Raw genomic sequence first — 57,671 nt, forward strand, 5'->3', positions numbered from 1 at the left:
ACCCTTGCTATTTTACTATTTTATTTGTATTATTGAGAGGCTAATGTTTTTATAGTCTAGTCAAGCACAAATATTGAACTTACTGAAAATCAACTAATTTTATTTGCAAGTGATGGTGATTATTTGAACAAACTAGCCTGATTGGAGATCAAGAAGTGACTATACCAAAAAAAATCTGGTTTTTATGGTATCAAGGGTTTTCACAAGCACCATTGGTTGTGAGAAAGTGCTATGAATCTTGGAAAGAGTATAACCCTGACTGGGAGGTTATTTTTTTAGATGAAAACAATATCAAAGACTATATAACTCTTTCTTTACCGGAAGAAAAATTATGCCAACTTCCTAAAACTAAACAATCTAACTTAGTCAGACTTGAATTACTCTCAAAATATGGAGGGGTTTGGGCTGACGCAACTAGCCTCTGCAGAGTCCCGCTAGACAAATGGTTAGGAGACTATACTCAAGCTGGCTTTTTGGCCTTTGTTTACAAAACAAGAGGATACGGATGGATTTTTAATTGGTTTTTAGCTGCAGAAAAGTCTAATCCTATCATTGTAAAAATTAATCAAAAGTTAACTTCTTTTTATAGTGATAATGAGTTTTACCATAGTGGTACAACAATATCGAAAAAAAGACTTAAGTTTTTGCAGTTGTTTTTTAATAGGAAATATAAAACAACTAGATTTTGGTCTTCATGGATTGTCAGGAAAATTTTTAAAGTTTATCCCTATTTTATTTTTCACTTCATATTTGCTAATTTAATAAATTCAGATCGAGAACTTTTGGAACTATATAAAAAAATGAAGCCATATTACAATACTGGAGATGATCTAGGTAAATATGGGTTGCTTCGTCCTTTAACAGCAGAAATTAAAGAGCGAATTGATAGCAGAGTTGATCCAGTGCACAAGTTAAGTTGGAAATACAAAGAAGAGAATTATACTTCTTCATCCATTTTACATTATTTATTAGAAGAAACAAACTAAACAAAAACGGAGTGCGACTCGTTCCTACTAGTAATCTTTAGAGACTTAGGTATTTTTTACCCTGGTTTTAACAATGTTACTTGTCTTGAGGCGTTAGCGGAGCTTTGCGTCAGCAATCGCTCTATTGAGCATACACTATATATAGTGTCTTTATATAGTGTCTTTGCGTAAGTCCTGAGTGATATTAAATCTGCTCGGGTTCGGTAAAAAAAAATGTTCCATCTGAACGTCATTACCAAATCTTTATCAATTTCCTTCCTGGCCTTCTAACTCCTGAGTTATCACTCTTGTAGTTGCATTTCAACACCATTGTAGCATCGACCTTTACATCTAAACTTGTTATTGTACAAAAATGATCACGATAGACCCTTGCTATTTTACTATTTTATTTGTATTATTGAGAGGCTAATGTTTTTATAGTCTAGTCAAGCACAAATATTGAACTTACTGAAAATCAACTAATTTTATTTGCAAGTGATGGTGATTATTTGAACAAACTAGCCTGATTGGAGATCAAGAAGTGACTATACCAAAAAAAATCTGGTTTTTATGGTATCAAGGGTTTTCACAAGCACCATTGGTTGTGAGAAAGTGCTATGAATCTTGGAAAGAGTATAACCCTGACTGGGAGGTTATTTTTTTAGATGAAAACAATATCAAAGACTATATAACTCTTTCTTTACCGGAAGAAAAATTATGCCAACTTCCTAAAACTAAACAATCTAACTTAGTCAGACTTGAATTACTCTCAAAATATGGAGGGGTTTGGGCTGACGCAACTAGCCTCTGCAGAGTCCCGCTAGACAAATGGTTAGGAGACTATACTCAAGCTGGCTTTTTGGCCTTTGTTTACAAAACAAGAGGATACGGATGGATTTTTAATTGGTTTTTAGCTGCAGAAAAGTCTAATCCTATCATTGTAAAAATTAATCAAAAGTTAACTTCTTTTTATAGTGATAATGAGTTTTACCATAGTGGTACAACAATATCGAAAAAAAGACTTAAGTTTTTGCAGTTGTTTTTTAATAGGAAATATAAAACAACTAGATTTTGGTCTTCATGGATTGTCAGGAAAATTTTTAAAGTTTATCCCTATTTTATTTTTCACTTCATATTTGCTAATTTAATAAATTCAGATCGAGAACTTTTGGAACTATATAAAAAAATGAAGCCATATTACAATACTGGAGATGATCTAGGTAAATATGGGTTGCTTCGTCCTTTAACAGCAGAAATTAAAGAGCGAATTGATAGCAGAGTTGATCCAGTGCACAAGTTAAGTTGGAAATACAAAGAAGAGAATTATACTTCTTCATCCATTTTACATTATTTATTAGAAGAAACAAACTAAACAAAAACGCTTGCTATTTAGAGGATATGTATGTATTACCTATTAAACTTTGCGACCTTAGGCACAAATAAAAATAGGTAGTAATAAAGTTTACTTGGGTAAAAACTATTTAAATGCGAGCTAACGATGAATATCAAAGATTTCAAGTCTGTTTTAATTGTTTCTGTAGCAATAGTATTAGGAGTTTTTGTTGCTCCTACAAAAGCTGCAAATATTTCTAGAGTAGTTAACTTTGAGGATTTGACCCTTGGACCTGAAGAATTTTACAATGGTTCTGATGGCGCTGGAGGATTTACGAGTCAGGATGCTTTTTTTTACAATAGCTTTAATTCCACCTTTGGAAGTTGGTCAGGATGGTCGTATTCAAATACCTCTTTTAGCTAATCCTCCTATATAAGTTAAATTTCTTTTTTCTAGTTGATTCAAGAATGATGTATTGTTACCATATCCCCCATCAATTAACACAATTTCAGGCCGATGTCCTCGCTTACAAACATTGATCTACTAGAGACATTGCTAAGTCCGGTTTCTTGACAAATTCTGGGTCTTTTTTTCCTCAAGGTAAAGAATCTGCTTTTTGATATCAAGCTATATCTAAAGGTAGACTTTTTACTCCATCATCAAGATGAGTAGTAACCACAACTACACCATTATCTGTTTTTCCTATTTCTCCTATATATTGGCGCCCTACTCCTGCAGTTAAATTACCACTTCTTGCTCCGTCTTTACGCCCTCGGAAACCTCAGCGCAGGCGGTGCGCTTTTTCTGTGGCCTGAATCGTCTATAATTAAAGCAAATGAACCAGAAGGTTTTGTTTGACGACATTCCCACATCACTTGAAGACGACGCTCCCATACCAGCATCTACGGACCAATTTGCTCTAACTAAAAAATGCCGTAATTTTTGGTACCTGTGACCTACGGTGTTATTCGACATTTGAGACAAGTTTTTTCTTTGACTTTCTCCTAATCATCCTCCTATATAGTCTCTAAACCCAGTTTTTTGAGATGAGTGTCTTTAATACATCGTTAAAGCGATTTGCGTAACGCAACGCTACCGCGAACGCACCATCGATGGAAACAAGAGGGCATGGCCACTGAAGTTATTTCTTTGATCAAACTTACCCACGGCCAGTAATTAACGTAAAATACATATCAGGTATACATTATACCCTTTTTTTTACTGTTTTTTCACTAAAGTCCCGTTATTCATTACTAATTGCTGATAGCTGACTGCTAATAGCTGACAATCTTTCCGACTACCTCCTCTATAATTCCCATTTCTCCTGAATTCTGAATTCTGAATTCTGGCTCCTACCCTTACCAAAAGACTTTCTCAGCAAACCCTAATTAATAATTAACAATTACCTCTCCTTGAAAAGAAGAAGATTGACGCGGAGCGTGAAAATTTTTTATTTTTTCTCTTTTAAAGGAGAGGTTTTAAACCTTAATTATTCGGTAAATGTAATAGTAAGGTGCGTTTTGCTGACGCAAAGCTCCGCTAACGCTGTGCGACATGAAACGTACCCTACAACTTTCCCACTCCCCCACCACCAGGAGTTTCAATCACAAATACATCACCCACATTCATCTCCACAGTGGCGGTACTCCCCAATTCTTCAATTTTCCCATCACTGCGTTCTACATAATTTCTTCCTACTAAACCATTACCCCCACCATTCAAACCAGGGGGAGAAACAACCCGATGACCTGATAATATCCCGGCGGTCATCTGCTCCAAGAAACGTATCTTCCTAATTACTCCATTGCCACCTTTATATAAACCTTCCCCTCCACTCCCGGAACGAATGGCAAAATTTTCTAACAATACTGGAAACCGCCATTCCAAAACTTCGGGGTCGGTTAACCGGGAGTTGGTCATGTGAGTATGTACTGCGTCGGTGCCATGAAAGTTAATACCTGCACCGGAGCCTCCACAAATAGTTTCATAATATTGATATTTACTATTGCCAAAGGTGAAATTATTCATGGTTCCTTGAGAGGATGCCATTATTCCTAGAGCATTGTATAAAGTATCGGCGATAGTTTGAGAAGTTTCGACATTTCCCGCAACAATAGCTGCTGGATATTTGGGGTCTAACATACTACCTTCGGGGATAATAATTTCTAATGGTTTGAGACAACCTGCATTGAGGGGAATATCATCATCAACTAGGGTACGAAAGACATATAATACTGCTGCTTTACATACTGCGGTTGGTGCATTGAAGTTTGTGGGAAGTTGGGGAGATGTTCCTGTAAAGTCTATTTTGGCACTGAGATTTTTTTGGTCGAGACTGACAGAAATTTGAATTTTATTGCCGTCATCGAAGGTAGATGTGGAATTTTGTTTGTTGAGTGATGAAGAGAGTTTTTTGATTGTTTGCCGTACTGATGTTTCGGCGTTATTTTGGACAAATTTCATGTAGGTTTGTACGGTTTCTAAGCCATACTTTTCTGTCATTTTTTGAAGTTCTTGTGTACCTTTTTCATTTGCTGCTATTTGTGCTTGGAGGTCGGCGATATTTTGACTGGTATTTCTGGCAGGATATTTGCCGGAGGTGAGAATGTTTAATATTTCTGTTTCTTGGAATTTTCCGTTTTTGACGAGTTGGAAGTTATCTATTAATATTCCTTCTTCTTCTACTGTTTTACTATGGGGTGGCATGGAACCGGGGGTAATTCCTCCAATATCTGCATGATGACCGCGGGAGGCTACATAAAAGATGGGAGTTTCTCTTTTTTCTGTCTTTTCAGGGGAAGTTAGGGAAGTAGTTGTTTGATTTTTAGAGATAATGTTTTCATTGCCAGAAAGCTGTACAGACTTCAAATTTTGAGTGATAGATTTATGGTCTAAAGTAATTTTTGTATTGGATAAAGTTTCTTCAGTGGAATTAGTTTTAGGAAAAGTATTTATCTGATTTTCCCACATTAATTTTTCATTGCCAGAAAGCTGTACAGACTTCAACTTTTGAGTGATAGATTTATCGCCTAAACCAATATTTGTATTGGATAAAGTTTCTTCCGTTGAATTAGTTTCCGGAAAAATATTTGTCTGATTCTCCCAAATTAATTTTTCATTGCCAGGAAATTGTACAGACTTCAACTTTTGAGTAATAGATTTATTCTCTTCCTGTTTTGCAATGACAGGAGAATATTTTATCTGGGAAAGTGAAGTATCTTTGGTTTTTTGGGGAGGCGGAAATACGGGGGTAATAACTGTTATGTCTGGTAAATGAGTACCGCCGTTATAGGGATTATTTAAAACATAAACGTCTCCTGGTTTGAGGATATCTTTTTTGTCAGAAATTACGGCATTAACACTTTCACTCATGGAGCCTAAATGTATAGGAATGTGAGGTGCATTGGCAACTAATTGACCGTCTTTGTCGAAGATAGCGCAGGAAAAGTCTAGTCTTTCTTTGATGTTTACTGAGGAGCCAGTTTTTTGTAATGTAATTCCCATTTGTTCGGCGATCGCTCGAAATAGGTTATTAAATATTTCTAGCATTACTGGGTCTGCTGATGTTGGAATTTTTGTTTGAGATTTTGTGGTTTGTTCTAGAGATTTTTCTGTGGTTTTGCTCTTGGTTAATACGAGATGATTTTTGAGGGTTAATTCTGCTTGCCATCCTGGTTCAATAATATTTGTTCCGGTTTTTTCTATGATTAAAGCGGGACTATTAATTTTTGTTCCTGGTTGTAAGTTTTCTCGTAGATAAATAGGTGTATTTTGCCATTTTCCGGCGGTGTAGATTTTTGTTGTTGTAATTGGAGTTATGGCAGTTTTTTGAGTGGGAGATTTTTCTATTTCTTCTGGGGTTTCCATTTGTTGAATAAGTTCTAGGGAAACTGCTTCAATTATTAGGGATTTTTCTGCCATGATAAATCCATATCTTTGTTGATGAGCTGTTTCAAATTCGGATTTCATTATGGAGATATTTTCGGCAAAGTCTACGATTAATGTTGAGTCGCTGCCTTGATATTTGATGTGAATTTTCGATAAGGATATTTGATTTTGATTGGAGTTTATTTCTTGTTTAGCTTCAGTTTCTAGTGTGGCTAAAACTTGTTTGATTTCTGGCAATAATTCTGGAGTTAGTATTTTTTCAACTGCCTTTTCTTTCATAACTCGAATATCTGCTAATCCCATGCCATAAGCTGATAAAACTCCGGCATAAGGATGAATAAATATTTGTTTCATCCCCAAAGCATCAGCAATTAAACAAGCGTGTTGCCCCCCAGCTCCGCCAAAACAACAAAGAGTATATTCTGAAACATCGTAACCTTTTTCCAAAGAGATTTTTTTAATCGCATTTGCCATTTTTTCCACGGCTATAGCTAAATATCCACTAGCTACTTCTTCTGGTTTTTTACTATTACCTATTTCTGCTGCTAACTGAGTAAACTTTTCTCGCACAATTTCCAAATTTAAAGGTAAATTTCCATCTTTCCCAAAGACTTTCGGAAAAAATTCCGGCTGTATTTTTCCGACCATGACATTACAATCTGTGACTGTTAAAGGTCCGCCTTTTCCATAAGCAGCAGGTCCGGGATTTGCTCCAGCAGATTCAGGTCCGACACGATAACGAGAACCATCAAAAAATAAAATTGAACCTCCACCAGCAGCCACAGTATGTATTGACATCATCGGAGTTTGTAGCCTTACCCCTGCAATTTCTGTTTCAAATTCTCGTTCGTATTCTATTGTTTTATTTTCTGCTCCAGCGTAATGAGCAACATCAGTAGAAGTACCGCCCATATCGAAACTAATTATCTGATGAAAACCAGCCATTTTACTTGTTTGAACTGCTCCAACAATTCCACCAGCAGGTCCAGATAAAATACTATCTTTACCTTGAAATTTTTGAGCATCTGTTAAACCGCCATTTGACTGCATAAACATTAATTTAACTGACTGTCTTTCTGAAATATTGCTGAAAATATTTTGGGCAAAATTCTTTTCCTTTTCTGCTTCCTGTTCTCCGTTCCCTGTTCCCTCTTCCCTATTCCCTATTCCCTTTTTTTCTAATAAAGAATTACTAACTTGATTGACATATCTTAGTAAAATTGGTGATAAATAAGCATCAACTACAGTAGTATCTCCCCGACTAACTAATTTCATTAAAGGGCTAACTTCGTGAGATACAGATATTTGAGTAAATCCTATTTCTTGAGCAATTTCTTTAATTTTTTGCTCGTGCTTCGGGTAGCGATAACCGTGCATTAATACAATGGCACAACTTCTAATTCCTGCCGCATAAACTTCTTGAAGTTGAATAGTTAACTCTGTTGTTTGAAGTGGAATAATTTCTTCACCTTTAGCTGTATAACGTCCCTCAACTTCAATAACTTTCTCATACAACATTTCCGGCAAAATAATTTCTCTAGCAAAAATATTTGGTCGATTTTGATAACCAACTCTTAGAGCATCTTTAAAACCCTTCGTAATAACTAAAACTGTACGATCACCCTTCCTTTCTAATAAAGCATTTGTAGCCACAGTAGTACCCATTTTAATCACTTCTATTTCTTCAGAAGGAATTGGTTTATGTTGAGGAATTCCTAATATTTCACGAATTCCTTGTACTGGAGCATCTTGGTAAAGATCAGGATTTTCTGATAATAGTTTATGAATAATAATTTGACCGTCCGGAGCTTTAGCAACTATGTCAGTAAATGTACCTCCACGGTCTATCCAAAATTGCCAAGACTTGTTAGTAATAGATGTGTTAGTCATATCAATTTATAATTTAATAAATTTGAGTAGTTTATAACAGGATATTTAGAGTTATACCTATACTTATATAGGTGAGGTAGACTTGATTTTCTTTTCTGTTCGTTAAAACTGCAAATCTTATATCTCATTCAAGATATCAAAGCTATAATTGCAAAATTTTAACAGTTTGATCGTGTTTTCCACTCACCAAAAATAATTTGTCTGAGCTAAACATATTAAGGAGGCAGTCTACATTTTCTGATAGTAGTTCATAAATCATAATTTTACAACTGATAACTGAAATGACCATCCGTAGCTTTAGCAACTAGATTGGTAAATATTCTTGTTAAGTTTATTCAAAATTTCCAAGAGTTATTAGTAATCGATGTATTAGAAAATAATATGTTTATAGATTTTTGACTATCAATTGAATTTGACTTAAAAATTAGTAGTCAATTTTAGAGATAATATCATGTCCGGTAGCATCAGTCTTGTATAACAAAGGTAAAGAAGAAGGAAGAGGGAAGAAGGAAGAGGGAAGAGGGAGGAAGGCTACCCTCGCAAGAAAAAAACCATTATTTCCTGTAGATATTCACCCTTGGGTTTACACTAACGATATAAACGGACATGATATAACTTATATCTCTAATCAAATCTATATGATGCAAAAAACAAAACTTCTTTTTGATTATTTCATATTCTTAAAAACATCAAGAAAATGTAGTTGCTTTGACTTTACTATTACATCACCAGGTTGAATATTTTTTGCTTTAGTATTTTTTTTATTTCTGAAAACTTCTAAGTCTAAGTCACTTCTCCCTTGGTGTATAGAATTAACATAATAATCCCAAGTAGCAGAGTTTTTCTAAATAGTTTGATTATGTAATCTTTCCAAAGTTAAACCATCTGGAAATTCACAAATTTTTGACATTAATTGTTGATGTAAATTTTCTATTCCTTTTTCTCTGAATAATCGTAAGCATTTCCTGCGGAATGCTGCGCAAACAGCCGTCAGCTATCAGCTATCAGAAGAGTGCTTTTAGTTAGTGATAAAAGCTTTCTTAATTGAGAAACGAAAAATCTTACTACAAAAGTCAGTTCCAAAGTCTATATTCATGTAAACCCCTTTCTTCAGCACAGGATCTTATTGCTGATAGCTGATGGCTAATAGCTGAATGCTTACGAATAATCTGTAAATTTCATCTCTAGTTCCAAATTCATTTCTAAGTTGCATAGAATAATATTTTCATCAAAGTTGCCTGTAGATTTAAAGACAGACAAGTTAATAAATTTCATAATTATCAAACAGGATTGGGTTGCACAACCCCACCTTTTAAGGCGAAATATTTTTGGAGCGAAGCTCAAATCCATGTTACAAAAATTACTTCTGACTTATGACTTTTTAATTAGGGCTTGCTGATTAAATATCAAAGTATTGACTGATATTGGTTTCAGCCTTTTTTTGCCTTTAAAAAGTGCAAGCTTTTCGGTCGCTCAAGCTCAGAAAGCTAGTATTTTGGGGCGATTATGGCAGAACAATCTTGGGACAATTTTTCCGACTACCTCCTCTACAATTCCCATTTCTCCTGTCTCCTGTCTCCTGTCTCCTGTCTCCTACCCCTACTAAAAGACTTTTTCAGCAAACCCTAATTATGAATTCTGACTTCGTTAAGTGCCACCTAATACCCAATACCTACAACCTAAAACCTAGTAGTCAATAGTAGTAATAGTGATAATTTTACTGATGATCATAAATAATTTAACTCAATTTTTTATACTTACCAATTCATACCAAATCTGCTTCATAAAAGATATCTATAATTTTTCCCTATTCGGTCATAAATACAGTTTTGTCAAACTTTTCTATCCCATTGCCATAACATTAATTCTATAAATTTATCTTTTCTTTTGCGGGTTTAATACCCCACTGTCTAAACGGTGCAAACGGCATAGCTACCTTCTTCAATATCATTCGTCTTCATGTACCTTCCCTTCAGAAATTGCCGTTGTTTCTATCTCCATTTTCAAATTTCTATGATTACCTATTTCTCGTATCCACCTCAAAAGCGTATTTGCTAACCTCGCCGCTACTACAGTTCCTTCAAAATTAAAATCAGGATTTTGTAAACCCTTTCCCAACATTTCCTTACCTATATCTGTAATAAAAACTAATACTGCTCTATTTTTTACCTCAATTCTAATTGCTCCTGATTTTTCTAACTCCTCATATACTCCTTGATATTTACCTATTTTTTTACCGTATTTTTTCCTTTTAACTCTAGTAGTTAATTCACTTTTTTTTACTCCTATTGCTGTTTCTCCTTCTCCCCCTAAATCCCATAAAGTAAGTAGCAAACGAGTTTTATTTACATCCTCAACACTTTCTTCTCCAAAACTTTCTTGAGCGGACTCTAAATTAATCTTTTTTTCTGCTTCTAAATTCTGATTTTCTGTTGACATCTCCAGATTCCCTTATTTTTATGAAACCATCAATAAACGCCATTAGGTAGACTCCTATTCTAGTTTCTTAAACCCACCCACGACCAATTAAATGATTGAGCAATTTTAAGTTAATATTGAGCTATCAGAAAATACTCTAATAGCTTATTTTTTATGAACAATCAGAAATGCTTTTAGACAAAAAAAGCTAAATATTGAGCATTTTTTTGTCATCTCTATACTTTGACACATTTTCTGTTCACAATTAATCAATGCAGAATGTTCTGCATTTGTCAAGTTTACCTCTAATACTTTTCTGACTACCTTACTTCCTAACAAACAAGGAACTTATAAAAAAATATTTTCTAAACTATATTGCTCTTGAAGATAGACACTACAAGGTAAAAGTTGATTTTGATTTTAACAATATTTTGGTCAGGGTACTGCCTCACTTTCCTGCTAAAATAACTACAACACTTTTCATTTAAGTAGACTATAAAATTCTTTTGGGTTGGGAGTAGGGAGTAGGATAATGCTTTAGCTACTGTAGTCTATCTATGTGAAAACCGCTATTGAACATAGCAAATACCAATAACAGAAGCATAATTTATAGAGTTCTTTGCTTAATTTGGTGCGTTATAATTTTGGCAAAATAATCAGCAGAGGTCTCCTATTCAAATTTTTAGAAGACCTCTGTCTTTTATGTATTTAAAGCTTCTAGGAAATTTTACTCAAAAAAACTGGGCAGAAGGAAAGACCAAAATTGGTAATTCCCATTTTCTACAATAGAGTCTATATGCTGGTGGAAAAAGTATAGGTATTCAAATTCCACTCAAATTAAAGACCATCAAAACCTTTTTACTAATAGACTTGTTGGAATTATTTCTACTTGAATTCTTCTAACTGATCTAGTCGTAACCAGATATTCGGAGTTGGTACTTTGCCGAATTTGACAAAAGCGTAATCTCCTTTTGTATCAACAACTTCTCCCTTACTATCAAATATATAGGGAGGAAACCTTGTGTCACTAGCTTTGGCCTCTAAGCTATTTTCAAGTTTTTCTCGCACAACACGAACTACACTACCTTTTTTAATGTTTGCCATATATGATTTCTATCCCTTGTATTTTCTGTTGAAATTCTAATACGGAATGGGAGTGAATAACCCGACGTTGAACCTAACAGTTACCGAAAAATATTGATAGGTGGTTGCCAAAATCTGGTCTTATAGCAGGGAGATTAAATAGGAGCAGACAACTCTGAACTTCTACTGCCCTTGGTGAAGTTCTCTCCTGTTAAATCGACCGATTATAACGGGAGCTTCTCAAACAAAGAAGTTTCTTGTTTCCCAGGCTGACTAATGCCTAAGCCTCCACAAGCACACAAGATTATACCCACCTCGTTTAATGCTTTATTTAATATGTTAATTGCTGCATTTTCATCTCTATCTAAAACTGTTTTACATTTAGGACAAGAGTGAGTTCTAACTGATAAAGTTTTAGATACTTTTTGACCACAATTACTACAATTTTGTGATGTATTGTGAGGATGTAGGGGCGAATGGCCATTCGCCCCTACTTACATGAACACCGCTACCAGATTGATCGGGTATTAGCCAACGTTTCCAAGCTTTATCTAGTCTTTGTAAGTTAATTTGTTGAACCTCTGAATATATTTCTTTGTAGTCAGGAAACAACTGTTTTGTCTGTTTAAGTGCTGATTGTTGAAAATAATAATCTGGTCTACTAGAAATTTCACCAATAGGACATGAAATTAATGAACAACGGTCAACTTGACATCTAGTTCTATTTAACCAATCTAGTCTTTGGCCTAGAGCATAATTGTAATGCCTTCGTAACAGTTCTAGCCAATAATCAATTTTGACTGACTGTTCAGGAGTGGGCTTAATTTTGTAGCAATGAGTAATTATCATAATTTTTCTACTACTCTTTAAGCGCTAGATTTGAACAGCAATGGACACCTGTTTAATTTTCTCTCGGCAATTCCCCTCCCGTTAAATGGCTCGATTATAACGGGAGGGGAATTGCCGAATCAAGTTGGCATTGAGGACAAAAATGAGTAGACCGACCCGCTAGTTTAATTTTCTCTAAAGAAGTATCACAAATTCTACATGGTTGACCAGCACGATTATAAACCCAAGCCACACCACCATAATTGCCATTAACTCCCTTAACATTTAGGAAGTTGCTGAATGTTGTACCACCTGCATCTATAGAGTTTTGTAATACTTTGAGTATAGCTAGATGCAGTTGCTCTATTTGGGTTTCCGTCAAATCTTTGCACAGAGTTGTTGGTCTAATACCACTGAGAAATAGTGCTTCATCAGCATAAATATTACCCAACCCAGCAATTGTTGTCTGGTCTAAAAGGGCTGTTTTAATTGGTCTGTGTCTTTTGTCAAGTTTCTTGGTAAGATATTCTGGGGAAAATTCAGGAGAAAATGGTTCAGGACCCAATTTTTTCAGACCAGTAATAATGTGAGATATTTCTGTTGCGGGTGGTACTCTCCACATCTGGCCAAAAGTGCGTTGGTCTACAAATCTTAATTCATCAGTAGGATGACCTTCATTTCCTGAAGAGCGATCGCCGAAAAATATTCTCACTCGCGTGTGTTTATGTAGACTTTCTTCTGGTTTTACCCATAATAGTTGGCCTGTCATTCGTAAATGTACTCCTAACCAACCATCTTGGTTTTCTTTGAGCTGCGTAAGTTTGAGAATTTTTGTGTCCCACTTGTAGAGTTGGGCAAGTAAATATTTACCTCGTCTATGCCACCCTGCGATCGCTTTTCCCTGCAAATCGCCCAAAAAATCACCTACAGAAATTGGGTGGGCAACTGTGCGTTCTAACAACACTTCCCCACCCACTATTTTTTTATTGAGAGTCAGTTGATTGAGACCTCGTTTTACTATTTCTACTTCTGGCAGTTCTGGCACAGTGCTAATTATTTCTCACAGTATTAATTATTATAGATACTGTAGAAATTTTTTCTAGTTCAGCATCGATCTGAGACAGTTTTGGCCTGTTTTTGTTGATTTAACTAGAATTGCTCAACTGAGGTTTTGCATAGCTCTGGGTTCAAAGAATAGTTTGAGGCTAATTCTTTTTACCTTTAGGAGCTTCTACCTCTACTACTTCTGAGGTACCAAAGTTATTAGTGTTAACGCCAGCAGCACTACCACTAAAACCTGCATAATTTACTTTGTCAAAGCGAACAATAACAGGGTACTTAATGCCACTTTTGTCAACGGAAGCAACTGTACCAATTTCGTTATACCAGTAGGATTCTTTGCGTAAAATCCGAACTTTAGAACCACGTTGAACCATGAATTTTTTTTCCCTTAAAATTTAAGAATGGTAAAATCGTCCTCTCATACTATATCTTTTAAGTCTGAGATTTTTTTAAGTTTTGTTGCAATTAATTGAGCCAGGATACTTGAACAAAATGAGCTGGACGACCCCATAAATCTTGAGTTACAGAAATATTTACCACTCTTAAATTGAAAGGAATAGCAGTTGTTAAATATTTTTGGGCTAAATTGCCTAGCTCTGGTGCTACTTGGAACGCTGCTGTAGCTGCAATGCCAAAACCTAAGAGTTGCTCAATTGGTTTTCTAGGCATAAGTGCATTTATACCTAAAGCTAATCCTACAGTGAGAGTCATTGCCACTGATAAATTTGTGCCACATCTAGGATGTACTGCCAAGTTCCATTCTCCAGAAGTAATTCGCTGTAATGCTACTTCTACTGCTTCTTCTAATTGAGATTGAGTTATTGAACCATAAAGGTAAAACCCTTGTGGTGTAGACATTCCTCCAATTGATTCGTCAAAGGATGTTGAATTTCCTGAGTTTATTAATTCACTGAGTACCCAAACTGTAGCGTGTTCTAGAGCATGAACTTGTCTAATTGTCAATATTTCTTTTAACCCAGGAATAAATTCTAGTTGTTGGAGAAAATCACTATCTTGTGTAGGGTGGGGGGCAAAATTAAAGGGAAACTGTTGGTTTCTAAAGGAATTAGAGGTGGTTGCTTTCATGTTTTTTTAAATTGTTTGCTCTTAGCAATTAAATATTTCTAGATTTTATACCTATACTCTTTTCTTCTTTTTAAGATGTATATACCAATCTTAATTTAAGCTGTGAGTTCTTGTAGATATTGAGAAAATAGGAAATAGTTAAATTATTCAGAAAAATTTAGTGAATTATTTGAATGTATAAAATTATTTTCTCATTCAACTTATAATCATTTTATCTTCTCTAATTCATAGTGCTAAATAAATCTTGCAAATTCAAGTTTTGTGCTTTCTAAATAGGGCTTGCTAATTAAATATAAAAGCATTTAGAGGTAAAGGTTTTAGCTTTTTTACAGCGGAAAGAAGTACAACTTTTTAAGCTTGAGCGACCAAAAATTTAGAATAAAAGGCAGAATAATTGCAGAAAAATCAAGGGATAAAATATCCGACTACCTCCTCTAAATCTCCCATTCCTCCTGACTCTGTCTTCCTGACTCCTGACTCCTACCTCATACAAAAAGACTTCCATAAGCAAACCCTAAATATCAATAAAAGGTTTGATTTTGGCTCAATTTTTGACGCACAGGAGAGCTTTAACTATATCATCTGTTCTATCTACTTGTTAGTTATATAATTTCCGTTTGAATATTTAGGGCTTGCTGATTAAATATAAAAGCATTGACAGGTAAAAGTTTTAGCTTTTTTACAGCGGAAAAAAGTGCAACTTTTTAGGGTGCATCTCAATGCAAGAATAAAGCCAAAAATTTATCGCTTTTAGGCAACAGGCAACAGCTCATCTGGCAACAGGCAAAAGGGAATAGTGGGACTTACACAAAATAGAAGTAGAAAATAGGCTCAAATATAGATAGGAAAAGGCTTTGATGTCAAAAATGCATAAATCCTTAATGACTAAGGGTTCTAGGCATTTTTAGGGCATTGACGTAATTTCCTGATCTAGACCGACACGAGCGCCATTTTTCGACCTAAAAATGGGGGTTGCACATTATGGAATGATATTACCAAAAATTAGTTTAGACTTTAACTAAAAAAACTATTAATTAGTCATTCTAGCAATTATCAAATCCAAAATCCTGTTCATCAAAAATATAAAATCATTCGTCACTGTGCAACGCCTAAAAATGTTTAAGTCCCAATAGGGAATATATAGGAAAAAAGTATTTTTGCAAATGTGAGATGCACCCACTTTTTAAGCTTGAGCGACCAAAAAGTTAGGATAAAAGGCAGAATAATTGCAGAAAAATCAAGGGATAAAATATTCGACTACCTCCTCTAAATTCCCCATTCCTCCTGACTCCTGAGGAAGTCCTCCTGACTCCTACCTCATACCAAAAGACTTCCATAAGCAAACCCTATTTATAAATATAGCAGTCGAAACAAAGGGCGCGGACATTTACAGCATATTTCTGGCAAATGAGGTACAGAGTAAATGATGAAAATATTGTAGTGCGGGCATCTTGCCCGCGATGGATGTACCTCATAACAACGGGAAGCGCTGTATAAAGGCTCAAATGAGCGTCAGGGATTACTTTTAACTTCTGACTGTCAGATGTGCGTCTTACATTCTGAGGAAACCTTGCCAATTAGCACTTGATGCATGACTTTTGCCTAGCGCGGAGCGCTATAAGTCCGCAAAAAGTAGGGATAATAAAGATATTTTGTGTCGAAGCGAAAGTAGATATTTTTTCATCATAAAAAATCGGTAAGTGGGAAACCAGCCTGTTTTAACGGCTGGATGGAAACGATGCGACGGGTTTTAACCCGTAGTCCAAATTCGTGTTATCATTAACTCCAAAGACACTCAGACCTCTGAAATCTAGGTGAAAGCCCGATATCTAGTGGACGCTTCAGTTAAAGGATAGCTAGCCGAAAAGGTGGCTCGGTGCTTGCCAGCACTCTGTTTCCAGCCGTTAGACAGCAGGTTGTAACGAGCGAGCGAGTGAATCAACCAACAACTTAAAAAGTAGCCTCAATGGTCTTTGACCGGAGAGAGTAGTGGCAATTGGCACCGCCTTGTGAGCTGCTGCTGGATTCGTACTACGGTACGGTGCTTGCAATGTGGCCGTTTCGATCAATGTGGAAATCGTGGTTTTAACCCGATAGAAAGCTCCTAGTCACGTGGATTCGTGACTTTAGTCCGTGGAGTGTCAAAACACTATGAAACAGCTCTGATATTACATAGTTCTGGCGTTGCTGAAGCACGTGTATGATATGAATTCTAATTACTTAAGAGTCAGTCCTCAGGAGTCAGTCCTCAGGAGTCAGGAGGGAAGAAAGAAGAAGAAACAGGAGTAGAAGGAGGAGGTTTTTTGCTCGCCCTCTTATCCGGACAAGATATCATACCTCAAATCAGCAACGCCATAGTTCTTAGAAGAACTTAGCCTTTTCGGCTATAGTTAACTGAACACCAAAAAGGCTTTGTTATTTCTTCATCTCCGTCCTATTGTGAAATGATGAATTTTTCATTCACATATATAATAGTAGTATTTACTACTGCTTCATAAAACTGATACAAAGCGTCACATAACGTAACAAATTGATGTTTACTTCCTGCTTCTACTGAGGCCGTCGGCGGTTACTCATCCACAGGCATTAATGGTCAAGCCAACCGCATCTCTACACTCTATACTTACATTTAAGTCTTTGTCAATTAACATAACTAAAAAAGTCCTCAAACCCTTACTACGCCGTTCCTAGTAGGGAGCGGGATTTCAGGATAGGTCTACGTCTATATAGATAGATAGACTGCCAGAAATGCGAATAGCAGGGATTAGTGCAGAAGATACAAATTTCACCCTCGTTACTACTTGCCTGTGAGAACTAGCGTATTATGTCAATAAATTGCGCAAATTGTTAACTAAGTCGAAACTCTATTTATTCTTGTCTTTGACCATTACGGAATACTCCTGGAAATCTTTTTCCTTCAGCATCTATAATAATCCCTACACCATGAGGTATTCCTCCTCTTAATTCTCCTTGATAACGAATTCCATTAGGATATGTACAACTTCCTCTGCCATCTAGTTCTGAATTATAAAAATCTCCTTGACATCGTATGCCATCAGCACGAGTAAACACTCCTGGACCAAAAGGAGAACCTGCAAAGAAATCTCCCTCATAGCGATCGCCATTAGCATAAATAAATTGACCTTGACCAGTAGGCTGACTACTAATCACATTACTAGAGAGATTCTCCACTAAGTTAAATTCTCCGACAAAGCGATCTTGATTGGCAAAAGTAATTGTACCCGACCTAATTTGTCCATTTTGGAATACTCCTGTAACTCTGGAATCATCAGAGAATATAAAAGTACCCTGTCCATTAGGCAGACCATTCCGAAACTGTCCTTCGTAGCGATTACGATTAGCATAGACATATACACCACTTCCTTCTGGTCTTCCATTGACAAAATCTCCAGCATAATTATCTCCATTGGGATAATTGCATTTAACTCTGCCAGTAGGAGGGTTTCCTTCACAAAAAGGTGCTTCTGTTTGTTCTTGTGCCATTAAGGACTGAGGATGCCACATCAAAATTGTGTATCCCAGGCAAGAACCTGTTAATATCGCTATTTTTAGTTGTTTTATTGATAGCAGCATGGCCTATACTAAGCCTATTTATTAATTTAAAGAGTTTCTATTATTTCTTGATTCCATTATATCCATTATATACAGTTGCACAGAACTGTGGAAATTGATTCTAATTTTACTCCAGAATTTCTCAAGATACTTGATACTTCTTGCAAAAATATTTTATGCTATAATTTACAGATATTTTTTGTCTGAATTGACTTGATAAGACAGGCAGAATTCCTCATTTTTTCTGAATAATTGATATTAAGCGATCGCTCTCTAGCCAAATCATTAAAAATAGGCATACTAAAAAAGTTCACCTAATGATTAAAAGCTCAACCAACTAGAAATTTAATAGATTTTTTTTTCAACTTAATTAGACAAATCCTAATTATAAATACCAGCTATTAAGTTGGATATTAACCTGAATCTCTTACCCCGATTTCGTTCAGGATTAGAATATGTTCTACTTTAATTCGTCCTGTTTTTGTCTTTTTTTAGGTCTTTCAATTTGACTTTCCATGAAATCCATTACTACCAGTTCTTCTTCAGCATAAATTTGACATAATTCTGTTTTTCCAGGCAGTCAAAATTAACGAAATTTAATTAGAATAATTTATTTTTTTACTCCTCAGTTGTTGGCTGACTTCCTACCTCTTTTTGAATTTCCACACCACTTTGCTCAAACACGACAACGGGGTCAGCTCCTGTCTTAAAGTCCACTCGCTTTACCAATACCTTACCATTAGCTAGTCGTTGTCCAATTTTTACATATCTACTTGTAGGCTCTGTAGGAACCTTAACAATAATCTGCTTTTGATGTCCCACTTGCACAACTCCACTAACTTCTATACCTTTGGCAATAGTTGTATCTGGTGGCGGTGGTGGAGGAGGAGGAGGAGGTGGTGGTGGTGGTGGTGGTGGTGGAAAGCCTGGCCCTCGCCACTGAGGAGGAGGAGTTGACCCTATTGGTAGTTCTGGTAAACCTGGTACTTGTTGAGTAGATGAACTGGGCAACTCTGGGGGTTTTGGTGGAGATGGTGGCTCTTGAGATTGTGATTGTTGTGTAGTACCTGGAGGATGAGCTGCAACTTTTGTATTATTATTTTTTCCTGACTGAGTATTGTTTTGTGATGCTGCTTGTTTGTTTGTATTTTGCGGTAGCTTACTGTTGGGCGTTTGCCTTGATGGAGGGGATGATTGAGCTGAACTTGAATTTTGTCTGTTTGTGGCAGATGGCTGTTGTGAATTTTGTTGTTGAGGAACTTGGTTTGAGTCTGTCCCTTGGTTTGTTCTGGTTGCAGTTGACTCTGGTTCCCTCCAAGAGGAAGGGGATTTAGTTTCTGGTAGAGTTGGAATATTTGGTACTTGCTGACTATCTAATTCAGGAAGTTGGGTAGATACAGAATCTTCTGTTTGATTCGATCTCCGACTTGGTACTGGAATAGTTGGTAAATTTGAGAAGGGGTCTCTGGTCTCTGGAATGCTTGAAATAGAAGTAGGTGTTTGAGTTTGAACTTCTTGTTGGAGGGATTTTGTTCTTTCATTCGGGTCTGTAGACCTAATTAAATCTTTTGCCGTCTCTGACTTTTGGGGAATATCTGGAGATGGGAAAGGTTCGTCAACAGCAAGAATTGGAGAAGGAGATTCAGGAGGGTATATGGGAGTAGGAGAAGATTCTGGAGTATTGGCAGTAGAAGTATTTCCTCTGTTAAAAAATGGTAGAGATTCACATCCACTTATCCAAACTGATAGTAACCCCGCTCCTAATATTAGTAGAAATTTACGCATTGCTAGTTCCGAAAAGCCTAATATTGTCAAGGGTAGCAAAAATTTAGCAAAATCATACTACCTTTGCGATAAAGTTAACAACCATGCTCTACAAATGAGTTTTCAAATGGTGAAGTATTAGGTAATGGTCTTCTTCGTCTTTGTTGAGCAACAATTGGACTATCATCGCTAGGTACTATCCTTCTCACATTTTGTTGCCAAGTAGTGGGTGCTGTAGTTTCAGGAAGGGTAGGTAGACCAGGTAGTTGTTGGCCTTGTATTTCTGGCAATTGGGCTACGGAAGATTCTTCTGGTGCTAATTCTGGTACTGGTATTTCAGGAACAACAGAAAATGGGTCTCTACCTGTGGGAACAGATATTGTTTGAGAAGGTTGAATTGTAGTATCATCTACCTCATTTCCTAAGTTTTGCTGTAAAACTTTTTCTCTTTCCTCTGGGTCGGTAGATTGGATCAAGTTAGCAACTGTATTGGACTTTTCTGGAACTTCTGCTGATGGAATAGTCGATTGTGATTGTGAATCAGAAGATGGAGAATCTGGAACTTGAGCTAGGATTTGGTTAGAAAAACTGGCAGAATCTGATAATGCCATTAATTGCATATCTTCATCATTAAGTGCTACAGATTCACCTCTAAGTATCCAGAAAGCTAATATTCCTATGCTGACGAAATACAATACTTTGTTCATTTGAGATTTTGTTTATGTTGATAAATTTTACAATAGTTTAAGATCAAAAATACCATCGTTGCTACTCTAAGTATCACATTTTTAAGTTTTTTTGATCGACTTTTAATAACTATAGCGTCAAGCCAATCTTAATTGTGAACTAGTTATACCAAAATTCAATGCTTAAAAAAAAATCAGGATATTTGTTTCTACTACTTTATTTTGTTTAAAAATTTGTTTTTTGACAATAAATTTATTAAAAAAAAATTAAATTATCCATCATTAATTGGTTTATAGTGAGTTATATTTTTTTCTAGTTGCCTTCTCAAGGTATTCCCTTTTACCTCCCTTTATCATCAAATTTATGTAAATCTAATATTAAATTAGATATTAATAAAATTCATCTAAAGTAAAATCAAGAAATAATTGGAATGATATAGTAACTTCAGCTAAACTTTTCAACAAGACTGGTCTACTTAATTAGTAGACATTAATAGAGATTAGATAAAAATATACTCAATTGTAGTATGTTGAATTTAGTCATTATAGAACCGAGATTAGGTATCAAAGGTAAAAAATCATGGGAACAGTTTCTATATCTCCGGTTGTACTAATTATTCTAGATGGTTGGGGTTATCGAGAAGAAAAAGAAGGAAATGCGATTGCTGTTGGTGAAACACCTATAATTGATAGCCTTTGGCAAGCATATCCTAGAACTTTGATTCAAGCTTCTGGCAAAGCAGTAGGTTTGCCAGAAGGTCAAATGGGTAACTCGGAGGTCGGTCACTTAAATATTGGTGCGGGGAGAATTGTACCCCAGGAGTTGGTAAGAATATCTGATGCCGTAGAAGATGGCTCAATTGGTCAAAATCAAGATCTTGAAAAATGTTGTCAAGATATTAGTGAGCGTAATTCCAAACTACATTTAGTGGGTTTATGTTCCCCAGGAGGAGTTCATTCTCATGTAAACCACTTATTAGGTTTACTGGATATGGCTAAAGCAAAAGGAATTTCTGATGTTTGTATTCATGCTATTACTGATGGACGCGATACAAACCCAAAATCAGGAGTCCAGGTACTCAAACAAATAGAATATCACATTAATCAAAGTGGTGTAGGACGAATTGCAACTATTAGCGGTCGCTACTATGCAATGGACCGGGATAAACGATGGGATAGAATTCAAAAAGCTTATGAAGTGATGACCAAAGACGGTTATGGAGTTGGTTGCTCTGCTTCTGATTTACTACAACAGTCTTATACTGAAGGTATAACAGATGAATTTGTTATCCCAGTTAGAGTATCCCCAGGAGCTATAGAACCTGGAGATGGAGTAATATTCTTTAATTTTCGTCCCGATCGTGCCCGTCAATTGACTCAAGCTTTTGTAGATCCAGATTTTAATGGGTTTGAGCGCCAACAAATTCAACCATTGACATTTTTAACTTTTACTCAATATGACCCTAGTTTATCTGTCTTAGTGGCTTTTAAGCCTCAAAACTTAAATAATATTCTCGGACAAGTAATTTCTCAGCATGGTCTACGCCAACTCCGCACCGCTGAAACTGAAAAATATGCTCATGTAACTTACTTTTTCAATGGAGGTTTAGAACAACCATTTGAGGGAGAAGACCGAGAATTGATTCAAAGTCCAATGGTTGCTCATTATGATGAAGCACCAGAAATGTCAGCGGAAGAAGTAACAGAAGTAGCGATCGCTGCTGTGGAAAAACAAATCTATTCTCTAATTGTGATTAATTATGCTAACCCTGACATGGTAGGTCATACTGGGGTTATGGATGCGGCAGTAAATGCAGTTAAGACAGTTGACCATTGTTTAGGACAACTTTTAGATAGTATTAGTAAAGTAGGTGGCACAGCAATAATTATTGCTGACCATGGTAATGCTGAATATATGTGCGATGAACAAGGAAGTCCTTGGACAGCTCACACTACAAATCCTGTGCCATTTATACTTATAGAAGGAGAGGGACGAAAAATTCCTGGTCATGGCACTGGAGTTCCTTTGCGACAAAATGGCTGTTTAGCAGATGTAGCACCAACTATTTTGGAAATTTTACAGTTGCCCCAGCCTCCTGAGATGACTGGAAGGTCAATAATTGAAAATGCCGGATATGATATTCAACAAAATCGTACTCCTGTGCGAATGGGTTTGTAGTCAGTCAACTAGGAGGCAGAGACTAGAAGACAAATGAAGATTTTTGATATCTTTAGTTATGCTTTGTTTTCTATATAGCAGAAGTAAGAAGTAAGAAGGAAAAATGCCAAATCTGACATTGTCTCAATTTTAAGCTTTTTATCTTTCCTAACCTTTGCTTCAACTGCTGCTATAATTATCTTCTTCTTCAATATCAGTGAGAATTATTGGATTTTTTAACGAATTAAAAATTATGAATGTTGTTCAACTTGCAGAAATTATCTGGATTATATCGGCTATAGGTATTGTTGTATTTGTCTTGTTACACAGTCCCAAAGGTGATGGAATTGGTGGTATTGGTGGACAAGCTCAATTGTTTACTAGCACCAAGAGTGCAGAGATAACTTTGAATAGGATTACTTGGACTTTTTCTGTGCTTTTTATGGGTTTAACCATACTTCTTAGTGCAGGGTGGTTACCACAGTGACACTCCCCGCTAATCGCGAGACGGGGATTCTAGGATCAACGACTCACCATCACCTAGCAGGATTTCTCCAACTAAGCCAGAGGGCGTATCTCCCCAAGCGTAAGTTCCGGTATGCCCTACCGTACTGAGTGCTTTTTGTAGGATGTTTCTTGCGGCATTGACATCTCTATCTGTCTCATACCCACAATGAGGGCAAACATGAGTTCTCACAGATAGAGACTTTTTGACAACTTCTCCACAGTTAGAGCAATTTTGGCTTGTATAGTTAGGTGGTACTGCTACTGTAGCCTTGCCATACTTAAAACCAAAATACTCTAACCAGCCACGGAAAATTGACCAAGCAACATCACTGATTGATTTAGCTAGCTTTCGATTTCTTACCATACCTTTCACATTCAAGTCTGCCTCCGGCACGCCGCTCCGCGTCTACATAGGCTATCAAATCGTTAGATTGAATCACGCAATACGCTACTCTCTTAGCATATTCTTTACGTTGCCTACTTACTCTTAAATGCTTCCGGGCGTATCTATTTCTAGCTTTATGATAGTTGTTTGACTGCGGTTTTTTGCCTTTCTTGTACTTCCTAGATTTTTGTCTGTTAGCTCGGTTTAACTGCTTTTCAGACTTTCTGTAAAACTGAGGGTTTTCTATAGTATTGCCATTACTATCAGCCAAGAAATATTTAATTCCTACATCTAAACCTACTGCTTTTCCTGTTGGTTGAGACTCAATTTTTAAATCTATTTGAATAGCAAATTGAGCATAATAACCATCCGCACGTTTAACTAACCTTACTCGTTTTATTTGGTTTAATTTATAGTGGTTTAAATCGTAAGTACCTTTTAATTTGAAAGTACCTATATCTTTCTTGTCTGAGAAAGTAATTGCTTTTCTATTCTCTGACAGTTTCCATCCAGAAGTCTTATATTCTACAGAGCGACAATGCTTTTTGTCGGGTAAGAAAGGACACGTCACCGCGCCTTTCTCCCCTAAGAACCGGACTTGACAGTTTCCCATCATCCGGCTCAAGCCTCCATGCAACTCAGAAGGTTTTTCCACTGTGAAGGTGTNGTATGGATGATTCAAAGGTAGGGGTCAATGACAGTCCCTAAACTGATGAGAAGTTAAAACAGGTGGATTTATCCCCTGTTTTTACAACCGTCAGAATCCACGCGGATTTATCCCGTGGAGTGTCAAAGAAAATCTCAAACAAATGACTTATCTAGAACAAGTTCTCAAAGAAGTATTGAGATTAATTCCACTTGTGGGGGGTGGGTTCCGACAAGTAATTCAAGACTGTGAATTTGGTGGATATTCCATTCCAAAAGGTTGGTTAATTCAGTATCAAATTGGCAAGACTCAACAAGATGAAACTCTCTACCCAGAACATAAAAATTTTGACCCCGACCGTTTTTCCCCAGAAAATGCTGTAGATAAACAAAAAATATTTGGTTATATTCCCTTTGGTGGTGGGATGCGGGAATGCTTAGGTAAAGAATTTGCTCGCCTAGAAATGAAGATTTTTGCCGCCAAGTTGTTACGGGGTTATGAATGGGAGCTGCTACCAGAACAAGATTTAAGTCTAGTTGCAGTACCAACACCTAATCCCCGTGACGGTTTAAAAATAAAATTATGGCATTTGGATAGAGGAGAATAAAGCACTGAATAGGTATTTACAGCGGTTTTCATTTCGGTAGACCATAGTAGGGGCGTTTAGCGGAGCTTTGCGTTAGCAAATGGCCATTTGCTAACGCCCCTACAAGATTTTTGTTGTGACAATGTGGTTCAGAGGTCGGCAAAAGCATAGATTATTGGCATTGGTGATTTGAGGTATGATATCATGTCCAGATAGGAGCGCGATAGAACTCCGTTCCACGCTCCGCGACTTCTACTCCTGTTTCTTATTCTTTCTTCTCTCCTGACTCCTGACTCCTGACTCCTGACTCCTAAAGAATTAAGATTCATATCATACACAAGCTTCAGCAACGCCAAATTATTTAGCTAAAACATAAGCGATCGCCTCTTCTAAATCTTCTTGAGTTAAACTTGTCAACATAAACACTTCTTGAACTGTCTTTCCTTGTCTAGCAATAAGTTTAAAACCACCTCGAATAGGCACTGAAACTTTTAACTTCATGTGGGGAATATGACTTCTGGATCTGCTGATGACTCCTGGAGTCACAGTTTCAATACCCTGACGTTGAGTTAGTTTCTCTAAAATAGGAATCAACCCTTCAATATGAGTGGAATGATTCCAAACTAGACGACCTTTAGATTTTGATGATTTTTTCATAGGACTTTCTCCATCTGTATATCCTCAGTCTACTGAAAGGGAGAGACTAGAGGCAAAAAAAAAGGCCCGGTCCATCATTTGGTGCTAGTGCATAGTAATGGTAGATAGAGTGTGGAGAGATGGGGAGATAAGGAGATGGGGGGATTGAGAAAGATGCTGAGGATATAGAGGGAAATATTTTTCTCACTGTTGTCTGTTCCTTGACTTATAGATAGTAACAAGACTTACGGACGCATACGAAATTATACACCATTTGTAGGGGTTAACGGCCGTTAACCCCTACTATATTTGGTAGTTAGGTAAGTCCTGAGTAAATTTCACCACAGCTCAGAAGCGATCGCAACTTGACTTGAGCAAAAAGTCAAACTCCCTGTTTACTTTCTTACGAAATGCTAGGCAAACAAGGAAGCATTATATTCGGACAAGTTGTTTACTAGACTTGTCCGAATATAACTTAAAAAATCCCCAAAAACTTTGTTCTGTAAGGATTGTAGCTATTGGCAGCCAAAAAGTCTGGGAATTATTGCTCTGTCTAGGTTGGAACGATTTTTTCCCTCTATTTAGCGACAACTCTACTCTTTATTTATTGTAGCAAAGAACGAGTTGCTTAGGACACAGACTGACGATCAACCTTAGACAGCAAGACAGAGGAATGTTTTTCCCACTTTTGCCTGTTGCCTGTTCCCTGCTATAGACTTGGACCTGGACTGGGACTAATATCATGTCCGGTTGAACAATTATAAATAATTAGGGAGGAGACAGGAGACAGGAGATAGGAGATATCGAAAAAAGTGTTTTCATCACTAATTATCCGGACATGGTATAACTCATATCTACTTGATGTAGTTTTTCTGTGCTATCCCCTAATGTCTTTAGCCTATTTTTTTATTTTGAATAGGTAATGGACACTTTGAATAAGTAAATGAACGGATAGGTGATTTGTTTTCAACCACAACAACGTTTTATCCATGAAGAATTAGGTTGGAATTTACGCATGACTAACCTACAAGCAGCATTAGGTTTGGCGCAATTAGAAAGGTTAGATGAATTTATTCAGCGTAAGCGAAATATGGGTAAACTTTATACTGAACTTTTAGCAGATGTTTATGAATTAGAATTACCTCTGACAAAAACAGAATATGCTGATAATATTTACTGGGTTTATGGGGTTGTACTCAAAGATTCTGTTCCTTTTGATGCTAAAGAAGCAATGAAAAAGTTGCGTGAAAAAAAAATAGGTACTCGTCCTTTTTTCTGGTGTATGCACGAACAACCAGTATTTCAAAAAATGGGATTATTTAAGCAAGAATCTTGCCCTGTATCTGAAAATATAGCAAGACGTGGATTTTATCTTCCTAGATGTTTAGTCGGATTATCAGTTTGGGTTAGATCTGAATTTTTCCCTATGGTTGGTGCTTTGACAATAGTTGTTATTTTACAAGCATTTTCTCAAAATAATTTACTAGCAGCTTTAACAAATTCCAATAATTTCAACTGGCAGGATCTATATCTGAATTTGCAAGTACCAGTTTTCTACTTAATCAGTATGTTTTTGGTCGTCGGTGCTTTTTTAGTAACTAACAAAATAATTTATGGATATTTTTTAGGTCTTCATTCTCTGTTAGTGCTGGAAGAATTTTCCCTATTAAGAAGAATCGAATAATTTAAAATAATTATTCAATTTTTAACTAAGTCTTTAATAGAATATTTTCCTCTAACCATTTTTCCTATCTTTTATATTCTATTATTAGGAACAATATACATAAATAAAAACAGTAAAGATATTGAGCAGAAAATTCAGTTTTTAGCTAAAAATACTGACCCTGTGGTTGCTGTTTCTCATCAACACGCAGCCCAAGCATTAGAGTTTTCTTTGCCGTCAAAAACTTTATTATTTCGTGCTGAAGAAAGCAAAGATTTATTAAATTTAGCTCAAGCATTGTTACAAAAAAGCTTAGATAAATTCACTTACATTTGTTATCCCCATCGTGTCTGTCGTCCATTAACAGAAGCCACTGAAAAACTTCAATTTAGTCAAAATAATCAATTATTTCAGGTGAAGTTAAATAATTTAGGAACCCATGGTAAATATCCTATTTATCAAGGAGAAATTGTTGAAATAAGTTAAGATAGCAATTCTAATATTGGTGAGGTACAAAATTCGTTTGTTTTAGGGAGTAGGGAGTAGTAATTCGATAAACAGGGGATATAAAAAAACAAGGTAGTGGTGCATTGTAATGGTGGTCTATTGTAATTATGTTGGTCAAGGAAACGGTAGTGGGAGCAAGATGCTCCCATGAAGCAGCGCTATTTATCCTCATCTACCATTACTATGCAGGACTACCAAAAAGAAAAACAACTGTATCTCACTAATTTAAGAAACGCTATATACATTATGATTATGGCAGAATAATCTTGGGACGATTCTTGTGACTACTTCTTCTATAATTTCCATTCCTCCTGAATTCTGGATTCTGTTTGCGCAGCATTCCGTAGGAAATTCTGGATCCTGTCCTTACCAAAAAACTTTATTCAGCAAACCCTAAATAACTGATAAAGGGAAATGCTAAAAGCTGATAGCTTAATGCTGACCGCTGAATGCTTAAAAACTAATGTTCCTGCAACCAACTCAACAAATCTTCTAGACTATTTAAGTCTAAAAAATATTCTCCTAAGTTATCTAAATCTTCAACAGATAAATTTTCAATTTGACTACTTATTGCCTCTGGAATTTCTCCAAAACGCTTTTGAAGTAAACGCATTATTAACCGCAATCTCCCTTTTTTTTCCCCTTTTTCCTCCGCATAACTTATCCGTCCTCTTTCATCTTGAAGCATCATTCCTCGGCGGTCTAGCATATCTAATTCTTCTGGTGTCATGTTAATTTTTTCGGCAATATTTAAAGCCTTTTCTATTTCCCAAACTTCTCCTAAATTCTCTGGTATCTCATCTAAACTGCTAGCTTCTTTGAGAAAATAAATCCACTTATCACTCAAGCTTTCTAACTCAGACAAACTTTTCTTAAATTTGGGCAATTCTACAAAAATTAGTCGCAATTCTTTATCCAAACATTCAAAATTTTTCTCCTCTTCTTTAAACACAAACTTATTAATTACCTTCTCACTCTTTTTAAATAACATAAAATCTGTAATTGTGACAGCTATAGCCGGATTTAGTAGAGGATACTTTTCTCCTTTGTCTAACTGATTAGCATAAGCTTTAGCTAAATTGTAAGCTACCCGTTTATTAAAAGCTCCCATCCATGCTACTTGCATTTCAATCATCACCAGAGAACCATCAAATAAAACAGCTTTGACATCCAAATAAGTATCTTTTAATGAGATTACTTTACCAGGATTAAAAGGATTAACAATTGTCAAAGACTGAATCGTTTTTTCACCACCATAAATAATTGCATTCAGAAAGCTAATTAAGATATCTTCACTTTCTTCTGAACCGAATATTTTTTTAAAAGCATAATCAATTTTAGGACTAACAAATTTCATAGTATTTTGTCTCCAAATTAAGGAAGGAGGAAGAAGAAAAGTACATGAGTTTATAGATCGATATTGGTTTGAATTTGATATTTTTATTTATAAGCTGAAAAGGTGCATGATGACGGATTCCTAAATCCCTTTCATCGTTTGAATTTCAGCCGTCTATAGCGCTGTGCGCAGGCAACAGCTCATCTGGCAACAGGCAACAGGGGGAAGAAATTGCCGATAATATAAGACTTTTAGCTATTTTGCCCCTCCTGCAATTTGTAAATATACCAGCGCTCATTGCTATAACGTATCCAATAATTTTTGCTAAAATCCACATTCCGCACTTCAAGAGCGTATTATTAAAAGTAGTATATAAATCCTGGACTTGGTAGGTATTTATACTGTGCAAATCATCTCAATTACTTTTTTCGTCGATCAAATTCCGAGTATAAAATTTAAGCATAAATACTTGCTCTTATGATGACTCAATCACGGCAGCTATGATTTTCTTCTAAAATTCTGTCTCCTGTCTCCTGTCTCCTGACTCCTTCTTCGGTTGCTACATTTTGTGGTGCGGAATGTGGGCTAAAAGCATTGGCAAATAAAGGTTTCAGCCTTGTTCGGTCTAGAAAGCTCAAAAAGTTGGCATTTTGGGCTGACTATGGTCGAAAAATTACCCTAAAACTCTTCCGACTACCTCCTCTATAATTCTTATTTATCCTGACTTCTAAGGTCTAAATTAGTTGGGTTTTTCTCCAACACGAGTCCAAGTAGAATAGGCAAACTGATACGCCTTAATGTTGACAAAACCCGCTGCTTGCAGTAACTTATTGGGGTCAACTTTTAGCCATTGCTCTTTATAGGGTTCAAAAAAGCCTCTGTATGAGTGCAAGTCCCCAGGAAGTGTATCTGTTACCACTAGCAGACCACCTGGAGAGAGAATTCGCCAGCATTCTGCGAGAATGACCTGCTTAACTTCATCAGGACATTCATGGAGAAGATAAGTCATATTGAGAGCATCAACTGAATTATCTGGCAGTTCGGTTTTTTCCACTAAGCCATGTTTCCAATGTAAATTTGGAATATCCTTGTGGTACAGACGACCGACTACAATCATAAATGGAGAAGCATCCCATGCCGTTATTGTAGCAGAAGGAAGATAACGAGCAATAGCTGCTGCATCGTCTCCTATACCTGCTCCCAAGTCTAAAATGTGACGAGCATCTTCGGGAAATAATTGAGCGATTTCGTCTCTGACTCCTAGCGATTTCCGTGGATGGGCATTTTCTAAAATCGCCTCCATTGCTACTCGATTACCAACTGCTGCAGTTTCCGACAAGTATCCTCCCAGAACACTATGAAAAGGCTGAAGATAGTATTGAGGGTATTGAATAGGTTGAAAAGTAGATAATTCTGATTCCCAATCAATCTCGCCTAAATCTGGTGCTTCCTGAAACTGCATCCTTGTCATAACTCTCATCATCCCATCTTTGGGCGCGGAAGAGTATAATTCAGTTTGAATCTGTTTTCTCTGTGTGTCGAAATCTAGAGTTTTCCAAGCAGGGTCAGGTTGTGATGCCAAGTTGCCTAGAATTTGATCGATGGTAGTTGCTGTAATTTCCATAATTTTTTTCTTTGTTAAAAATTTTTGAGCTGAACCTTTCAGGACTTACGCAGGTGAACCCAGAAACCCGGTACGAGCGTAGATGTTTATTGTCAAAAACAATAATGATTTACCGTAGAAACCAGGTTTCTTTGCGTAAGTCCTGCCTTTATTTTTGCAGAAACTTTCTTTGAAAAGCTCCTACAATATCAGGACTTATATCATGTCTGGTAGCATCAGTATTTCATGGAGAAGATGAGGAAGAAGGAAGGAAGAAAAACCTTACATGACGGTAGATATTTCCCCAACTTTTACACAAACGATACCAACGGACATGATATTACGCAAAAGGTGAAACTATACATCATTTGTAGGGGATTAACAGCCTTAACCCCCTACTATAATGGCAGTTATGGGTAAGTCCTGGATATTTTGCTAGTATCAGTCATCAGTTTCCTAGTTTATAGCAAAAGAAAGAAGGAAGAGGGAAAAAGGAAGAAAGAAAAATCTGGCGTTGTCTGAGTTTTCAGCTTTTCGTCTGTCCTAACCTTTGCTTCGACTGCTATAAGCGATCGCCGATAACTCTATTTACCTCTTCACCAACTTCTTACTCACCTTCCGCAACCGAATTGACTCAGGAGTAATTTCCACCAACTCATCTGGTCCGATATATTCCAAAGCTCGCTCCAAACTCATATCCACAGGGGTTTGCAACTGCACCAATTCATCCCCAGTTGCAGAACGATGGTTAGTCAACTGCTTAGTTTTACACACATTCAAATCCAAATCTTGAGGACGGTTATGCTCCCCTACAATCATACCCTTATAAACCTTCGTACCAGGAGTAATAAAAAACACTCCACGGTCTTCAGCATTTTTCAACGCATAAAAAGTTGCCACACCTTCCTCAAATACAATAATCACTCCATTGCGTCGCGCTTCAATTTCACCAATAAACGGACGATAGTCTAAGAAACTGTGGTTCATAATACCTTCCCCACGAGTCAAACGCATAAACTCACCCCGGAAACCAATCAAACCACGAGCAGGAACAGAAAAATCTAACTGAGTACGACCATTTGTACCCACCTGCATATTCTGCATCTCACCTTTGCGCTGACCTATTCTTTCGATGCAACCACCAACAGCATCTTCAGGAACATCCATTACTAAAAGTTCAAATGGTTCGCATGGTTGACCATTGACTTCTCGATAAATCACTTGAGGTTGGGAAACTTGAAACTCATAACCTTCTCGACGCATAGTTTCAATCAAAATACCTAAGTGCAGTTCCCCGCGACCAGAAACAGAAAATTTCTCTGGAGAGTCAGTTTCCTCTACTCGCAATGCAACATTAGTTTCTAACTCTCGCATCAAGCGATCGCGCACTTGTCGAGAAGTTACAAATTTTCCTTCTTTCCCAGCAAATGGAGAGTCATTTACAGAAAAGGTCATTTGGAGAGTAGGTTCATCTACTTTAATTAGAGGTAGTGCTTGAGGTTCGTTAGGACAAGTAATAGTTTCACCAATATTAGCATCACTAAATCCAGCAACTGCCACAAGATTACCAGCAGCAGCTTCTTCAATGTCAATGCGTGCCAGACCTTCAAACCCCATTAGTTTAGAAATTTTTGATTTAACAACAGTCCCATCTTCCTTAACAATTGCAGCTTGTTGCCCAGACCTAATCACACCATTGTGAATGCGACCTACGACTATTCTGCCCAAATATTCTGAATAGTCGAGAGTTGTCACCTGTAACTGTAGAGGTTTTTCAGGGTCTCCCACAGGTGGTGGGACATGATCTAAAATAGCATCGAACAAACATTGCATATCTGTTGACTCTACATCCAGTTCTTTTTTGGCATAACCTGCCAAACCAGAGGCAAACAAATATGGAAAGTCACATTGGTCATCATCCGCTCCCAGTTCTATAAATAGGTCTAGAACTTTATCCACAGCAGCGTGGGGGTCAGCTCGGGGACGGTCAATTTTGTTGACGATAACTATGGGCCGTAATCCTTTTTCCAGAGCTTTTTTGAGGACGAAGCGAGTTTGAGGCATTGGGCCTTCATTAGCATCAACAATGAGCAAACAACCGTCAACCATACCCAGGACTCGTTCTACTTCTCCTCCAAAGTCAGCGTGACCGGGGGTATCAACAATATTAATTAGAGTATCCTTGTATCTTACGGCAGTATTTTTGGAAAGAATTGTAATCCCACGTTCCCTTTCCAAGTCGTTGGAGTCCATTACACAATCAGGAACCTCTTCCCCTTCGCGGAAGATACCGGATTGTTTGAGGAGTGAGTCAACTAGGGTTGTTTTGCCATGGTCAACGTGGGCGATGATGGCTACGTTGCGAATAGGAAGAGACATAAGAAGTTTTGATTACAACTATTAGTGTTAAGTTTATTTAACTATTGTACCTGACAGAAGACAAAGATGGGCTAAGTGTAATCTTCAAATTATTTTCAAGTCTCACTATTACTATTACTATATTGGTAATAATTTCATTAGCATTCATACTTACTTATTTTCATTTATAAGTATTTTCATATTAAGTAGAAACTTTAGTTCACAAATAAAAAGTGATGTAATTTACTTTTGATAGCTTCTTTGAGTTGATAGTTATTTTTATACCTTTTATAGATAAAAATTGGCATCTAATCTAAATAGCAAGTTCATTTATTTATTCATTCCTTAAGCTTGTATTTTTTGCCAAGAAATCTGATATTTAATTAAATATTTATTTAAGATTTTATACAATTTACTTCGCACAAAAAATCTGTTATAATTAACTGACTACACAATTACTTTTATTTGTTTGAGTGCTATCTATGGCTTTACCACCATCATTAGAACGTATTGTTAAAAAATTTCAACGGGCATCTTCTAATAAGTTGCGCTACGAACAACTGCTTTGGTACGCCAAAAAATTACCTGATTTTCCAGAAGCTGAAAAGATACCAGAAAACAAGGTTTATGGTTGCCAATCTCAGGTATATATTACTGCCAATTTAAATGATGGTAAGGTTTGGTATCAAGGCGATTCTGATGCTCAGTTAGTGAAGGGATTAGTGGCTTTATTAATTGAGGGAATTAATGGATTAACTCCTGAAGAAATTGAGCAAATCACTCCTGATTTTATTCAAGAAACAGGTTTAGCAGTAAGTTTGACTCCTTCCCGTGCTAATGGTTTTTATAATATTTTTCAATTGATGAAAAGTAAAGCTAATTTATACTCATCATAGTTGAAAAGATGAAAAAAATTACATTTTAAACACTTATCACCCCATGAGATTATTTAACTTGTTTCATGGATTTTAGCTGAATTAGCATAATAAGGAATGATTGCATGATTTTTCGGAAAGTTTTTATAGATAAAATAAATTACAAAGGGAGCAGATACAGCTATCAGAAAAATTCTTTGGCTTAATAAACTTTGGATATAATTTTGGTAAGTCTCAACAGACATAAAAGTATTTCTTTCTGTTTCTGGTGTGAGGAAAAAATCTATACCATTCAAAATTGCCACCAGAGTGTTATAAAAGAAATGAGAAATAATTGGTGAAATCAAATTGTTATTTTTAAAGTATAAAATTGAGTAAATCAAACCGCTGATAAACAAAGGAATAATATCGTATCTAAAATGATAGAGGGCAAAGAATAAAGATGAGGCTATAATGCCTGTTTTTATCCCCCACTTCACAACCCATTTCTGCAAAACTACTCCACGAAAAAAAAATTCTTCTATTAGAGGAGCAAAAAACATAGCTAAAAAAGACCATAACACCATTTATAAAAGATTCGTATAACGTTTGTCGTTTATTACATATTCTACATATTTTGGAAAGACAAATGATAACTGATATAACATTAAAGAACCTAAACCTGTATTAAAAGCAAAACGCATAATGGTGATCGCTAAAATTGACTTGAAGTTGATAGAGTTATCGAACCCAAAAATTTGATTAATATCAAATCTCAACTCTTTCATTTTTGCCAACAAAGCAATTGCATAAACGATCCATACAATAATACTTATAAAACTTTCTATAAGGATAGATTCTGTTAAATCTTTGTATGAAAAGAAGATTAAAGATATAACAAATATTACTAAAGGAATTCCTATAAATATAGACAACGATATTTCTGGAATATTAACTTCCTCAAAAGAGGCATTTTCTGAGTTGTCAGATTGAACAGAAATTTTGTCTCTCTTAGAAGGAATAAAAAAGAAAATCGGCAAAATTAACAAGCTTAATACTCCTAACCATCCCCACTTAGAAGAATATCCTTTGCTTTCTATATAGAGAAAACATCCTTGGATAAAAATTACGTATCCGACTAAAAATAGAATTAATATTAAAAAACTTAAAGCCAAGACTAAATTCTCATCGTAATTAGAATTTTCAAATAATTCAGGATATAAAAATCCTAAGCTTGCCGGAATAATTATTTTTAAGCTAACTCCTAATAAAATTTTATCTAGGGCTTTTTCTTTCAAGCTTTTCATATTATGAATCTCAAAAATAGAGTTATATTGGTTAGAGAATTATTCGTGTTTATGATACTAATTTGAAATATTAATATTACTTGAACTGATAGCTCAATGCTTAAAACTACAGTAAAATCCGTTAATCGTTAATTAAAGCAGAAAAATATTGACTTTTTTCTATGCTTGTGCTATTTTTTGCGTTCCCGGATTATGGGTTGTTTTTTATGGTCATTAAATGTATAGCACTACGCAAGTAATAGATTAGGATATTTATAAATGCTCAAATTCAGTCAGGGATGACTTCTGCCTCCTGCCTCCTGCCTTCTGCCTTCTGCCTTAATTCAGTCTTTTTTTAAAAAAACCTAGACAATTCTATTTTAACAAGTTTAGAATAAGGTAGTTTAATTAATTCTCTAAATTAGTTTTCAAAAAAACTTATACTGTAGATGATTGCTGGAGGAAACATAAAAGATATGGATATGGAAGCCCTGAGAGAACGTGCGGGGCTTACCCGTGCAGAAGTAGCAGATCGACTAGGAATAAGCGAAACCAGTGTTCGTAACTGGGAAACGGGGCGTACAGAACCAACAATGACTCCCCAAAAGTACCTAGAAATTCTGGATATTTTAAAATGTACTCCAGAAGAATTAGCAGTAGCTAGTGACAAGTCCATTAGTCAACGCCACAAGCGCAAACCAGGTAGACCAAGAAAAATGATCGACAATAATAATGGAGCAAGTGAGGTAAAAAGTGCAGAATCAGCAACTGGCCATTAATGAAATTGGTGATTAAAAAATCAGCAAGTGATCGGCACAAATTTTAATTTTGCCTTGAGTAAAGTATGATTTCAGTGAAAGTGCAGGAGTGAAAATTTTGAATAAGCTCGGTCTATTTAAGAAAAAATCTCCAGATGAACCGAAATTGCCAGTAGATGACATTCCAGAAGCTGTAAGAGATGAATACGAAAGTCCAAAACAGCAACCTATTCAGTCTCAGAAAAAATTGCAGATTTGGAAATTATTAGCTATAGGGGCGATCGCTCTGATAATTAGTATTGGTCTGCACTTCCAACTTCATCAAACTCAAGACAAAGCTTTTGTTAGCCAAATCAAACAAAATTTAGGCATAAAATTAGTTGAACCATCTGCAACTCCTACAGAAGTAGAAGAAACCCCCTCACCATCTCCAACTCCTTCTATCCAGCAGCAAGAAAATATTCTTGGACATTTGCCATATAAAGAGGCAACTTGGCAGGAACTAACACCAGTTTTTGGTAATCAAAATGTCAGACTCCGCTCAAATGCAGCAGAAAGATTTAATGCCATGACAGATGCAGCTTGGGCGACAAATATTAATTTAGTTCCTATTTCCGGGTTTAGAACTTTGGCAGATCAAGAGTATTTGTTTTTTGACCTCAAGGCACAGCGAGGACAGGCAACATATCAACGAGCCGAAGTTAGTGCCCCTCCCGGTTATAGTGAACATCATACAGGTTACGCCATTGATATTGGAGATGCTAGAGTACCAGATAGTTATCTCAAAGTTAGTTTTGAAAATACAAAAGCTTTCCAATGGTTGCAAGAAAATGCAGGTAACTATGGTTTTGAGTTATCGTTTCCGAGAGATAATCCTCAAGGCATTAGTTATGAACCCTGGCATTGGCGCTTTGTAGGTGATAGTCATAGTTCAGAAACTTTTGAACAAGCTAGGTCACTTGAACAAGATCGACAAACTGAGAATCAGGATTTAAGTAATCTTGAGAATTAAGTAATATCAAGACTTCCTGCCTGAAAATTGGTTGAAAAACTTGATCGTCAGACTCAACTTTTGGCCACTTTAAATCATCCTTTGAAATTAATGCATCAAGAAATATTAATTTATTTGAAATTTTTGTTCATAATCAGTTATTAGCAAATAATTTTGAGCTACTATGTTAGTATAGTGACAAGCAACATTATTTAGCGGAAAAAGGGCGTGTATCGCACGGGAACTGGAAGATTAGTCAATGTCGATGTTATATCATGTCCGCTGGGGCGCGTTTGTGTAAAACCAAGGGTGAATATCTACAGAAAATTTAGGTTTTTTCAAGCTTTTAAGCCTTCTTCCCTCTTCCTTACCTTCACTATACAATACCCATGCTACCAGACATGATATTAAGGGTTTTTTGAACATTATTAGAAAAGCAGCTCTCTTTTGCATTTGGCTATCGGATAGAGGAGCCAGTGCTTGGGGATAATAGCCCACACTTGAAGCTTGGCGTAGTATTGCAGTTCATCCAGTTCAGATAATACTGACAAAATAAACAGGACTTACGCAAATTAACCTTGAAAACGCGATATGTAGGGGCGAATGGCATCGCCCTCACTGGATTTAGTGTCCGTGCGTAAGTCCTGATAAAGCTGTGTTTTATTTGACTGTTATATATTAGAGTTGTTGGGAAATAAAAATTTAAAATGCTCAAAAGCTTACTGTATAAGGCTTTCAGAATTTTACAATTGAAAATAGCTATAAACTTTGACTGATAAGGGTTTTAGCCATTTTTTGTGCTTAATTCCCAACAACTCTATTTTTTTATGAACTATTACCGAAAAATTGTGGGTATGCGCCTCCCCTTTTAAGGCAGGACTGTTTCAAAGTCAAATAAATAATCGATTCAGGGAAGTTGGGGACACAAGATCCCGAATTTGGGGAAAAGTTACGAAAAACGGGGGATTTTCAGGGGTGGAGGGTGGGAAAAGTTCCCAAAAAATGTTGGTCTGATCAACGGAATTTCTGAAAAATCCATGGAATCACCAAAATTATAAGTACGATAAATTTGGGGAAAATCTTAGGGTAAAGGGTGGAAAATTCCCCCTGCTCCCTACTCCCCTGCTCCCCTTCTACCTTAACCAAGAATGAACAGCCCTGCCCTTTTAAGGGGATAAAAAGCGGTCGAGAGATGGCTCCGAAACCTGCGCCATATCTAATCGACCAAGAGAAAGAGAATATTTCAGATTTCAAGCCTCCTTATTGCAGAGGTACTGATAACTGATAACTGATGACTGATAACTGAAATGACCAGTCATATATTATTTGATTTAGCAAGGAGTAAATCATGCTGAGTAACTTGCAAAAAAGAACAGCCCAAGCTATCATCAATATCTTTGAAACTAGCAGGGTTGTGGGAGATTATTCTTTAGTTGTTTGTGCTCCAGGAGACCCTGGTGGATTAACCTATGGAAAATCCCAGACCACGATCAATAGTGGTAATCTCTACTTGTTAATCAAAGCTTATACAGAAGCAGATGGAGCAAAGTTTGCTGATGAATTGTCTCCCTATCTAAAAAGTTTAAAACAACAGGATAGAACTCTCTGTGACGATAGAAATTTACATAGAATTTTACGTCAAGCAGGTAAACAAGACGATGTAATGATAGACACACAAGATGCTTTCTTTGATCGGGTTTATTGGACTTCTGCGATTAACCGAGCGACTTCACTTGGTATTGAAACTGCTTTAGGGACTGCAGTTGTTTATGAAAGTACAATTCATGGTTCCTGGGGACGAATGCGCGATCGCACAATTGAAAGGTATGGTCGTCCTTCTGAGATTGGAGAGTACCCTTGGATTTCTAACTACATCAATGTTCGACGAGAATGGTTAGCTAATCATTCCATCAGAATTCTAAATAGAACCGTTTATCGAATGGATGCTTTCCGGAAAATAATTGACATAGGAAACTGGAGCTTAAACTTACCTTTGAATGTGAGGAGTTTAATAATCAGTGAAGAAACATTAATTCCAGATATTATTGTTGCTCCTGTAGTAAGTAGACCTCTGTTATTTTTAACAGAACCTTATATGAGAGGAGGAGATGTTAGAGAAGTACAACAGGCATTAGTTGATCGCGGTTTCTATCTAGAAGATGGAATTGATAGCGTTTTCGGTCCTCAAACAGATGCAGCCATTAAAAAGTTTCAACAACAAAATGGGTTGGTAGTTGATGGAATTGTTGGTTCAGCAACCCGTTCAGCACTAGGTATAGATAATGATTAAACTTGGATTAAGTAAGGAGAAAAACTAATGGGAATTTTATCAATGGGTTCATCAGGTGAAGGTGTAAAACGTCTTCAAGAAAGACTCAAAGAATTTTCTTTCTATCAAGGAGAAATTACTGGTAATTTTGATGCAGCAACAGAAGGAGCTGTTAAATCTTTTCAAGATGCTGATGGGTTAGCGGCTGATGGAAGTGTTGGTTTAATGACCTTGCAAGCATTAGGTTTATTACAGTTAAAAACAATTGAATAAAGCACAATATTAGGAGGATTAGGAGGAGTACAAAATGCCAATACTAAAAAACGTTACGCCTTGTCTATCAACAAAAATTGCTTATTAGTTATCCCGTCAAATTCTGGCTGAAGTGAATAACGTTGTCCCAGGAACTCTCGTAGATTTTTCAGACCTTAATATTTCCATTAATTCAAGGCAATTTCCTTTACTACAGCCAGCTGCTAAAAATGCACTAAGAAGAGCAATCCAAAACCGAGGCACCACAATGGGGATTAACTCAGGCTATCGCACTTGTGCTCAACAATATCTATTGCGTCGCTGGTTTGAATATGGAAATCCCTGCGGTTTTCAAGCTGTTGCACAACCAGGAAGTAGTAGTCATGAAAGTGGTTTAGCTTTAGATCTTGCTGACTGGGGTGGTTGGAGACCTTATTTAGAAACTCAAGGCTGGGTCTGGTATGGTTGGGGCGATGTAGTTCATTTTAGTTTTCCTGGAATTCCCATCGGGAATATAGAAATTAAAGCCTTTCAAACTCTTTGGAACAGGAACCATCTCAACGATCAAATTGATGCTGATGGCTTATATGGACTGGAAACGGCAAGTAAACTCAGTATTTCTCCCTCAGAAGGTTTTGGAGGAGACCCAGGACTGCGAATTCTGCGATTAGCTAGTCCTTTTATGAGGGGTGGAGACGTTCGTCGAGTTCAGAAGAAATTGAAAGAAGGTGGTTATCTTAATAATGATAGTGACGTTGAGGGTATCTATGGACCAATAACAGAAGCTGCTGTCAGGAAATTTCAAACCAATGAAGGAATTACAGTTGATGGGGTTGTTGGTCCTGACACTTATAGAAAATTAGGGATTTAGTAGTTTGAATTGAACATTGAGGTAGAGGGCAAACCTTGGTTCGTTGTCATTAAAAATTTCCTCTGAAAACCTAATTCTTGTTGATTTTATAGTATTTAAAAAATATAGAATATAACTTAAATGTTGTTTTATAATAATGAGAAATAACTACTATAAATTCAATATATGAGACAAACTTCCCTGAATATTATTGCGATTAGTATTTTTATAATGACAATGTCTGCTTTACTAGGACCAATTTTTAATATATCCCCAGTAATACCAGCGATCGCTACTTTTTCTGTGATGGTACTAGCTGCTATAGATACATTAGGATGGCAAGGTCAGGCAAGTATGATTATTGTAGACTTAGTGGAAGGTACATCCTCAGAAAGACGCGACCGGATTATTAGTCACGAAGCTGGACATTTTTTGGTAGCTTATTTGTTAGATATCCCTGTTAGTGGGTATGCTCTCAGTGCATGGGAGGCATTTCGGCAAGGTCAGTCTGCTCAGGGTGGGGTTAGGTTTAATGACGAAAAGTTGGCTGCCCAGTTACAGAGGGGTATGGTTTCTGAACAAGCTATAGACCAATATTTTACGGTCTGGATGGCGGGTATTGCCGCAGAAGATTTCGTTTATGGTAACGCTGAGGGTGGAGCAGAAGACCGGGCAAAAATTACAGTAATCTTGACACAATTAAAGCGCTCTACAGAATCTAAACTCAAACAAAGTTGGGCATCCTTGCAAGCACGAAGTTTAATCGAAAATCATCAATCTGCTTATCAAGCATTAGTGACTGCGATGACACAAAAAGCTTCTGTATCTGAATGTTATCAAGCAATTGAGGAACATATTTCTGGCGATCGGACATGAGACTTATAGCCTTTTTATCTGGGATATGGAAACCAAGTACTATTAAATAGGGAATAGTAAAGGTGGGAAAACATCAGGATATAGGGTACTGGAACAGTGCGCTTTTTTGATCAGAAAAACCTCAATCTAGATTTACATCTCAAATAAAAACACTATCAGGAGTTATGCATGAGGTACGAAAAACTATGATTTGAAATTGCTGCCCTGTAGGTTGCTTAAGACAAAAATACGCTGCAGGTCTGTAAGTCCTGACTATATTATATTATGTCCGCTTAATAGCGCGATTAAAAACTTTCTTCTTCTGTTCCTTGTTTTTTCCTCCTGACTCCTGACTCCCCCTCCTGGGAGGGGTTAGGGGTGGGTTGACTCCTGACTCCTTAGTTAGTACCTAGGAAAAATCAAATCTACATCTATTAAGTTTCCACCATAAATTCTTCTGGATCAACCCCCCAGTTTACCCAAGCAATAGCCTCCCTCGCTTTACTAATATCTGGAGGCACTCTTGTGGCATGAATATAATTTGTACTAGGGCAAATCATTTTTAATAGATAAATTGGTTCAACATCAATATAATTATCTATTCTCAACAGAGTATACTCTCGCCAACTATCTAATTCTACTGCTTGCAATTCCTGACAAATTCTACTGTAACCTATTCCCTGAATTAATACTCGTCGTAGTTCGGCATTTTCTTCTTCCAGTAACCACCGTACTTGCCATCGTTCGGGATATAATAATCCATATTTTTCTGGCAGTTTTACCCCATGATAAGCATAGATCCGATAACCATCAATAAATCTAATTGCCGATCCCCCTTCAGCATGAAAACGGTTTTGTTCGTCCAGAGATAGCTTGATTGGGCGGTCACATACCAAACAGATATTCTCTAATTGTAACACAAACCCACATTCTTTGACCAACCCTTGAAGTGCCTGCCATTTTTTTTGGTTGCAACTACACTCAAGTACAGAGATACAGAAATCGATCATTTCAATGGAACTTGCCATCAAATTTTGGCTAATATTTGAGACTAACCCGATTGCATCGCCTATTTGTTGCAGGGGTTGCTTAATCTGTGCCTCCCACTCTCGTATCACGGGTTGACTAGACAGATGCTGCCATATATTCACTTCTATATGTTGTGATAGGGGTTGTCCAACTTGTTGCCAAATTAAATCTCCGAATCGAATTAAAGGATTTCCTCCAGGAAACTCTATTAGTTGTTGTCGCAACTGTTTTTGCTGCTGTTCCCAGATTTGCCTAATAATGCCACCTTGCCATTGTACCCACAGCTCCTCTAATAATTCTGCGTGTTCAGCTAAGGTATCTTGCCAGATAAACATTAGCTGTAGTAATTCTTCATTGGGCAAATCATTTTCCAGTTTCAGCCAGAGTTGTTCATCAATTTGGCTTTCTATTTCTTCTGAGAGTTGAACTTGTAAGGAAGTTAGTAAGGGAGTGCCCAACATTTGCACTAAACGTTGGGGCGAACGCGATCCTACTATCTCTTTCATCGCATCTGGACTACTGATAAATAGAATCTCTGGCTCTCGTTTTCCCATAGCAGAATAAGCTGCTTTCACTGCATTTGTTGCCCTTTGCCTATCTATCGGGTCAGTTGACACCATGTTCTTGTGCCACTTTTCCCGATACATTGGTATTAATGTTTTTTGTTCTGCTGTGAGGTTTTCAATTTTAGTCTGCCACATAGCGCCACCCAAGAGGTTCATATTCTCGCTGAATGCGTACCATCCAATTTCCTTGAGGAATCTCGATGGCTTTATGTTCTTCGTGGGTTAAAGTTACTTTTTCTGACAAAACTTTCAGGTACAGAGTGCCATCTTTTTCGCGTAGCTCTGCATCTCCACGAGTAATCCTATGAGAGTGTCCAGTGACCTCTCCTTCTGCTAAAGTCAGGTGAGATAGTTTTTTACCTAAAGCTAGCTTAACTGATTGTAATATTACATCACCTTGTCGAATTGGCTGCATCCTTATTTTTCCTTAGCCCTAATACTAACTGCACAACAAATATTTATGCCACCCTGTAATTTACATGATACATCATGGCACATTTGTCAATCAACTTTAATATAAGTAGGTAAACGTTAAAATTTTTCGTTAGAGAAAGGCAGTAGGCAGAGAGCAGAAAGTCGAAGGAAAGAGGCTTCTGAGCTACTTTGATTTTTGTTACATACTTTGTTTTTTTTCGTGTTTACCTACTTAATCTATTAATTTCTATATATATTTTTGTAAAAATTATGATATACATTTATCTAGTCATTTTTATATGTAATTATGGATTCCCGTGATTTTATTTGTCGCTTTACTAAAGTAAAATTTTGATAAATGCAGTTTAGATCGCGTCTTTATATTATTTTTATAATTTTTACAATTATTTAATATTTTTTACTTATAGTAAAGAAAGAATTGCTGAGGACATAGATAGATTGATATCATGTCTGATTACAGCAGTTTTCATTTGAATCGACCACAGTAGGGACGTTCCATGGAAGGTCCCTACAAGTATTATTGTTTTGAATGTGTAGTTCACCAATCTGAAAAGCGCTGTAAACCACTGTAATTATCATTGCTTCTGAGAAACCATAGGGAGGAGTCAGGAGGAAAAAACAAGGAAGAGGAGAAGAAAGTTTTTGTTTAGCTGGCGCACAACGCATCCTATCTCCTGGGTCGGAGCTGCGCTAAGGTCATGCTACTGCTTTCCGTTAACGCTCTTGGTCACCGAATGCGAACCGCAAACTGCGACATCTAACACGGAGCATCCAACGGAGTTCTATCGCGCTATTAAAGGGACATGATATTATACCAATTTCATAAAATATTGCTACATTGTACGCAGGAGTAGAGGAAGAGAAGCATAAAAAAAAAGAAAAAAAAAGATTCAATATTTACAATATCTGCAAGCGATCAAATTTTAGACTTAAGGCCAAGAATATAGATTAAGCGGTCGTTAGGGGAGCTTCCCGAAGGGTGGAATGGCGAGGAGACCTTGCCATATCCAATCGACCAAGAGAGATGTAATATCATGTTCCCCCTCCGGGGGAGCTACGCTAACGGTTGAATACTTATAAATAACTGTTGTGAGTCCTCAGGAGTCAACCCACCCCTCGCCCCTCCCCCTCCCAGGAGGGGAAGTCACCGAGTCAGGAGGGAAGAAAGCAGAAAAAGAGGAAATATTGGAGAATAGTATTGATAATTTCAGTATTTCTTTGGTACTTTCGGTACTGTCAGTCCTGAAATTTTATTTATAACTGACCCGTCCGCAATTCGTAGCTCCCTCAGAGGGGGAACATGATATAACTACCTTTGCGTGGATTTGGTATTGCAAAATTTTAACACAAATATAGTCATTCATGTTAATCTATAGACATGAAACTCTCAGACTATGTGAAAAAAGTAGGAATAAGTTATTAACAGTCTGGAGGTGGTGGAAACAAGGGAATTTAACAGGTTATCAATTGCCTTCTCGTACAATTATCATCACGGATGACTATAATTCTAAACCAGATGTGATAGCTTGCATTTATGCAAGAGTTTCCAGTGCACAAAACAAAGATAATTCTAGATAGACAAGCTGAACGGTTAAAAAAATTATGCCATTGCAAGAGGCTATAAAATCTTAAAAATAGTTAAAGATATTGGCAGTGGTTTATTGGCTAAGATTCTAGTTAACCCTAACTATTACTATACCCTACCATATGTGTTGCCACCTACTAATTAGACTGTAATTGTGCATTCAAAGTTTTCACAATTCGATCGCGTATTTCCTCCAAATGCGCTATGGTATACTCATCCATTTTTTTACCTCGCTTTTTAATTATCTTCTCCAAATCTTCATCGAGTTGTCGCAATTCATACCAAGCTAAACTCCGAGCATCTTCAGGGACAGTACGATTACGCAATACTATTGAAATGAGAAGATTTAGATGTTCCCGTTGCAGAGAACGACGCATACTAGAAATCTCAACTTCTCCACCACTAGACTCTAAAACTTCCGTCCAGATACTATTTTGCAGAGTCTCAAAAAGTTCCGGTAGTTTCAAAGCATTATCTGGCGTTGTCTTCAACTCCAAATCTCGTAGACGAGTCAAACGAATATCAGAAAGGAGCGATCGTAAAACTATCCTTTGCAGAAACAAAATATTATCTTGAATGGGATAATCTAAAGGAAAAACTAAAACAGAGCTTCCCCAATGTCGCCAACGTGATGGTGCTAACTTATTAAGTAAATCTGGTGCAAACTGAAATGCATCTTCAGCAAAAACATATTTATCTAGTATTTCTAATGCTTGGCGTTGTTGCTCTACAGATATAGGTTCAAATGGTAATCGTCCATAAGTATTTTTCGTACTCTCCCGATTAAATGACTGACCGCCTACATACAAAGTAGTATCCATTATTTGCTGTATATAATAGAAAAATACCGTATCAAACATTACCCTGATTTCGCTGTAACTTTCATTACTTTGAGGAACGCGCTTTTCTAAACTTTCCCAAATATTCCGGGAATTATCCAGTTGCCACTGAGAATAAATCAATATATCGTTACTGAGGTCAAACCTATTTGCTGCTGGATCGAGAATATCATAAGAATCTTCATCTGTGGCATAAGATAATTCTGGTTGAGATGCTCGTCTAGCAATCTCTTGTAAGAATCCTTTTTCACTTATATAGTTAGTCGTACCACTGGGTTTATAACCGTATTCAATTGCCCAATCATCATAAGGACCGACTACAGTGGGAAAATAGTCTCCTTGTATTGTTCCCTGTGGAGCGATATTAACTGGTACATAATCCATTACAGATGCTACTAACCCTTTTGTTTGAGTAATAGTTGTATCATTCAACTGTTCTGGTTCGAGCATTGTACTACCGTGGAAATTATGTCTCAGACCAAGAGTATGTCCAACTTCGTGAGCAGTAAGATATTTTAAGAATTGATTTACATACCTGTCCATTTCTGTACTATAGGGTCTGATGTTTTGCAAAACATCCATTGCCACTGCTCCTATTGCCAACTGTTGAGATGACTCCCAACCAAAACAAAGATGTTCTGATGAGTGAGAATGTGATGATGACGACTTCCGAGAGGATTGATATTTTGCTTGTAGAGATTGAGGAATAATAGATTCTATACTGTTGTTTGAAGTATTAGCTGCTTTCTCACTTTCTAAATTTCCTAAATAGCGAGAATACATATCTAATACACAGGGATTATAACTTTTTCCATCCTTGGTTTGAAAAGCTTGAGCAAGAGATTGATTTTGTAAAATTAGACTACCTATTTCGCCATATTTAATACTCCTAATAATTCCTGCATCTAGAATAATATCTGCATCTAAAATTTGCCCTGTTAATGGATTTACACGGGAAGGTCCAATACCTCTAAACCAAGAGTCAAAAGTGGTAGACCAACGAATAGTATTGTAACGAATATCAGCCGGGTCCCAACTAGCATCATCAGGCATTTGTTTGGCTTGAATAGCATTAATAAATCCCGCTTTTTCAAAAGCTTTATTCCACATTAATATTCCTTCTCGAATGGCTTTGCGATATTCCATTGGTACTGTATTTTCTATCCAGAAAGTTATCGGTTCTAGAGGAGGTGATAAAGGTGCGCTAGGAATTTGTTTTTCTAGATGCCATCTCTTAATGTAACGAACATAAGGTTCTCTACGATTATTATCAGAAATATCTTTATAAGCACTAATAAAATAACCTACTCTTTCATCTGCCAATCGAGGAATATAACCATTATTTATGGGTAATTCTGAAAAACTGTAGCGAACTCTGAGGTTAAAAGCACGGCTATCTGGCAAGGATTCTAAATATTCTGTATTATCTTCATTTAAGATGCCATAAACTGACTCCAATTCTATGTTTAAAGGAAATGCTTTAGCATCACTAATGTAAGACTTTGTTAAATCTATTGAGTAGTCATTAGGTAAAGCTTCTTCTAGTGATGGTAAATTCATTTCTCCTATTAATAAATTTTCCAAGTCAATCAACAATGTTTTTCTTTGAAGATGAGTTGCTTCAATGGGCAGAGAATATAAAATTGAGTCACTAAAAGAACGTTGAATTGAACGAGCTTGAGGGTCTAATTCGTTAGTCCGAAAATTAAGATTGGGCAGGACAAATTGAATATTATCTTGATGTTGGCGTAACTGAAATACAAAATCTCTGATTGGTATGCCACTAATTAAACCTGCTTCGCCAATACCTGATTCTAAAGTTATTACAGAAAGGAAGTTTTGATTAAGTTGTTCTGGTTTAACTTCCATTAATGTTTTACCTGTTTGTTCATCTCTATAAATGGTAAATATCCCTTCTAGTTTCTCAGATCCATCAATTAATTTTTCATAAGAATCATCTCTTTCTTCAGCACTAATAATTTGTTGTGGCTTTGCTGAAATATTGGTTGTTGAAGCTCTAGTTGTAGGAATGATAAATATAACCAGTAGAAATGATAAGCAAAATAATAGTAATATGCTTGTAATTTGAATGATTTTTTGCGAGATTATTTTGCCTATACAGTTTTTCTGTTTATGAGTTTTATTTTGACCGATCGTCCACATAATTAATTAAAGAATAAGGAAAAAGTATAATACAATTAGCAAGTATTAAGTTATATCATGTCCGGTTGAATACTGATAAATAACGACGGAGGAGTAAGTCCTTAGGTCGGGGAAGCCTTCGGATTGGCGACGTACAGAAGGTAAGAAGAAGGAAGAGGATAGGAAAGTTTTTTATCGCGCGATTAAACGGATTTGATATTATTCATAACTAATAGTAAGTTTTGTAATTTTTGTCCACCTTACCTAGTTTGATGAATTCAAGCTTCTTTTTTCTCTATGATAATCCGAAAATTTATCGACTGCCAATAGTGCGGATAAGTATAGTCGTCTGGGCAAAGACTGTCGATATGTTGTGTTATCTTACAAATCCTTGTCACTTATTTAGATACTCTTAAAGATTATTTAAAGCCTGGAAAAACTCTAATTCAAATTATTGATAAACTCAAGTAAGAATTAGCAATTTATCAAAAATAAGAAGGATAAAATTGATGAGAGTTTAATTCAGTCAGTCATACCAAATATCACGCATTTTTGCTACCAAATAATTGCTAAAAACATTACTGAACCTGACTTATTACTTAATAACTGAAGTCTTCAAGAAGAAGAGCATTATTTTGAGGAATTTGTAAAAGAATACTTTGTTTTGTACTTTAGACTATAAAAAAGTTGCAAAAATTTCATATTTGGCAATAAAATTTATCGTTGTCACCCTTCCGTTGCATGTTAAATTTTGGGTTTTATAGCACGACACAGATAGGTGAGGACATCCCTCTATTTCTCTATTTCCTACTCCCTTTTCACTCAAATTGATTGTCCTAACCAAAGAACGTACTGCTATAGTAAACAGATTTTTCAACAGCACTATTGCACTATTAGAGATAGATAGCAAACCTTGTGAAAAACCCTAAATTCATGGGCAGTCTCTACAAACTTATAGCGCTGTGCGCAGGGAACAGGCAACACTTAACTGGGAACAGGGGGAATAAATTGCCGATAATATAAGACTTCTAGCTCTTTTGCCCCTACTACAATTTGTAAATATACCAGCGCTCATTGCTATATTAGGGATTTATAGCAGTCTAAGGACAGTATGGACATCTCAAAAGCTTAAAACTCAGATAATGCAAGATTTTTCCTTATTTCTTCTTCCTTCTGCTATAATACTAATTTGAAAAAATAATGTTACGAATAATAAGTGCGATCAAAAGATTTTGCAGCAAATGTCCCTTTGACGAAAAATAGAATTTACGACCTAAAAACTGGTATTGCAGCAATTCCCGTGCGACTCGGTCCGACTGAGTTACCCTCCTGGGAGGGGTTAGAGGTTGGTTGACTCCTAAGAAATAGCCTAACTATTTGTAGCAAACATTTATCAAATTGGTATAATTCTAATAAAATTCCACCTAAAAACCTAAAACCCCAAACCTAAAACCTAAATTTTAAGGTTCTGACCAAGGGACAATATTATCCTCAGCTAACTGTTGAGAAACAGCGATCGCTCCATAAAGATTCAAATGACTGGGGTCAGAAAATTTATCATAAGCATTTGGCCATGCACTACCTAAATCTCGGAATAAAAAGTTTGAATATTCTAAAGGTAGCTGCTGCATATATTCTAGAAATTTTTGTTCATAGTTAGTTCGTGCTTCATCTAAATATGCTGTAGTTAAAGGCATATTTACAAATACAAAATTAATCCCTATTGACTGAGTATACTGTAGTAAATTTTTCAGTGCAGTTATTTGTTTTCCTGGCAACTGAAAGTCCGCATAATCTGCATCATATTTACCTGAAACTTTAGCATAGTTTTGATAGTAACTTTCTGGCTCAAATTTAATTGAAATTGGTAGAAAACCATTAGATTGAAATTCGTCTAATTTGTCAATATCTTCATCTTCTACTGCTACATTTTCTCCCTCTTTTTGCTGCCAAAAATTCCAATTTTCTTGGGGATTATTTATGATTGAACTTATTAAACTTTTGAGGCGGTCGCGCTGTTGATAAGTAAGCGATATTTCCTCAACTTTTTCCTGTAATTCTTTGAATATTTGTTTGTATTTTTTAATGCCAAAATTAGCAGACATTTCTGATGTATTTGTCTCAATAGCAAATGTACCAGCATCTACTTCCTCATAGCCTTCAGAACTTGCAATAATATCAAAAGTTCGATCCTCTCTGCCACTATTAAGAGCGCGAACTCCATCAGCAAATATAATCAATGGTGGCAATTGTTCTGCTGGTAAAACCTGACGTACAATTAAATCTACCACCTGAGCTGTTGCCCCATTTATGCCAAAATTATAAACTCTTAAATCTGGATATCCTGCTGTTGCCAAACTTTCCTCAAGTACTGTAGGATTAACTCCTCTCAATGCTCTAGAACTACCAACTATTAAAATATCTGGTGGTTTTTTTTCTGCTTGTAAATATTGTTGATAACGAACTAACTGTTCATCTAATTGCGGACTATTAAAACTAGGATAAGTAGAAAATTCAGAAGCTTCCACAGAATCTTCATTCACTTCTGTAGGAGTTTGACAATTCGGACCCTGACAAATATTTCCAGACGGAGAAATATCTGGAAGTTCCTCTAATACTGCACCTAATTTTAGGTCGGTTTGAACTGTAAATAAAATTCCCATAAAAGCACAGGCAAAAGCTGTCACCCATTTACCAGAATTAAAAGTATTATATGTCAATGAATTACTAATTTGTGTAGAGTATTCTTCATTAGGAATAAACACACGAGAAGTAATAAGTAACTGTTGAATAGCCGTAAAAATTTGTGTTGTAACTGTGTAATTATTCTGAGGAGTTAACAGCTTTGAATCAAATTTTTCAGTTGTCTGTGGCGTTAACTTGAGAAAAACACGATCCGCTCTTTTTCCTAATAACAAATCCATATCTGCAGAAGCAGCAAACTCCGGAGGTTGTTCCGAATACTGACGACTTCTGGCAGTAAAATTAATACCATAGCGCCACAAAGGCAATTTTTGACCAGCACGACGTCCATACACCCTCACCCCACTAATTCCTGGAACTTGAAGTTGACGCAAAAACTGAGCAATGGGTGGTCCCACTTGAGATTGAGAAGGACAAGTAGGAGCTTCACTCATCACGTGCAATAATTCCTGCTTCGGTAATATTAGTACCCGGATACCACCTGTTTGTAATTTTTGATCCAGGTCAGGATTAAGTAATTTGTTTAACAGAAAACTAATAGCTTCATAGTTTCCCTGACTTGCCAAAACCTTAGCACTTGCTGCCATCTCCGGATTTTCCGATGCTGGTAAATTCAACCAGTCGATCCAAAGAGGTGACTCTGATTTTTGTTTCGGTTCATTAATAATACAACCATAGATAGTAGCAGCTTGGATACCTCTAGGTAGAATAGTAGATAATGTAGAGGCGATCGCTTCTTTAGTCTTCTTTTTATCTGGAGCTAGTTGGTTTGAATTATTAGTATTAGTACAGAATAAATGTAATGTAGATTCTTTGAGAGTAGCTCGAATATTGATTCCAAGAGTAGTAAGTTGTTGTTGTAGCAAACGTTCAATTGCTGCCACATCTCCCCAACTTGCCCATTCTTGTAGCATCAGGTCTGGTGGGGTTAAGTCCACCCGCAACATCCAGTCCGGTGCAGTTTCACCCTGAACAAGTAGAGAAATTAAAGCTTCATGGAAATCTTTGAGTTTTAACTCTCGGAGCTTTTGGGCGATCGGTTCTGCTAAGAGAGATGGAGCTGGACTATAAGCTGCTTCACAGGAGACCCATAAAATTTTATGGGTTTTCAATTCAGGACTTTTGGCAGAATCTTCTGATTGTTGGCTGGTTTCTGTTAATTTTTCCTTAAGTTGTTTTTCTCGAATACTGACATTTACAGAAACGCCTAATTCTCCTAAAACTTCACTAAGATAACTAGCAATTGCATCTGGATGGCCATACTTAGCCAATCTTTGATAGGAAACCGTAAGGGGAGAATCAATTAAATATTGATCTAATTCTTCTGTATTCTCTGACTCTACCTCTAATTCATTAGGCTGTTTTGATTCAGTAACAGAAAAATTTTCTGAGTCTAATTTTGGTGAAGAAACCAGTGCTGAATGGTCTAATATGTCATTTGTCAACACAGATGCTTTGTGGGGAGTTGAAAGTAATTCAGAAGCATTGTGATTAATATCTAGTTTCGGAGATTGTCCAACAGTGACTTTTGTCAGATGTTCTTCCAGTAAAGTTTGACTATCATTTTGATTTTGTGGGTATTTTGCAGGAGCAACATAATTAGACCTCAAGAGGGTATTAACTTCTGAATCAGAGGAACTAGAAGGAGTACTTACCTGTTGGGTCTGAGTTGCTACCTTATTACCATCAAGTTTGACTGTCCAGTCAGGTCTCCTGCGACCTAAAGTTCGGCCACATAGAAACATCTGATAAATCCGAGGTTGATTAGGAGGTAGTAGAGTTTCTAGATCGATCTGACCCAGTGCTTGGGAAAACTGGGCTAGGGCAAAGTTCATTTCTGGACATTTTTCAGCTTCACAGAGAATATGTAAATGATTGCCACGCAATCTTACCTGTACTTGCACTTCTGGAAGTCCCAGAGCTTTCTGTGCCCAATCTCCTAAAGGAGACCGATTTTCCGTCAATATAGTTTTATTCCCTTTCATCTTCTCCTTTTTGTGGGAGACTCCCTTGTTCGGCTTAACTATTCGTTAGTGACATTTTGGACTGTAGCGTATAAACATATATAAAGGAAAGCCTATTGCTAAAATTAATATAATATAGTTGAAAATCATGGGTATATTCGTATATTATTATACTATATGATGATCTGAGCGAAAATTTAGAGAGTATTTATCAATTGAAGAAGGCAGAAGGCAGAAGGTCTAATTGCTTATGGATTTAAACTCCAAACAATTTTAAGCACCCCCGTTGACGGTGGGGTATTAAATCAGCCACAGATAAAGATAAATATTAAATCGCGTAGGGTGCAAAGCGTGTTACGTAACGCACGCTTCCCAAGCACGCGGTGCGTGAGGTTTAAAACTGACCATTATTCCAGAAATGGTAAGTATTTAGTCACAGGCCCTATTTTTACTTTTGTTGGCAAACAGTCTCTGAGGAGCCACGGACTAATAAATTAAGAAAAATTTCTATTGATTTTAGCTTTGAATGATGAAAAATGCTATATCATCATATCAAACTTATTAATTATTTCTCACTTTTAGCTGTCTTGCCATCTTAACAATTAATATTCAACCAAACTTTAATATTATCGAAATTTGTTGAGTGGCTGAATATGCTTGAGTCTTGTTAAGCTTGCTATATTAAGTTCTAGCGTATAAACTTACTAAGGTAAAATCAATGCAATCCTTTCGAGAAAATTCCTCTGAAAATCCTACAATAAAAGCTCCCAGTTGGAAAATTTCCTCAGATATTTTACTTAGCTTGGCCACTGGTCCTGTTTTATTAGGATTATTGGGTAATAAAGCCATTAATGAATTATTACCAGAAATTGGCCTCTATAGTGAGGAAATATTTCGGGGCGATCGTCTACCAATGCTTAATTTTCCCCAAAATTCATCAGATTCCTAATTTTATTTGTTATTTGACTATTTATAGTTTCTTTCAACAAATTCCTAAGATTTTTTAAACTTAAGATTAAGGGTGCAACAACTCCCATCCTTTTCTATAGGTTAGCTCAAAGCCTCTACTACTATGTGATTAATTAACAAAAAACATTGCTGAAAGCCTAGCTCTCAAAGGCCTACTTTACTCTCAGGTGTATGATACAGTAATGTTAGTTGAAATATGCAACCCCCTACTAAATATAGGTAAAGTGTTCTCAGAAGGTCAAAATATCCGAACTTGCGGTGGCGAAAAAACAGCAAAAAACTAGAGCAAACCAAAGTATCTAATAAAATAAGATTCAGTGAATAAAACAGTAGCGGACGGCATCCGCCAACTGAGGTTAACCACCTGAATGACAGGGGACAGCACAACCTATACAATACTACCGCAATAGTAGAGCATAGTTAAGCGGTCTCGCAGGAGCCATTATCCCTACTCCTTGAAGCAAGTGGAATATGTCAAAAAAGCACATTTATTCCATGATGCTTGTTTAGTATTTGGCATTTTTCTGATTAACGATTGGGAAAATCACCAAAATGTTATAAAAACATTAACAAAAACAAAATTACCAGATAGTTGGTTTAGTGATGTAGAACTTAGAAGTATTTTAACACTAGGCCTATGACTAAATTTAAGCTACTGAATAGCCTACAAAAATTTTGGCAGATAAGAGCTAGGCGGTTTAACTTGTAGATGAAAAATGACTCACGAAATTTATAGAGAAAGATTAATGACTCTCGCTTCCTTTTAATAGTGGGAAGCAAAAAGTTATTTATTGTTAAAAGAAAGGGTGGAAAAAGAGGTATTTAATGAGGAATATATATTTTTTTAATAAACGGCGTTGGTAATTGATGGGATGATTTATATTTTGGGGTACCGCTCTGTAACCTACCCCGGTTAATCATTGGGGGACTGCCCCTACAAATTTCATCCTGTAATTTACCAATGCCTAATAAACCAACAATAGTTGAAAAATCCCCTATTAGCAATAGCTATTTTGATAATTTGGTACTACTAAATCTCATTGAACGAGTATAAAAGTATCAAACAATATATTGATTTTGATATCAGTATCTACTAAGGAATAGGTAATATGAGTTCACTACTAAAGTCAGAGCAGACAACCCTAGAACAAGGGGTTAATAATCCCCCGACTAAAGTTTCAGGTGTGTTTCTGGGTAATCGAATTAAAATAATTGAAGATTTGTGGGAATTAGTGCTAAGGCAAGAGTGTGGCCAAGAATTGGTAAGTATACTCCAGAAAATGCGCTCGGTTAATTCTCCAGAAGGACAAGCTTTTAACTTTCTAGATTCAGAAATTGTACAACTTATTGAACAGTTAGAACTCAAAGATGCAATTCGGGCAGCTCGAGCTTTTGCGTTATATTTTCAGCTAATCAATATTGTTGAACAACATTATGAACAAAGGATTCAACAACTAGCCTACTCTAACAACAAAGGTCTGGGAAAACTAATCTTTAAAGATGATGAAGTTAAGGATGGTGAAGCTTGTTCATTGCGGATGGGAAGTATTCCTGTCTGGAGCGATAACAGAAATAAACCTGAAGGAGAGGGGACATTTCATTATCTATTTCCCCTATTGCGGACTCTGAATGTGCCATCTCAATTAATTCAACGATTAATTGATCAATTAGATATCCGTCTAGTGTTTACAGCACATCCTACAGAAATTGTACGTCATACAATTAGAACAAAACAGCGACGCATTGCCAAAATTTTCCAACAGCTCGATCTAGTAGAAGAAAGTTTTTCAGAATTGTCTGTAGATGGAGAACAGGAAAATTCAATGGTTTCATCCTGGGAAACAGAATCTCTCAAGGAACAGTTAACAGAAGAAATTCGTTTGTGGTGGCGTACAGACGAACTACACCAATTTAAACCTACTGTACTTGATGAAGTAGAAACGACTCTTCATTACTTTGAAGAAGTGTTGTTTGAAGCTACTCCCAAACTATATCAAAGGTTTAAGCAAGCTCTGCATAGTTCTTTCCCTTACTTAAAACCACCTACTTTCAATTTCTGTAAGTTTGGCTCTTGGGTGGGAGCTGACCGCGATGGTAATCCTTTTTGTACGCCAGAGGTGACTTGGCAAACAGCTTGCTATCAACGTAAGATAGCGTTAGATAAGTATATTGATATTGTCGATTCCCTGATCGAACTTTTAAGTTTGTCGTTGCATTGGAGTGATGTTTTACCAGAACTGCTGGACTCGTTAGACCGCGACCAACTGCAAATGCCCGAAGTATATGACCAATGGGCGATTCGTTATCGGCGAGAACCATATAGGTTGAAGTTGTCTTATGTGAGAAAGCGTTTGGAAAATACTCGCGATCGCAACTGGCGCTTGTATAATGGTGACTCTCTCCAAAGAGAAATGGAAGTTCTCTCCCAACGTCGAGAAACAGCAGCAGTTTATCGTTCTGGTGCCGAATTTCTAGAAGAGTTACAACTAATTCAACGTAACTTGAGCGAAACTGGTTTAAGCTGTAGTGACTTGGAAAATCTCATTTGCCAGGTAGAAATTTTTGGCTTCAATTTAGCACGACTAGATATCCGCCAGGAATCTTCTGTCCATGAGGCTGTGATTAATGAAGTTACTGAATATTTACAAATTCTGCCTAAACCCTATATTGAAATGTCAGAGGCAGAACGCACTGAGTGGCTATCAACAGAATTGCCTACTCGTCGCCCACTAATTCCTACAGAACTACCTTTTTCTGAGAGGACTTGCGAAATCATTAACACTTTCCGAATGCTGCGACAGTTACAGGTAGAGTTTGGCCCAGAAATTTGCCAAACTTACATTATCAGTATGAGTCGTGATGTCAGCGATCTATTGGAAGTGTTGTTGCTAGCTCAAGAAGCAGGACTGTATGACCCGGCAACTGGAAAAAGTGAGATTCAGGTGGTTCCTCTGTTTGAGACAGTGGAAGACTTAAGAAATGCTCCCAGGGTGATGCGCAATTTATTTGAATTGCCTTTGTATCGGGCAGCACTTGCTGGTGGACATGATAAATTACAAGCACAAGCAGACTCTCAAATTAAATCTGAGTTAGAGACTCTTTATTTGCAAGAAGTGATGCTTGGTTACTCAGATAGTAATAAAGATTCTGGGTTCCTCAGTAGTAACTGGGAAATTCATAAAGCTCAAAAAGCTTTACATGAAATCGGTCAGGAATATGGTATAGGATTGCGGATATTTCATGGTCGTGGTGGTTCGGTAGGACGTGGTGGTGGTCCTGCTTATAAAGCGATTTTGGCTCAACCTGGTAAGAGTATTAGTGGACGGATTAAGATTACTGAACAGGGTGAGGTGCTAGCTTCTAAATATTCTCTGCCTCAGTTGGCTATGTGTAACTTAGAAAATGTCACTACTGCAGTTATTCAAGCTAGTTTACTACATACAGGGTTTGATGAAATTGACACCTGGAATGACATTATGGAAGAGTTAGCAGTGCGATCGCGCACTCATTACCGACATCTGATTTATGAACAACCAGACTTAGTAGAATTTTTCTATCAAGTTACCCCCATCCAAGAAATTAGTCAACTACAAATTAGTTCTCGTCCAGCTCGGAGGAAAAATGATAAAAAGAAGACTATTTCTGGTTTACGGGCAATTCCTTGGGTGTTTAGCTGGACTCAGAGTCGCTTCCTATTACCTGCTTGGTATGGGGTAGGAACAGCTTTACAAGAATTTGTGCAAAAGCAACCAGAAGAACACCTGAAACTTTTGCAGTATTTTTATCTAAAATGGCCATTTTTCACTACTGCAATCTCTAAAGTAGAGATGACTCTAGCGAAGGTAGATTTACAAATGGCTCATTATTATGTCCGAGAATTATCTAATTCAGAAGACCGGGAAAGATTTGAGGCGTTGTTTGAGCAAATTGCTACTGAATATCACCTGACGCGGGATTTAGTTTTACAAATTTCTGGCCATCAACGACCTTTAGATGGAGAGCCAGATTTGCAGCGTTCTGTGCAGTTGCGGAATGCTAATATTGTTCCTCTAGGTATGTTGCAGGTAGCTTTGTTGAAACGCCTGCGTCAGCATGATACAGGTACGCCAGGAGTAATTCACTCTCGCTATAGTAAGGGTGAGTTGTTACAAGGTGCTTTGTTGACTCTCAATGGTATTGCTGCTGGAATGCGGAATACAGGTTGAGGAAGAGTGAGATGAGGGCGTGGGTGAATTTCAAAACTACCCATGTTCTTTTTATAGCGATCGCAGTTTTCACCCTTGATAGACAACATTAGGGAAGTAGGTAGTAGGCAGTAGGGGCGTTAACGATAGTTATGCGAAGCTAACGGCCGTTTGCTCCT

At 36.7% G+C, this 57,671-nt stretch carries 49 protein-coding genes and 3 pseudogenes; 21 read left to right on the plus strand and 31 right to left on the minus strand.

Annotation, left to right across the window (positions count from 1 at the left end; translation table 11 throughout):
- Positions 1–155: 155 nt before the first annotated feature.
- The 3 genes from F6K18_RS11440 to F6K18_RS11450 all read left to right on the plus strand — a co-directional run bounded on the left by F6K18_RS11440 (position 156) and on the right by F6K18_RS11450 (position 2,721).
- The gene (locus tag F6K18_RS11440) at positions 156–986 is read left to right on the plus strand and encodes a glycosyltransferase family 32 protein (protein ID WP_287520915.1); all 831 of its coding nucleotides are present in this window, start codon (positions 156–158) and stop codon (positions 984–986) included.
- 520 nt (positions 987–1,506) lie between these two features.
- Entirely contained in the window at positions 1,507–2,337 is an 831-nt protein-coding gene (locus tag F6K18_RS11445; RefSeq protein WP_287520915.1) for a glycosyltransferase family 32 protein, read from the plus strand.
- Positions 2,338–2,463: 126 nt separating this feature from the next.
- Positions 2,464–2,721: a hypothetical protein gene (locus F6K18_RS11450; RefSeq protein ID WP_287520917.1), complete on the plus strand. Its 258-nt coding sequence runs from the start codon at positions 2,464–2,466 to the stop codon at positions 2,719–2,721.
- Here the strand turns inward: F6K18_RS11450 and F6K18_RS11455 are convergent.
- From F6K18_RS11455 to F6K18_RS11465, 3 genes and pseudogenes are all read right to left on the minus strand, one after another.
- A pseudogene (locus F6K18_RS11455) lies at positions 2,713–3,452 on the minus strand (transposase); the annotation flags it as partial. The gene F6K18_RS11450 and the pseudogene F6K18_RS11455 sit on opposite strands and share 9 nt — an antisense overlap.
- A 64-nt stretch (positions 3,453–3,516) precedes the next feature.
- Positions 3,517–3,663: a hypothetical protein gene (locus F6K18_RS11460; RefSeq protein WP_287520919.1), complete on the minus strand. Its 147-nt coding sequence runs from the start codon at positions 3,661–3,663 to the stop codon at positions 3,517–3,519.
- Positions 3,664–3,864: 201 nt separating this feature from the next.
- Positions 3,865–8,076 (minus strand): hydantoinase B/oxoprolinase family protein, encoded by a 4,212-nt coding sequence (locus tag F6K18_RS11465; RefSeq protein ID WP_287520921.1) that lies wholly within the window; start codon positions 8,074–8,076, stop codon positions 3,865–3,867.
- Positions 8,077–8,546: 470 nt separating this feature from the next.
- Between F6K18_RS11465 and F6K18_RS11470 the strand changes: the two genes are divergently transcribed.
- Positions 8,547–8,813 (plus strand): hypothetical protein, encoded by a 267-nt coding sequence (locus F6K18_RS11470; RefSeq protein WP_287520923.1) that lies wholly within the window; start codon positions 8,547–8,549, stop codon positions 8,811–8,813.
- Positions 8,814–10,023: 1,210 nt separating this feature from the next.
- Here F6K18_RS11470 and F6K18_RS11475 read toward each other — a convergent pair.
- From F6K18_RS11475 to F6K18_RS11540, 14 genes and pseudogenes are all read right to left on the minus strand, one after another.
- Positions 10,024–10,515 carry a hypothetical protein gene (locus tag F6K18_RS11475; RefSeq protein ID WP_287520925.1) on the minus strand — a complete coding sequence of 164 codons (492 nt, stop codon included), beginning with the start codon at positions 10,513–10,515 and terminating at the stop codon, positions 10,024–10,026.
- Positions 10,516–11,379: 864 nt separating this feature from the next.
- Positions 11,380–11,598: an NAD(P)H-quinone oxidoreductase subunit O gene (locus F6K18_RS11480; protein WP_287280102.1), complete on the minus strand. Its 219-nt coding sequence runs from the start codon at positions 11,596–11,598 to the stop codon at positions 11,380–11,382.
- A 203-nt stretch (positions 11,599–11,801) separates the two neighbouring features.
- Positions 11,802–11,984, minus strand: a pseudogene (locus F6K18_RS11485) (zinc ribbon domain-containing protein); the annotation flags it as partial.
- Between the two features lie 31 nt (positions 11,985–12,015).
- Positions 12,016–12,426, minus strand: coding sequence for a helix-turn-helix domain-containing protein (locus F6K18_RS11490; RefSeq protein WP_287520926.1), 411 nt, complete (start codon positions 12,424–12,426; stop codon positions 12,016–12,018).
- A gap of 94 nt (positions 12,427–12,520) precedes the next feature.
- Positions 12,521–13,450, minus strand: a complete 930-nt coding sequence (locus tag F6K18_RS11495; RefSeq protein ID WP_287520928.1) for a DNA-formamidopyrimidine glycosylase — start codon at positions 13,448–13,450, stop codon at positions 12,521–12,523.
- Between the two features lie 160 nt (positions 13,451–13,610).
- Positions 13,611–13,841 carry a photosystem I reaction center subunit IV gene (locus F6K18_RS11500; protein ID WP_287520930.1) on the minus strand — a complete coding sequence of 77 codons (231 nt, stop codon included), beginning with the start codon at positions 13,839–13,841 and terminating at the stop codon, positions 13,611–13,613.
- Between the two features lie 91 nt (positions 13,842–13,932).
- Positions 13,933–14,553, minus strand: a complete 621-nt coding sequence (locus tag F6K18_RS11505; protein WP_287520931.1) for a DUF6391 domain-containing protein — start codon at positions 14,551–14,553, stop codon at positions 13,933–13,935.
- 373 nt (positions 14,554–14,926) lie between these two features.
- Positions 14,927–15,058 carry a hypothetical protein gene (locus F6K18_RS11510; RefSeq protein WP_287520933.1) on the minus strand — a complete coding sequence of 44 codons (132 nt, stop codon included), beginning with the start codon at positions 15,056–15,058 and terminating at the stop codon, positions 14,927–14,929.
- A 700-nt stretch (positions 15,059–15,758) separates the two neighbouring features.
- Positions 15,759–15,890, minus strand: a complete 132-nt coding sequence (locus F6K18_RS11515; RefSeq protein WP_287520934.1) for a hypothetical protein — start codon at positions 15,888–15,890, stop codon at positions 15,759–15,761.
- Between the two features lie 567 nt (positions 15,891–16,457).
- The gene (locus F6K18_RS11520; RefSeq protein ID WP_287520935.1) at positions 16,458–16,604 is read right to left on the minus strand and encodes a hypothetical protein; all 147 of its coding nucleotides are present in this window, start codon (positions 16,602–16,604) and stop codon (positions 16,458–16,460) included.
- A gap of 817 nt (positions 16,605–17,421) precedes the next feature.
- Positions 17,422–18,147 carry an MORN repeat-containing protein gene (locus F6K18_RS11525; protein ID WP_124155359.1) on the minus strand — a complete coding sequence of 242 codons (726 nt, stop codon included), beginning with the start codon at positions 18,145–18,147 and terminating at the stop codon, positions 17,422–17,424.
- A gap of 454 nt (positions 18,148–18,601) precedes the next feature.
- A pseudogene (locus F6K18_RS11530) lies at positions 18,602–18,706 on the minus strand (IS5/IS1182 family transposase); the annotation flags it as partial.
- 38 nt (positions 18,707–18,744) lie between these two features.
- The gene (locus F6K18_RS11535; protein ID WP_287520937.1) at positions 18,745–19,911 is read right to left on the minus strand and encodes a hypothetical protein; all 1,167 of its coding nucleotides are present in this window, start codon (positions 19,909–19,911) and stop codon (positions 18,745–18,747) included.
- 74 nt (positions 19,912–19,985) lie between these two features.
- Entirely contained in the window at positions 19,986–20,597 is a 612-nt protein-coding gene (locus F6K18_RS11540; protein WP_124147555.1) for a hypothetical protein, read from the minus strand.
- 559 nt (positions 20,598–21,156) lie between these two features.
- Here F6K18_RS11540 and gpmI point away from each other — a divergent pair.
- Together gpmI and secG are read left to right on the plus strand one after the other, a co-directional pair.
- Complete coding sequence (gpmI, locus tag F6K18_RS11545) at positions 21,157–22,755, plus strand: 2,3-bisphosphoglycerate-independent phosphoglycerate mutase (RefSeq protein WP_287520939.1); 1,599 nt, start codon at positions 21,157–21,159, stop codon at positions 22,753–22,755.
- 232 nt (positions 22,756–22,987) lie between these two features.
- Positions 22,988–23,221 carry a preprotein translocase subunit SecG gene (gene secG / locus F6K18_RS11550; RefSeq protein ID WP_124147553.1) on the plus strand — a complete coding sequence of 78 codons (234 nt, stop codon included), beginning with the start codon at positions 22,988–22,990 and terminating at the stop codon, positions 23,219–23,221.
- A 9-nt stretch (positions 23,222–23,230) separates the two neighbouring features.
- Here secG and F6K18_RS37290 read toward each other — a convergent pair whose 3' ends face one another.
- Together F6K18_RS37290 and F6K18_RS37295 are read right to left on the minus strand one after the other, a co-directional pair.
- Positions 23,231–23,605 carry an RNA-guided endonuclease InsQ/TnpB family protein gene (locus tag F6K18_RS37290; protein WP_375341313.1) on the minus strand — a complete coding sequence of 125 codons (375 nt, stop codon included), beginning with the start codon at positions 23,603–23,605 and terminating at the stop codon, positions 23,231–23,233.
- The gene (locus F6K18_RS37295; RefSeq protein ID WP_375341314.1) at positions 23,580–24,308 is read right to left on the minus strand and encodes an RNA-guided endonuclease InsQ/TnpB family protein; all 729 of its coding nucleotides are present in this window, start codon (positions 24,306–24,308) and stop codon (positions 23,580–23,582) included. The genes F6K18_RS37290 and F6K18_RS37295 overlap by 26 nt, the downstream gene beginning before the upstream one ends.
- Positions 24,309–24,435: 127 nt before the next feature.
- Here F6K18_RS37295 and F6K18_RS11560 point away from each other — a divergent pair, with 127 nt between their 5' ends.
- Positions 24,436–24,879, plus strand: a complete 444-nt coding sequence (locus F6K18_RS11560) for a cytochrome P450 (protein ID WP_353735057.1) — start codon at positions 24,436–24,438, stop codon at positions 24,877–24,879.
- A 128-nt stretch (positions 24,880–25,007) separates the two neighbouring features.
- On the opposite strand, the gene F6K18_RS11565 is transcribed toward F6K18_RS11560, so the two are convergent.
- Both F6K18_RS11565 and F6K18_RS11570 read right to left on the minus strand, forming a co-directional pair.
- On the minus strand, positions 25,008–25,208 hold the full coding sequence (locus tag F6K18_RS11565) for a hypothetical protein (protein WP_287520942.1): 201 nt from the start codon (positions 25,206–25,208) through the stop codon (positions 25,008–25,010).
- Positions 25,209–25,215: 7 nt separating this feature from the next.
- A complete protein-coding gene (locus F6K18_RS11570; RefSeq protein ID WP_202222249.1) occupies positions 25,216–25,515 on the minus strand; it encodes a DUF2103 domain-containing protein in 300 nt (99 codons plus the stop codon).
- A gap of 934 nt (positions 25,516–26,449) precedes the next feature.
- Here F6K18_RS11570 and F6K18_RS11575 point away from each other — a divergent pair.
- On the plus strand, positions 26,450–27,178 hold the full coding sequence (locus F6K18_RS11575; RefSeq protein WP_287520946.1) for a DegT/DnrJ/EryC1/StrS family aminotransferase: 729 nt from the start codon (positions 26,450–26,452) through the stop codon (positions 27,176–27,178).
- Positions 27,179–27,340: 162 nt separating this feature from the next.
- On the plus strand, positions 27,341–27,643 hold the full coding sequence (locus F6K18_RS11580; RefSeq protein WP_287520948.1) for a hypothetical protein: 303 nt from the start codon (positions 27,341–27,343) through the stop codon (positions 27,641–27,643).
- Between the two features lie 481 nt (positions 27,644–28,124).
- On the opposite strand, the gene F6K18_RS11585 is transcribed toward F6K18_RS11580, so the two are convergent.
- The 4 genes from F6K18_RS11585 to typA form a co-directional block, all read right to left on the minus strand.
- Positions 28,125–29,021, minus strand: a complete 897-nt coding sequence (locus F6K18_RS11585) for an Rpn family recombination-promoting nuclease/putative transposase (protein ID WP_287520950.1) — start codon at positions 29,019–29,021, stop codon at positions 28,125–28,127.
- Between the two features lie 464 nt (positions 29,022–29,485).
- Positions 29,486–29,638 carry a hypothetical protein gene (locus F6K18_RS11590; protein WP_287520952.1) on the minus strand — a complete coding sequence of 51 codons (153 nt, stop codon included), beginning with the start codon at positions 29,636–29,638 and terminating at the stop codon, positions 29,486–29,488.
- A gap of 101 nt (positions 29,639–29,739) precedes the next feature.
- Positions 29,740–30,624 carry a class I SAM-dependent methyltransferase gene (locus tag F6K18_RS11595; RefSeq protein ID WP_287520953.1) on the minus strand — a complete coding sequence of 295 codons (885 nt, stop codon included), beginning with the start codon at positions 30,622–30,624 and terminating at the stop codon, positions 29,740–29,742.
- Positions 30,625–31,191: 567 nt separating this feature from the next.
- Positions 31,192–32,982, minus strand: coding sequence for a translational GTPase TypA (gene typA, locus F6K18_RS11600; RefSeq protein WP_287520954.1), 1,791 nt, complete (start codon positions 32,980–32,982; stop codon positions 31,192–31,194).
- Between the two features lie 461 nt (positions 32,983–33,443).
- On the opposite strand from typA, the gene F6K18_RS11605 reads away from it, so the two are divergent.
- Positions 33,444–33,857 carry a SufE family protein gene (locus F6K18_RS11605; RefSeq protein WP_287520955.1) on the plus strand — a complete coding sequence of 138 codons (414 nt, stop codon included), beginning with the start codon at positions 33,444–33,446 and terminating at the stop codon, positions 33,855–33,857.
- 53 nt (positions 33,858–33,910) lie between these two features.
- On the opposite strand, the gene F6K18_RS11610 is transcribed toward F6K18_RS11605, so the two are convergent.
- Together F6K18_RS11610 and F6K18_RS11615 are read right to left on the minus strand one after the other, a co-directional pair.
- Positions 33,911–34,402 (minus strand): CPBP family intramembrane metalloprotease, encoded by a 492-nt coding sequence (locus F6K18_RS11610; protein ID WP_287520956.1) that lies wholly within the window; start codon positions 34,400–34,402, stop codon positions 33,911–33,913.
- A complete protein-coding gene (locus F6K18_RS11615) occupies positions 34,403–35,122 on the minus strand; it encodes a hypothetical protein (protein WP_287520958.1) in 720 nt (239 codons plus the stop codon). It abuts the gene before it with no gap.
- A gap of 455 nt (positions 35,123–35,577) precedes the next feature.
- Here F6K18_RS11615 and F6K18_RS11620 point away from each other — a divergent pair, with 455 nt between their 5' ends.
- The 6 genes from F6K18_RS11620 to F6K18_RS11645 all read left to right on the plus strand — a co-directional run bounded on the left by F6K18_RS11620 (position 35,578) and on the right by F6K18_RS11645 (position 41,097).
- Positions 35,578–35,880 carry a DNA-binding transcriptional regulator gene (locus F6K18_RS11620; RefSeq protein WP_124144248.1) on the plus strand — a complete coding sequence of 101 codons (303 nt, stop codon included), beginning with the start codon at positions 35,578–35,580 and terminating at the stop codon, positions 35,878–35,880.
- An 88-nt stretch (positions 35,881–35,968) separates the two neighbouring features.
- Complete coding sequence (locus F6K18_RS11625) at positions 35,969–36,871, plus strand: D-alanyl-D-alanine carboxypeptidase family protein (RefSeq protein ID WP_375341315.1); 903 nt, start codon at positions 35,969–35,971, stop codon at positions 36,869–36,871.
- A gap of 1,327 nt (positions 36,872–38,198) precedes the next feature.
- Entirely contained in the window at positions 38,199–39,140 is a 942-nt protein-coding gene (locus F6K18_RS11630) for a peptidoglycan-binding protein (RefSeq protein ID WP_287520962.1), read from the plus strand.
- A 27-nt stretch (positions 39,141–39,167) separates the two neighbouring features.
- Positions 39,168–39,392, plus strand: a complete 225-nt coding sequence (locus F6K18_RS11635) for a peptidoglycan-binding domain-containing protein (RefSeq protein WP_287520964.1) — start codon at positions 39,168–39,170, stop codon at positions 39,390–39,392.
- 112 nt (positions 39,393–39,504) lie between these two features.
- Positions 39,505–40,242, plus strand: a complete 738-nt coding sequence (locus tag F6K18_RS11640; RefSeq protein ID WP_287520966.1) for a peptidoglycan-binding protein — start codon at positions 39,505–39,507, stop codon at positions 40,240–40,242.
- A gap of 165 nt (positions 40,243–40,407) precedes the next feature.
- Positions 40,408–41,097: an ATP-dependent Zn protease gene (locus F6K18_RS11645; RefSeq protein ID WP_287520968.1), complete on the plus strand. Its 690-nt coding sequence runs from the start codon at positions 40,408–40,410 to the stop codon at positions 41,095–41,097.
- Between the two features lie 413 nt (positions 41,098–41,510).
- Here the strand turns inward: F6K18_RS11645 and F6K18_RS11650 are convergent, their stop codons facing one another.
- Positions 41,511–42,806, minus strand: coding sequence for a DUF6745 domain-containing protein (locus F6K18_RS11650; protein ID WP_287520970.1), 1,296 nt, complete (start codon positions 42,804–42,806; stop codon positions 41,511–41,513).
- Positions 42,793–43,086: a hypothetical protein gene (locus F6K18_RS11655; protein ID WP_124144256.1), complete on the minus strand. Its 294-nt coding sequence runs from the start codon at positions 43,084–43,086 to the stop codon at positions 42,793–42,795. The genes F6K18_RS11650 and F6K18_RS11655 overlap by 14 nt, the downstream gene beginning before the upstream one ends.
- 1,109 nt (positions 43,087–44,195) lie before the next feature.
- On the opposite strand from F6K18_RS11655, the gene F6K18_RS11660 reads away from it, so the two are divergent.
- Together F6K18_RS11660 and F6K18_RS11665 are read left to right on the plus strand one after the other, a co-directional pair.
- A complete protein-coding gene (locus tag F6K18_RS11660) occupies positions 44,196–44,366 on the plus strand; it encodes a hypothetical protein (RefSeq protein ID WP_287520972.1) in 171 nt (56 codons plus the stop codon).
- Positions 44,367–44,468: 102 nt separating this feature from the next.
- Positions 44,469–44,684, plus strand: a complete 216-nt coding sequence (locus F6K18_RS11665) for a hypothetical protein (RefSeq protein WP_287520974.1) — start codon at positions 44,469–44,471, stop codon at positions 44,682–44,684.
- Positions 44,685–44,828: 144 nt separating this feature from the next.
- Here F6K18_RS11665 and F6K18_RS11670 read toward each other — a convergent pair whose 3' ends face one another.
- The gene (locus F6K18_RS11670) at positions 44,829–47,693 is read right to left on the minus strand and encodes a zinc-dependent metalloprotease (RefSeq protein ID WP_287520976.1); all 2,865 of its coding nucleotides are present in this window, start codon (positions 47,691–47,693) and stop codon (positions 44,829–44,831) included.
- A gap of 1,195 nt (positions 47,694–48,888) precedes the next feature.
- On the opposite strand from F6K18_RS11670, the gene F6K18_RS11675 reads away from it, so the two are divergent.
- Positions 48,889–49,026: a hypothetical protein gene (locus F6K18_RS11675; RefSeq protein WP_287520977.1), complete on the plus strand. Its 138-nt coding sequence runs from the start codon at positions 48,889–48,891 to the stop codon at positions 49,024–49,026.
- 106 nt (positions 49,027–49,132) lie between these two features.
- Here the strand turns inward: F6K18_RS11675 and F6K18_RS11680 are convergent, their stop codons facing one another.
- On the minus strand, positions 49,133–52,339 hold the full coding sequence (locus F6K18_RS11680; RefSeq protein ID WP_287520978.1) for a DUF1574 family protein: 3,207 nt from the start codon (positions 52,337–52,339) through the stop codon (positions 49,133–49,135).
- A gap of 718 nt (positions 52,340–53,057) precedes the next feature.
- Between F6K18_RS11680 and F6K18_RS11685 the strand changes: the two genes are divergently transcribed.
- Both F6K18_RS11685 and ppc read left to right on the plus strand, forming a co-directional pair.
- Complete coding sequence (locus tag F6K18_RS11685; protein WP_124144258.1) at positions 53,058–53,288, plus strand: hypothetical protein; 231 nt, start codon at positions 53,058–53,060, stop codon at positions 53,286–53,288.
- A gap of 1,129 nt (positions 53,289–54,417) precedes the next feature.
- Positions 54,418–57,513 carry a phosphoenolpyruvate carboxylase gene (gene ppc / locus F6K18_RS11690; RefSeq protein WP_287520980.1) on the plus strand — a complete coding sequence of 1,032 codons (3,096 nt, stop codon included), beginning with the start codon at positions 54,418–54,420 and terminating at the stop codon, positions 57,511–57,513.
- Positions 57,514–57,671: the final 158 nt, after the last annotated feature.

Source organism: Okeania sp. SIO2C2 (genome assembly GCF_010692625.1).
Lineage (GTDB): Bacteria > Cyanobacteriota > Cyanobacteriia > Cyanobacteriales > Microcoleaceae > Okeania > Okeania hirsuta.

Bases quoted from the DNA above. Each gene is read 5' to 3' on its own strand.
- F6K18_RS11450 (WP_287520917.1), top strand. From the start codon at position 2,464: ATGAATATCAAAGATTTCAAGTCTGTTTTAATTGTTTCTGTAGCAATA.
- F6K18_RS11465 (WP_287520921.1), bottom strand. From the start codon at position 8,076: ATGACTAACACATCTATTACTAACAAGTCTTGGCAATTTTGGATAGAC.
- F6K18_RS11475 (WP_287520925.1), bottom strand. From the start codon at position 10,515: ATGTCAACAGAAAATCAGAATTTAGAAGCAGAAAAAAAGATTAATTTA.
- F6K18_RS11480 (WP_287280102.1), bottom strand. From the start codon at position 11,598: ATGGCAAACATTAAAAAAGGTAGTGTAGTTCGTGTTGTGCGAGAAAAA.
- F6K18_RS11490 (WP_287520926.1), bottom strand. From the start codon at position 12,426: ATGATAATTACTCATTGCTACAAAATTAAGCCCACTCCTGAACAGTCA.
- F6K18_RS11500 (WP_287520930.1), bottom strand. From the start codon at position 13,841: ATGGTTCAACGTGGTTCTAAAGTTCGGATTTTACGCAAAGAATCCTAC.
- F6K18_RS11505 (WP_287520931.1), bottom strand. From the start codon at position 14,553: ATGAAAGCAACCACCTCTAATTCCTTTAGAAACCAACAGTTTCCCTTT.
- F6K18_RS11510 (WP_287520933.1), bottom strand. From the start codon at position 15,058: ATGGAAGTCTTTTTGTATGAGGTAGGAGTCAGGAGTCAGGAAGACAGA.
- F6K18_RS11515 (WP_287520934.1), bottom strand. From the start codon at position 15,890: ATGGAAGTCTTTTGGTATGAGGTAGGAGTCAGGAGGACTTCCTCAGGA.
- F6K18_RS11525 (WP_124155359.1), bottom strand. From the start codon at position 18,147: ATGCTGCTATCAATAAAACAACTAAAAATAGCGATATTAACAGGTTCT.
- F6K18_RS11535 (WP_287520937.1), bottom strand. From the start codon at position 19,911: ATGCGTAAATTTCTACTAATATTAGGAGCGGGGTTACTATCAGTTTGG.
- F6K18_RS11540 (WP_124147555.1), bottom strand. From the start codon at position 20,597: ATGAACAAAGTATTGTATTTCGTCAGCATAGGAATATTAGCTTTCTGG.
- gpmI (WP_287520939.1), top strand. From the start codon at position 21,157: ATGGGAACAGTTTCTATATCTCCGGTTGTACTAATTATTCTAGATGGT.
- secG (WP_124147553.1), top strand. From the start codon at position 22,988: ATGAATGTTGTTCAACTTGCAGAAATTATCTGGATTATATCGGCTATA.
- F6K18_RS37290 (WP_375341313.1), bottom strand. From the start codon at position 23,605: ATGGTAAGAAATCGAAAGCTAGCTAAATCAATCAGTGATGTTGCTTGG.
- F6K18_RS11560 (WP_353735057.1), top strand. From the start codon at position 24,436: ATGACTTATCTAGAACAAGTTCTCAAAGAAGTATTGAGATTAATTCCA.
- F6K18_RS11570 (WP_202222249.1), bottom strand. From the start codon at position 25,515: ATGAAAAAATCATCAAAATCTAAAGGTCGTCTAGTTTGGAATCATTCC.
- F6K18_RS11585 (WP_287520950.1), bottom strand. From the start codon at position 29,021: ATGAAATTTGTTAGTCCTAAAATTGATTATGCTTTTAAAAAAATATTC.
- F6K18_RS11595 (WP_287520953.1), bottom strand. From the start codon at position 30,624: ATGGAAATTACAGCAACTACCATCGATCAAATTCTAGGCAACTTGGCA.
- typA (WP_287520954.1), bottom strand. From the start codon at position 32,982: ATGTCTCTTCCTATTCGCAACGTAGCCATCATCGCCCACGTTGACCAT.
- F6K18_RS11605 (WP_287520955.1), top strand. From the start codon at position 33,444: ATGGCTTTACCACCATCATTAGAACGTATTGTTAAAAAATTTCAACGG.
- F6K18_RS11610 (WP_287520956.1), bottom strand. From the start codon at position 34,402: ATGGTGTTATGGTCTTTTTTAGCTATGTTTTTTGCTCCTCTAATAGAA.
- F6K18_RS11615 (WP_287520958.1), bottom strand. From the start codon at position 35,122: ATGAAAAGCTTGAAAGAAAAAGCCCTAGATAAAATTTTATTAGGAGTT.
- F6K18_RS11620 (WP_124144248.1), top strand. From the start codon at position 35,578: ATGGATATGGAAGCCCTGAGAGAACGTGCGGGGCTTACCCGTGCAGAA.
- F6K18_RS11630 (WP_287520962.1), top strand. From the start codon at position 38,199: ATGCTGAGTAACTTGCAAAAAAGAACAGCCCAAGCTATCATCAATATC.
- F6K18_RS11635 (WP_287520964.1), top strand. From the start codon at position 39,168: ATGGGAATTTTATCAATGGGTTCATCAGGTGAAGGTGTAAAACGTCTT.
- F6K18_RS11645 (WP_287520968.1), top strand. From the start codon at position 40,408: ATGAGACAAACTTCCCTGAATATTATTGCGATTAGTATTTTTATAATG.
- F6K18_RS11650 (WP_287520970.1), bottom strand. From the start codon at position 42,806: ATGTGGCAGACTAAAATTGAAAACCTCACAGCAGAACAAAAAACATTA.
- F6K18_RS11655 (WP_124144256.1), bottom strand. From the start codon at position 43,086: ATGCAGCCAATTCGACAAGGTGATGTAATATTACAATCAGTTAAGCTA.
- F6K18_RS11665 (WP_287520974.1), top strand. From the start codon at position 44,469: ATGTTAATCTATAGACATGAAACTCTCAGACTATGTGAAAAAAGTAGG.
- F6K18_RS11670 (WP_287520976.1), bottom strand. From the start codon at position 47,693: ATGTGGACGATCGGTCAAAATAAAACTCATAAACAGAAAAACTGTATA.
- F6K18_RS11685 (WP_124144258.1), top strand. From the start codon at position 53,058: ATGCAATCCTTTCGAGAAAATTCCTCTGAAAATCCTACAATAAAAGCT.
- ppc (WP_287520980.1), top strand. From the start codon at position 54,418: ATGAGTTCACTACTAAAGTCAGAGCAGACAACCCTAGAACAAGGGGTT.